The organism is Bradyrhizobium canariense (genome assembly GCF_018130465.1).
GTDB classification, from domain to species: Bacteria; Pseudomonadota; Alphaproteobacteria; order Rhizobiales; family Xanthobacteraceae; genus Bradyrhizobium; species Bradyrhizobium canariense_C.
In genome coordinates this window covers 1-56,796 of sequence record NZ_JAFCKJ010000020.1, presented here as the reverse complement: position 1 = coordinate 56,796, position 56,796 = coordinate 1, and the positions used below count along the sequence as shown (strand labels likewise).

Here is a 56,796-nt window from a genome sequence, read left to right as displayed (position 1 = left end):
CCCGATGGCGAAGTTCGGGATCAGTTCGCGATCGAAGGCGAGCGTGAAATCGGTACCGTACATCCGGCCTTTGGCGCCAGAGGTCTCGTCGATGCGGTCGCCATGGAGTTCGGCGGCGACAGTCAACCCAAATGGCGCGCGCGAGCGATCGAGCAGGCGATAGCGCAGGTCGAGCGAAGCGCCCTGGAAATTGAACTGGCGGCGGTCGCCGATATCGGGGACGCCGGTGATGTCGTGCAGCGTGGCGGTGCCGCCGACCTCGACGCGGAAGTTCGGCAGCGGCACGATCTCGATCTCGACCTCCTGCGAGAGGGCGCGATAGGTCCCGCCGCCTTTACCGAATCGTCCTGTCGTTTGGGTCTGGAATTCGCGCTCGCCGGGATTGCCGACATCGGTGCCGATCATGAAGCCGAAGATATGCTCGGTATCAAAGCCCTCTTCGGCGCTGACGCATGCCGGTGCGAGCGCGACGGTGCAGGCGGCTATGGTCCAGAATGTGAGGGCTCTCGCGCGCATCCCCGACACTACCACGGCTTCGACGGTGGTTGCCATCGAAGCCGTGGCAGGTCGTCAGTCTTACTTGCAGTCTTATTTGCGCAAAGCGCAGGCGTACATGTTGATTTCCATGCCGACCGGCACTTCCACGATCTTCGGAGCTTTCCAGGCCATTCGGGGACTCCCAAGGGATTGAGCGCGACATCGCGCCGGCAAAAACCTAGGGCTGCGTCAGGCACAGCGCAAGTCTGGAATCGAGCCGTTGACACAGCGAACTGTCGCATCGCGCTTGCAAATTTCTCTCTCGGACAACTCGCCTTCGCTCCCAGTCAAGCGGGCGGCTCTTACCGCAACAAGCGCAGCAGCGCGCGGCCGGCGCGCGAGTTCAGCTCCTTCGCATCCAGCGTTCCATCCTTGTCGGGATTCGCTGCGTTGAAGCGCTGCTCCACCACCGAGAGATATTCGTCGAGCGTGAGAGTCCCGTCGCGATCGGGATCGGCGGCGGCGAGTTCTTTCGCCGTTAACCGTCCGCGCAATTCGCGGGCGTCGAGCGTGCCGTCGTGATCGGGATCGAGCTTGGCGAACAACGCGGCCGCCGCCTTCTTCACCTCGGCAAGATCGAGCGTACCGTCATTGTCGGTATCGAACGCCTTGACCGCGTTGCCGGAGGCCGACCATGCCGGACCGGACAGCAGTGCGACCGTGAGCGCAAGTGCAACAGAGCGACGCGATATCATGAAAACCTCCCTGACCAAGAGCTCCGATTCGAACCGGATCGAAACGACATAAGTCCACAAGCGAGCTTCGGTTCAAGCCCCGAATTGCAGCCTGCGCACCGCACAACTTGCGGAACCCGTCGGCCCGACCGCTGCCGTCCCGCACGCACTCTGCTTCGTGCCGCGGAATTTCTTCAGCGCCTGCGCACAAGTGAGAGTTGTTTGTCAGGTCTCCGTCAGGTGACCGGCATCCGGCCGCCCACCATATCGGCGTCGCGATTACGACTTTCGTATTGACGCGTTTTGCATTCGGGCGGAGTGTTGCAGCCGCAGCGTCAATAGGCGCGCATATTGGGAGGAACGGATGAAACGCTTTGCGATGGCCGCGAGCCTCGTCATGCTTGCATCGACTTGTGCAAGTGCACAAACCAGCGAACAGCTGGTCAAGGGCGCGACCGATACATCGAACGTTCTCAACTACGGGATGGGTTACAATCTCCAGCGCTTCTCGACGCTGAACCAGATCAACAAGGACAGCGTCAAGAACCTTGTCCCGGTCTGGAACTACTCTTTCAACGACGATCGCAGCGAGGAATCGCAGCCGCTGGTGTACCAGGGCGTGATCTACGTGACGTCGCACAACGCGACCATGGCGGTCGACGCCAAGACCGGCAAGCAGATCTGGAAATCCAAGATCGAGTATCCCGCCGAAACCCCGCGCATCGTCTGCTGCGGCATCATCAATCGCGGCGCCGCGCTCTATGACGGCAAGGTGTTCCGCACCACGCTCGACGCCAACGTGATCGCGCTCGACGCCAAGGACGGCAAGGAGCTGTGGCGGCAGAAGGCGGCCGATATCAAGGAAGGCTATTCGATGACGGTGGCGCCGCTGGTCGCCGACGGCGTCGTGATCACCGGCATCTCCGGCGCCGAGTTCGGCACCCGCGGCTTCATCGACGGCTGGGATCCGGCAACGGGCAAGCACCTGTGGCGCACCCATTCGATCCCCTCCCCCGACGAGCCCGGCGGCGACACCTGGAAGGGCGATACCTGGAAGCTCGGCGGTGGCTCGACCTGGATTACGGGCTCCTATGATCCCGAGCTGAACACGGTCTATTGGGGTATCGGCAATCCCGGACCGTTCAACTCGGCAGTGCGCCCGGGCGACAACCTCTACACCTGCTCCGTGCTGGCGATGGATCCCAAGACCGGCAAGATCAAGTGGCACTACCAGTTCTCGCCCAACAATCCGTTCGACTATGACAGCGTGGCCGAGATGGTCCTCGCCGACATGAACGTCGAGGGCAAGCCGACCAAGGTGTTGATGGACGCCAACCGCAACGGCTTCTTCTACGTGCTCGACCGCACCAACGGAAAGCTGCTCGCGGCCAATCCTTACGTGAAGGTCAACTGGGCGACCGGAATCGACATGAAGACCGGACGTCCCATCGAGACCGACGTCTCGAAGGACGCGCGCGACGGCAAGAAGGTGACAGTCTATCCGTCGATCCTCGGCGGCAAGAACTGGGAGCCGATGTCGTTCAATCCGCAGACCGGCCTCGCCTACGCCAACACGCTCGCCTTCGGTGGCAGGTACAAGACCGAACCCGCCACCTTCAAGCAGGGTGAATGGTATCTCGGCATGGACCTCACCGATCTCTGGGAATGGGGTGACGGTCCGCGCGGTCATTTGAAGGCGATCGATCCGATGACCGGCAAGGCGAAGTGGGAAGCACCAAGCGACATCCCGCGCTTCTCCGGCGTGCTGTCGACCGCGGGCGGCGTCGTGTTCTCCGGCGCGCTGACCGGCGAGTTCGAGGCCTTCGATGCCGACACCGGCAAGAAGCTCTGGCAGTTCCAGACCGGCTCGGGCATCGAGGGACAACCGGTGACCTGGCAGCAGGACGGCGTGCAGTATGTCGCGGTGACGAGCGGCTATGGCGGCGTCTACTCGCTGTTCTCCGGCGACGAGCGGCTTGCCAAGGTGCCGCCCGGCGGCTCGCTTTGGGTTTTTGCGGTCAAGCAATAACCACGGCACGATGCTGAGAAAGGTATCTCACAAGACGGTGGCGATCCTCGCCACCGTCGCGGTGCTGACGGTCGCGCTTGCGGCGACCGTTCGTGCCGCGGATGATTCAACCGGCAATCCCGTGCAGGCACAGATCGACCACGGCAAGTCGACCTATGCCGAGAAATGCTCGCACTGCCACGGCCCCAACATGATGAACCCCGGCACCATCACGCCGGACCTGCGCGCCTTCCCCGACGACAAGACGCGCTTCGTCACCACCGTGAAGAACGGCAAGAACAACAGGATGCCGCCCTGGGCCGACATTCTCAGCGAGGACGAGATCGGGAATCTCTGGGCCTTCATCTCGAGTCGGAGAAAGCCATGAGGCGCTGGCTGGCCGCGTGGGGCATTGCCGCGATCCTCGCGGCGGCGGCCACGGCTGCACGCGCGGCCGACGATCCGCTCAAGATTTGTCTCGACGAGGACCGGCCACCGCTCTCGGTGCATCACAAGGGCAAGCCGGGCTCGGGGTTCGACGTGCTGCTGGCGCAGGCGGTCGCCGACCGGCTCGGGCGGTCGCTGACGATCCAGTGGTTCGAGAGCAAGCTGGATGAGGATTCGAGCCCGCAGCTCGAGGCCAATGCGCTGCTGTCCGACGGGCGCTGCTCGCTCGTCGGCGGCTACGCTCTGACGATTGACTCCCTCGTCAAGCCCGGCATGAAAACGGCGCGCTTGCCGGATTTTGCCGGCGCCACGCGCGACGACCGGCGCCGCCGCGTCGCGCTCGGCGTGCTCGCGCCAAGCCAGCCCTACGTCTACTCGCCGATGACAGTCGTGCTCGGGCCGAAGGCGCGGGGGCGCAAGATCGGCGACATCGGCGACCTCGCAGGCCTGCGCCTCGTCATCGAGAGCGGCTCGCTCGGCGATGCGATCCTCATGACCTTCGACAAGGGGCGCCTGATCGACGACATCACCCATCTCGTCCCCGGCCGCGATGATCTCCTCGGCGCACTTGCCCGTGGCGACCATGACGCGACGCTGGTCGACCTCGGCCGCTTCGACGCCCATCGCGCCGCGCACCCTGATACGGCGATCACCGCGTCCGGCTATTACTATCCGATCGGGGCCAATCGCGGCTATGTCGGGCTCGCCGGCGATCCCGCGCTGATCGACGCCGTCAACAAGGCGCTGGCCGGGCTTGCTGCCGAGGGCAAGATCGCCGAATTCGGCAGGCAGGCGGGGCTGACCTATCTGCCGCCGCGGGAGCCTGCGATCCTCGGCGAGGTCTGGATGAAGATCATTCAGCGGTGATTCAGTTGGTCATTCCGGGGCGCCCGAAGGGCGAACCCGGAATCCATCTCGCCACAGAACACGCGGCACCCATGGATTTCGGGCCTGCGTGCTTCGCACGCATCCCGGAATGACGGCGGGTGTGGCTAGCGGCGTCCCACTTCGTATAATGCAGCCGTTCATTCGGCTATGTGGAGAAGTCGTGAGTGCCTCTGCAACCAACCTGCGCGATCTCCTGTCCCGGGAAATCAAGACCGGCGAGCTGCTGCGCGCGCTGATCGTCGTCGGGCCGTTTGTCGCCGCCTATTTCATCTCCCGCGAAACGGCGCTGCTGAATCTCGGGCTGATCGCGGTTTCACTGCTCATTCCCGCGCTGCGGCTGCGGCTGGCGCCGAAGACGGTCGCGTTTCACTACCTCGCCATCCTCGTCACCTTTGCCGCGCTCTTCCTCGCTGCCCCGGTCAAACCACTGTTCGTCGTGCTGACGGCGCTCGCCGGTTTCCTTGCCGTGGCAGTGACGCGCTACGGCGAGCACTTCCGGACATTGGGCAACTGGGTGTTCATCCCCGCCGTCTATCTCGCCTGCGAGGTGCGGGAGGGCGTGAGCGCCTCAGAGGCCCTGCGTCATGCTGGCGTGATCGTCGTGGCGTCTCCGATTGCCCTGGCGCTGGTTTGTGGCATCCAGATGTACGATCAACGGCGACGTGACGGCGCCTTGACGACCTCGTTCGAACCGCCTGCGGCCGAGTGGTTCTTGCCCGCGGCGGCAACCGCCATGGCGGTCTTCGCTGCGGCGGCGCTGGTCGAGATCTTCGATCTCGCCCAGGGACAATGGGTGATGTGGTCGGCCGCAAGCGTCGTCGTCGGCGATCTCTCGGCCTCCACCGACAAGCTGAAGCAGCGCGCTATCGGCGCATTCGTCGGTGTCCCGCTCGGCTTTATCGCCGGCATCGCGCTGCCGGAGAGCCGCGTCGGCTATGCGCTTGCGGTTCTCGCGGCCACCCTCACGCTGACCTCATTCTCCCGCTATATCGTCGGCTTTGGCCTGCGTTGCTTCTTCATTGCGCTGGCCGCCTCCTTTGCCGGCGGCGCCAGCGGCATCGCCGAGGAGCGCGTCGCCAACGTAATCGCGGGCGGCGCGTTCGGCATCCTTGCGGTGCTCGTGACCGAAATCGTCTGGCAACGGGTCATACGGAAGGCTCGAACACTGGAGTGAGGCGCGCGCAATCGCAGTGCCGTCCTCTCGAATGCGCCAATCTGTCTCGCCTGCCACCCATGGCAGAGGCGACCCGATGCAGTACCTTCGGCAAAATCCGGGAGAGAATCATGTCCGCAAGGCTCGATCGCCGTCACTTCGTCGCCGCCGGCACCACCATGCTCGCGATGCCTTTCGTCTCGCGCGGCGCCTCGGCGCAGGCTGCGTGGCCATCGCGCCAGATTCGCATGATTTGCAGCTATCCCGCCGGCGGACAGACCGACCTGCTCGCACGCGCCTACGGCGAATTCATTTCCAAGCAGGTCGGAAAGACCGTCGTCGTCGAGAACAAGCCCGGCGCCGCCGGCGCGATCGGGACGGCGGAGGTTGCCCGCGCGGACCCCGACGGCCACACCATCCTGTGCTCGATCTCGACCACCTACATCATGAACCGGGTGGTGATGAAGACTCCGGGCTACGACATGGACAAGGATTTGACGCTCGTCAGCGTCATTCCGGGCGCCGGCCTCCTGCTGGTGGCGAACCCGAAAACCGGCGTCAAGACGCTGGAGGATTTCGTCGCCTTCGCGCGCAAGAGCGGCAAGGTCAACTTCGGCACCTATAGCGCGGGCTCGGCCCCGCATATGACGATCCACGAGCTCAACAAGCAGTACGGCCTTGCCATCGAGCCGATCCACTATCGCGGCGAAGCCCCGATGTGGACGGGCATGCTGGAAGGTACGCTCGATGTGGCCATGGGCAGCTACACGGCGGCGCAGTCCGTCCTGCAAAGTGATCGCGGCACCGTGTTCGCGGTGCATTCGAAGAAGGTCGGCGCCATCCCCGATATCAAGACCCTCCCCGACAGGGCGCGACGTCGAAATTCTTCACCGTCAGCGGCTTCTCCGGCTGGGCCGTGCCGAAGGCGACACCGCAGCCGGTCGTCGACCGCCTGGCGGAGCTTTGCGTCGCTGCCAACAGCGATCCGAAGGTGAAGGAGGTTCTCAACACGTTCGTGCTCGAACCCGCGGTCGGCTTCCAGGAAACCAATGCGCTGTATCAGCGCGAGCTGCCGATCTGGATCGAGAGCGCGCGGTCGCTCGGCCTCGAGCCGGCCTGAACCGCGAGGCAAGGCACCTCGAGGCAAGACGCCCTTCGCGGCGTGGCATCCGACCAAAGCCTAGTGCCGGAAACGCATTTTCCCGCTATGATTGTGCGACGCTGGCGGGAAGGTCCCGCCGGCGCGGACAAGAAAGGCCGATCCCATGACACCGGATGGCGTCGCCGTAGCCGTCATGATCATCCTGCTCTTTCCGATGGGCTATTTCACGCTGGCTTCTCCCGCCTTCCTGCTGGTGAAGCTGGATATCCAGCCCGTCGCCCAGCTTTTGCGCGGAATGTTCAATGCCCATTTTCTGGTGATGCGCGTTGCCGGACTCATTGGAGCGGTCGCTTTCCTGCTCGACGGTCGCCTGGTCGCCGCGATGGGCGTTGGCCTCCTTGCAGCCTTGGCGATCTACGGACGCCGCTGGTTCATGCAACGGATGGACGAACAGCTCAGCGCCAGGGACGCCGGCGATGCCGAGGCCCCGCGCCGGCTACGCCGACTGCATTGGAGTGGAATGCTGGGCAACGCGGTGTTGCTCGTCGCTCTCCTGACCAGCATTCCCTACATCGCCATATCGGCGTGAGAGACATCGCGGGCGCGTGACGGTCAACCGTCGTCGTCGCCGAACCTGGCGTTTGCCTAATGCTCGTCCGCGGCAACCGCGCCTTGCTGCGCCTTGTGGATCGAGGACGGCACCACGCCAAAATATTTCCGGAACACCCGGCTGAAATGCGATGAGCTGGAGAAGCCCCAGGAGAACGCGACGTCGGTGATGGTCTTTCCGGCGTGGGCCTCGAGCTCCTGGCGGCAATTCTGAAGACGCGCCTGCCAGATGTAGTCGCTCACCGTGGTGCCGCGCTCCGAGAACAGCATGTGCAGATAACGCTTGGAGCAGCCGAGCTCGCCGGAGATCTGGTCGATGCACAGATCCGGATCGCGCAAATGCTCGCGGATGAAGAACTGCGCGCGCACATACGTCGCTTCGGGCCCGACGCGGTCGAGCATCGTGTCCGCCTCGCGCAGCGGCAGCAGCAAGAGGTCGATCAGCGAATCGGCGACGCCGACCGCACTGTTCGCCGACAGCTTGGCCGCCTCGTCGAAGGTCGCGTGGACGAAATCGTGGGCGATCCGCCCCGTCCCCGTGCGTGACGTCAATTTGCAGGCGGGCATTCGCTGCGACGGGAATCCGCGGTCGCGCAGCAGCGACTTCGGCACGATCACCACGTCGTGGCGCGTGAAAGCGGGGCTGATGATCGAATGCGGGCAGGAGACGTCATAGGCGATGATGTCGCCCGGGTTCAGCTCGATGTGCCGGCCTTCCTGCTCGAAATAGGACACACCGTAAGTCTGGAAGTGGATCTTGATATACGGGTGTTCATTGGCTTTGGCGCGCGCCAGCGTGTGCGCGATGCGATGCTGGCTGACCTCGATCTGGCAGAGCTTCAGACGCGAGACGCTGGTGTAGTCGATGCGGCCTTCGAGCGAAGACGCTTCCAGCGGATCGACGTCGAAATGCCCACACAGGCTCGTCAGCCCGTCGATCCAGCTCTGGATCTGCCGCTTCGGCGTCATTCCCGTCGTCGAGAGCGTGTGAATTGTGTCGGACATTAATCCAGCCACTGGTTTGATCCGGAGATTTGACGCGAATCGCGAGCCGCGCTGCCGGAGCCCTGAGCCGTGATTGCGTGACGTTTACCTCGATTTTGAGCGATCTTCTGGAACGAGCGCCATGGTTCCAGTGCCACCCTTGAAAGGTAATCCTCCGCCTTAGTTGCAGCGCCGTCAAGGGGGACCTGAGTGTTGAAGGCGCTCCCAAAGCGCTGCGAAGCCGCTGAATTCGCTACTGCAAAATCAAAAACTTCGTACCCGTGCGCTGTCAAGCAAACCAGCTTCCCTCTTGGGCAAGTTTCCCGATGACGAAGTCGTTAGGGATTGCGTCAGGAACAACAAGAACGGGCCGCCCTGCACGTGGACCCGTGGCTCTCATCAGGAGGAGGAAACACCACAGCATCGTTTCTGGTCCCAATCGTGACCGCCCTGCACGAGCAGACGCCGGACGAAAAGCCCGGTGATTAAGCAATGCTTCGGAAACAATAAACGAGACCAATGGAGGAATAACTATGCGCAAGGTACTACTGGCGGCCTATCTTGGCTCCGCGGCGGCTCTCGCCGTCGGCAGCGCTTCGGCCAACGACGAAGTGCTCAAGATGTCGCAGAACCCGAAAGACTGGGTGATGCCGACGGGCGACTACGCCAATACCCGCTATTCCAAGCTGAACCAGATCAACGCACAAAACGTAGGCAAGCTCCAGGTCGCCTGGACCTTCTCGACCGGCGTGCTGCGCGGCCACGAAGGCGGCCCGCTGATCATCGGCAACATGATGTACGTCCACACACCGTTCCCGAACAAGGTCTACGCTATTGACCTTTCCAACGAGAACAAGATCGTCTGGAAGTACGAGCCGAAGCAGGATCCGAACGTCATCCCGGTGATGTGCTGCGACACGGTCAACCGCGGCCTGGCCTATGGCGACGGCAAGATCTTCCTGCATCAGGCCGACACCACGCTCGTCGCGCTCGACGCCAAGAGCGGTCAGGTGGCATGGACGGCGAAGAACGGCGACGCCAGCAAGGGCGAGACCGGCACTTCGGCCCCGATGGTCGTCAAGGACAAGGTGCTGATCGGCATCTCCGGCGGCGAGTTCGGCGTTCAGGCCCATATGACCGCCTACGACATCAAGACCGGCAAACTGGCTTGGCGCGGCTACTCTGAAGGACCGGATGATCAGATTCTGGTCGACGCAGAGAAGACCACCGCACTCGGCAAGCCGGTCGGCAAGGACTCCAGCCTCAAGACCTGGCAAGGCGATCAGTGGAAGATCGGTGGCGGCGCCACTTGGGGCTGGATCTCCTACGATCCCGAGCTGAACCTCATCTACTACGGATCCGGCAATCCCTCGACCTGGAATCCCAAACAGCGTCCCGGCGACAACAAATGGTCGATGACGATCTGGGCTCGCAACCCCGACACCGGCCAGGCCAAGTGGGTTTATCAGATGACGCCCCACGACGAGTGGGACTATGACGGCGTCAACGAGATGATCCTCTCGGATCAGCAGATCAACGGCCAGCCGCGCAAGCTGCTGACGCATTTCGATCGTAACGGCCTCGGCTACACGCTCGATCGCGCCAGCGGTGAGCTTCTGGTCGCCGAAAAGTACGATCCGAAGGTGAACTGGACCTCCGGCGTCGACATGGACAAGAACTCGCCGACCTACGGCCGCCCGAAGGTGCTCGACGCAGCTTCGACCGACAAGGCGGGCGAGGACCACAACGTGAAGGGCATCTGCCCGGCCGCGCTCGGCACCAAGGACGAGCAGCCGGCAGCCTACTCGCCGGACACGCAGCTGTTCTACGTTCCGACCAACCACGTCTGCATGGACTACGAACCGTTCAAGGTGAGCTACACCGCGGGCCAGCCCTACGTGGGCGCGACGCTCTCGATGTATCCGCCGCAGGGTGAAACCCACATGGGCAACTTCATCGCCTGGGACGGCAAGACCGGCAAGATCGTCTGGTCGAACAAGGAGCAGTTCTCGGTCTGGTCGGGTGCACTCGCCACTGCGGGCAACGTGGTGTTCTACGGAACGCTCGAAGGCTACCTGAAGGCAGTCGACGCCAAGACCGGCAAGGAGCTCTACAAGTTCAAGACTCCCTCCGGCATCATCGGCAACGTCACCACCTATGAGAACGGTGGCAAGCAGTATGTCGCAGTGCTCTCGGGCGTGGGCGGCTGGGCCGGCATCGGTCTGGCGGCAGGCCTGACCGATCCGACCGCCGGTCTCGGCGCAGTCGGTGGCTACGCGGCGCTCAGCAACTACACGGCACTCGGCGGTACGCTGACCGTGTTCTCGCTGCCCAACTAGTCCTCTCAGCATCGCTCCGGCGCGTGGATCAACTCCACGCGCCGGCTCGTCTCACCGAATGCCTTCCGAGGAAAATCTCTTGCGTAAAATCTGCTCCACCATTGCTGCGATGTTCTTGGTCGTGTCCGGGGGAATTGCCGTCGCGGACGGCTCGGGCGATCCGACTGCCGTCAAGCAGAACGAAACCGGCGAATGGTCCGACAAGGAAGGCAACCCAACCTACAAGGTCACCGACGGGTCCGTCGACTGGTACACCTATTCCGGATACCGCCGCTATCACTCGGACTGCCATGTGTGTCACGGCCCGGATGGAATGGGCTCGACCTACGCGCCGGCGCTGAAGGATTCGCTGAAGACGATGAGCTATGCCGACTTTCTCGGCGTCGTCGCCTCCGGCCGCAAGAACATCTCGACCGCCGCAGAAAACGTGATGCCGGCCTTCGGCGATAACCCGAACGTCGCCTGCTACATGGACGATCTCTACGTCTATCTGCGTGCCCGCTCCAACGAGGCCTGGGGCCGCACCCGGCCGGGCAAGCACGAAGACAAGAACGACGCCTATACCAAGAACGAAGACTCGTGCATGGGCAAGAAATGAACGTCTGGAGCCCGACCAGGATTTGGTTCCTGGCGCCCGCGAGAATTTAAGGAGTTTACGATGAAGACACGTGCCGCCGTCGCTTTCGAAGCCAAGAAGCCGCTCGAGATCGTCGAGGTCGATCTGGAAGGACCGAAGGTCGGCGAAGTCCTGGTCGAGATCAAGGCGACGGGCATCTGCCATACCGACGCCTACACGCTCGACGGCTTCGACAGCGAAGGAATTTTCCCGTCGATCCTGGGCCATGAGGGCGCGGGCATCATCCGCGAGATCGGTCCTGGCGTGACCTCGGTGAAGCCGGGCGACCATGTCATCCCGCTCTACACGCCGGAATGCCGGCAGTGCAAAAGCTGCCTCAGCCAGAAGACCAATCTCTGCACCGCGATCCGCGCGACGCAGGGCAAGGGCGTGATGCCCGACGGCACCAGCCGCTTCTCCTACAAGGGCAAGCCGATCTACCACTACATGGGCTGCTCGACCTTCTCGAACTTCACCGTGCTGCCGGAGATCGCGGTCGCCAAGATCCGCGAGGACGCGCCGTTCGACAAGAGCTGCTACATCGGCTGCGGCGTCACCACGGGCGTCGGCGCCGTCGTCAACACCGCCAAGGTCGAGCCGGGCTCCAACGTGGTCGTGTTCGGCCTCGGCGGCATCGGCCTGAACGTGATCCAGGGCGCCAAGATGGCTGGCGCGGACAAGATCATCGGCGTCGACATCAACGACTCCAAGGAGGAATGGGGACGCCGCTTCGGCATGACCGATTTCGTCAATCCCAAGAAGATCACCGGCGACATCGTCCCGCATCTCGTGACCCTGACCGACGGCGGCGCCGACTACACCTTCGACTGCACCGGCAACACCACAGTGATGCGCCAGGCGCTTGAAGCCTGCCATCGCGGCTGGGGCACCTCGATCATCATCGGCGTTGCCGAATCCGGCAAGGAGATCGCGACCCGCCCGTTCCAGCTCGTCACCGGCCGCAACTGGCGCGGCACCGCCTTCGGCGGCGCGCGGGGCCGCACCGACGTGCCGAAGATCGTCGACTGGTACATGAACGGAAAGATCCAGATCGACCCGATGATTACCCACACGCTCAAGCTCGAAGACATCAACAAAGGCTTCGAGCTGATGCATGAGGGCAAATCGATCCGTTCAGTCGTCGTGTTCTAGCTCGAAAAGCGTCACCCCCAAGGAGGATCGACCCATGACTGTTGCACTCCATCCCTCGATCGATAACGGCCTTAAGCAGGGCAGCGGCAGCTTCGCCGGCGGCACGCTCGCATGCAAATGCAAGGACCATCAGGTCAAGGTCGCCGTCAAGGGCGACGTCGCGCACAACCACGCCTGTGGCTGCACCAAGTGCTGGAAACCGCAGGGCGCGAATTTCTCCGTCGTCGCCGTGGTACCGCGCCAGAACGTCACCGTGCTCGAGAACGGCGACAAGCTCCAGATCGTCGATCCGTCGGCGGTGATCCAGCGCTACGCCTGCAAGGCCTGTGGCACGCACATGTACGGCCGCATCGAGAACAAGGGTCACCCGTTCTACGGCCTCGACTTCATTCACCCCGAACTGTTCCAGGAACAGGGTTCGCAGGCGCCGCAATTCGCCGCCTTCGTCTCGTCGGTGATCGAATCGGGCGTGAAGCCGGAGCAGATGGGCGGAATTCGGGCTCGGTTCAAGGAGCTTGGACTTGAGCCCTATGACTGCCTGTCGCCAGCGCTGATGGACGCGATCGCGACCCACGTGGCGAAGGCCAAGGCCGCCTGAGCGAGGCCGCCTGAGCAAGGCCGCCAGACGTTTGCCGCGCCCCGTCCGCTCGCTGGTTCCACCACAGCCAGCGAGCCGGACGGGTCCGGCCCCGGGACAATCGCGGCAACGCCGCCGCTGCTCCTCCACTCTGCGTATGCGGGGGTCGTCAGCTCCCTCAGTCCTGGTCTCTGAATGACTGCGCAGGGCCACCGGCTTTCTGCTTGAAGTCCGCGGCGCCTGCGTTTCTCCCTCCCTCGACTGAGGCATCTTGCTTCGTCCGCACAGTTCTTCTGGCGGACGAAGCTTTTTTCATTGTGCCCATTTCGAGAGGCACACGGCGTGATGCCGCGCCCTGCTTTTGACAAACCTTCGTTGCAATCTTTTCCCGTCGAGAACAGCTGACTCAAGAACACTTGGCTGTGAACGAAGGACCGAAGCGATCCTTGCTACGATCGCGTCGTGACGATGCCGCGCGAAATTCAATAATCAAGAACAAGACGGGAGGTATCGAGCACATCCGGACATGACATTGGCATTCCTGATTCTTGCCGGGATCTGCCCGCGCAGGACCACGGCTGGAATGCAACGCCGCGCAGCGGGCATTGCACCGACCGGCATCTGGAAAGTTTGAAATCAGCAAGCTTATGAAGAGCGAGGGACGATCATGATCAAGGTGAAGATCAATGGCCAGGAACAGAGCTGGGACGGCGACCCGGATCTCCCGCTACTCTGGTTCCTGCGCGACGAGGCCGGGCTGACCGGCACCAAGTTCGGCTGTGGCCAGGCCCTGTGCGGTGCCTGCACGGTCATCGTCGACAAGGAAGCCGTGCGCGCCTGCATCACGTCGATCAACGACGTCGCCGGCCGCGAGATCACGACGATCGAGGGACTGCATCCGAACGGTGATCACCCGGTGCAGAAGGCCTGGCGTCAGGTCAACGTTCCCCAGTGCGGCTTCTGCCAGGCGGGCCAGATCATGCAGGCGGCTGCGCTGCTGATGGACAACCCGAAGCCGTCGCACGACCAGATCCGCGAAGCGATGTCCGGCAACATCTGCCGCTGCGGCTGCTACCAGCGCATTGAGAACGCGGTCCATCTCGCATCTACGGGAGTGTGACATGAATTTCATCGACAACCCGGAGAAGCTTCGTGGCTTCGAAAAGAACGTCCGTGTCGAAAAGGTCTCGCGCCGCAGCATCCTGAAGGGACTCGGCATCACCGGCGGCTTCGTGCTCGCCGCCCCCGTGATGTCGCGCCAGGCGTTCGCCTATGAGACCGGCGCCGACAAGATGCCGCACGGCGTCGTGGTCGATCCGCGCGTGTTCGTCGCGGTCGCGCCCGACGGCACCGTCACCATCCTCGCCCACCGCGCCGAGATGGGCACCGGCGTGCGCACCAGCCTGCCGCTGATCGTGGCCGAGGAGATGGAAGCCGACTGGTCGAGGGTCAAGGTGCAACAGGCCCATGGCGACGAGGTCAAGTTCGGCAACCAGGACACCGACGGCTCGCGCAGCACGCGGCATTATTTGATCCCGATGCGCCAGATCGGGGCCTCCGCCCGCACCATGCTGGAGCAAGCCGCCGCGAAACGCTGGGGTGTGCCGGCGACCGAGGTCAAGGCCGTCAATCACGAGGTCGTCCACAGCGCGACGAGCCGCAAGCTTGGCTTCGGCGAGCTCGCAGCCGATGCCGCCAAGGAATCGGTGCCGAGCATCGAAGGGCTCAAGCTGAAGGACCCCAAGGACTTCCGCTATCTCGGCAAGGGCCAAATCAGCATCGTCGATCTCCACGACATCACCACCGGCAAGGCGCGTTACGGCGCCGACGTGCGGCTGCCTGGCATGAAGTATGCCGTGATTGCGCGCCCGCCGGTGACCGGCGGCAAGCTGGTCTCGTTCGATCCGGACGCGGCGTTGAAGGTCCCAGGGGTCGAGAAGGTGATGCAGGTGCGAGGCTGGCCGTGGCCGTCGAAATTCCAGCCGCTCGGCGGCGTTGCCGTGATCGCGCGCAACACCGGCGCGGCGATCAAGGGCCGCGACGCGCTGAAGCTGACCTGGGACGACGGCGCCAACGGCAAATACGACTCCGTCGCCTACCGCAAGGAGCTCGAGGAGGCCTCGCGCAAGCCGGGCCTCGTCGTACGCCAGGAAGGCGATGCCGATGCTGCTCTGAAGGGCGCCGACAAGATCGTCGTCGGCGAATATTATCTGCCGCACCTCGCCCATGTCAGCATGGAGCCGCCGGTGGCGGTCGCCGACGTCAAGGGTGACAAGGCGGAGATCTGGGCGCCGGTGCAAAGCCCGGGCGGCACGCGCGAGGACGTCGCAAAAACGCTCGGCATTCCCGAGGGCAATGTCACGGTCAACGTCACGCTGCTCGGCGGCGGTTTCGGCCGCAAGTCGAAATGCGACTTTGCGCTCGAGGCCGCGCTGCTGTCGAAGGAACTCGGCGCGCCCGTCAAGGTGCAGTGGACGCGCGAGGACGACGTTCGCCACGATTTCCTGCACACGGTCTCCGTGGAACGGATCGAGGCGGGGCTCGACAAGAGCGGCAAGGTGATCGCCTGGCGCCATCGCAGCGTGGCCCCGAGCATCGCCTCGACGTTCGCGGCCGGTGCAAAGCATGAAGCGCCCTTCGAGCTCGGCATGGGCCTCGTCGACATGCCGTTCGAGATCGCCAACATCTCCTGCGAAAACCCGGAAGCCGCGGCGTTCACCCGCATCGGCTGGTTCCGCTCGGTCTCGAACATCCCGCGCGCCTTCGCGGTCCAGTCGATGGTCGGCGAGATCGCCCATGCGACCGGCCGCGACCAGAAGGAGACGCTGCTCGCGCTGATCGGCACCCCGCGCATCGTCAAGCCCGCCGTGAAGGACATGTGGAACTACGGCGAGCCCTTCGACAGCTATCCGATCGACACCGCGCGCCTGCGCAAGGTGGTCGAGCTGGTCGCCGAAAAGGGCGAATGGGGCCGTCAGGTGCCGAAGGGCCACGGCCTCGGCATCGCCGTGCACCGCAGCTTCGTCAGCTATATCGCGACCATCGTCGAGGTGGCCGTCGACGACAAGGGCAAGCTGACGGTGCCGCGGGTGGACACCGCGATCGACTGCGGCACCTATGTCAACCCCGAGCGCATCGCCTCGCAGATCGAGGGCGCGGCGATCATGGGGCTGAGTCTCGCCAAATACGGCGAGATCACCTTCAAAGACGGCAAGGTGCAGCAGAAGAACTTTGACGACTTCCAGGTCCTCAGGATGGACGAATCCCCGCTGGTGACCAACGTCTACATCGTGCCGCCCGGACCCGACACGCCGCCGAGCGGCGCCGGCGAGCCCGGTGTCCCGCCGTTCGCGCCGGCGCTGATGAACGCTATCTTCGCCGCGACCGGAAAACGCATCCGCAACCTCCCGCTCGGCAAGCAATTGGAAGCGTAAAGGCGGGAACACAAAGCGGCCTCGCGCCGTTTGCATCGATCTGACAGGAGCAGATCGATGACCAACATCTCAAGGGCGCTCACAGTCTCGTTGCTGTCGAGCGCCTTTTTCTTGACTGCCGCAGGCGCATACGCCCAGAGCAACACCACGCCGCCGACCACGGCGACGCGCCCAGCTGCGCCGGACCAGAACTCGCTGCCCAACGCCAATGCCCCGCCCGCCTCGACCACCCAGACCACCGGGCAGAGCAGCACCGATCCCAAGGTTCAGGAGATGAACCAGAAGGAGAAGGACAAGGTGGATCGGCAGGGGAAGTAGATCTGGCGCATCGGCGTTTTGACGCCGTGATTATCGGATCTACTTCTTCGCCGAAGCGCATCGATGTGCCCTCTCCCCTTGCGGGAGAGGGCAGCGACGCCGGTTGCCACGATCTCGCTTGGGTGAGGGGTATGCCTGCGCGAATCTCGCACATTGTAATGTGCGGATAGAACCCCTCATCCGGCGCTTCGCGCCACCTTCCCCCGCAAGGGGAGAAGGAGAAGAAGGCACGCAAAATGCGGCGGACGTTGCCGTCCGCCGCATTTGCCCCCTGACACTCCGCTTCTTTCGATCCGCCAGCGGAGCTTACTTCTTCAGCGCGAACACCCAGACGACGCCGCCCTGCGGCACATTGGCTTCGATGCCGATATTGTTGGTCACGAGTGCATCCTGGATGCGCTGCGCATCCACGCCCCATCCCGACTGGATCGCGATGTATTGCGTGCCGTCGATCTCATAGGACACCGGCATACCCATGATGCCGGAGTTGGTCTTCTGCTCCCACAACAGCTCGCCGGACTTCGCGTTGAAGGCGCGGAAGTTGCGGTCGTTGGTGCCGCCCACGAAGACGAGATCACCTGCGGTCGCCGTCACCGATCCGAACAGCTGCGACTTGGGGAAGTTGTGCTGCCACATCTTCTTGCCCGTGACGGGATCCCAGGCCTGGAGTTCGCCGAAATGATCGGCACCCGGCTTCGTCTTCAGGCCGATGTCCTCCGGCTTGGTGCCGAGCCAGAGCTCGCCGGGCTTGAGCGGAACCTTCTCGCCGGTGAACCCGCCGCAGAAATTCTCGTTGGCGGGCACGTAGACCAGGCCGGTCTTCTGGCTGTAGGCCGCCGACGGCCAATCCTTGCCGCCCCACAGTGACGGACAGAACTCCACGCGCTTGCCGACCATCGGCTTGTGCGCGGGATCGACGATCGGCCTGCCGCTCTCGGCATCGATGCCCTTCCAGACGTCGGTGGAGACGAACGGCCAGCCGGCGACGTAGTTGATCTTGGTCGGCGTGCGCTCGAGTATCCAGAAGATCGCATCGCGTCCCGGATGGACCAGGCTCTTGATGTTGCGGCCGTCGCGTTGCAGGTCGATCAACATCGGCGCTTCGACCTCGTCCCAATCCCAGGAATCGTTCTGGTGATACTGGTGATAGGTCTTGATCTTGCCGTTGTTCGGATCGAGCGCGAGCACCGACGAGGTATAGAGATTGTCGCCGGGATGCATCTCGCCGGGCCACGGCGCGGCGTTGCCGACGCCCCAATAGATCGTCTTGGTGTCCTTGTCGTAATTGCCGGTCATCCAGGCCGAGCCGCCGCCGTTCTTCCAGTCCTCGCCCTGCCAGGTGTCGTGGCCGGGCTCGCCTTCGCCGGGAATGGTATAGGTCCGCCACAGCTCCTTGCCGTCCTTGGCATCATAGGCGGCGACATAGCCGCGCACGCCGAACTCGCCGCCGGAGCCGCCGACGATGACCTTGCCGTCGACGATCAGCGGCATCAGGGTCATGTACTGGCCCTTCTTGTAGTCCTGCACCTTGGTGTCCCACACCACCTTGCCGGTCTTGGCGTCGAGCGCGACGACATGGTCGTCGGTGGTGGCGAGATAGAGCTTGTCCTCCCAGAGGCCGACGCCGCGGCTGGTCGGATGCAACTGGAACAGATCGTCGGGAAGCTGCCGCTTGTAGCGCCAATATTCGTCACCGGTCTTGGCGTTCAGCGCGATCACCTGCCCCATCGGGGTCGCCACGAACATCACGCCGTTGTTGACGATCGGCGGCGCCTCATGACCTTCGACGACGCCGGTCGCGAAGGTCCAGACCGGGGTGAGGTTCTTCACATTCGAGGTGTTGATCTGGTCGAGCGGGCTGTAGCCCTGCCCGTCATAGGTCCGCCGGTACAGCATCCAGTTGGCGGGCTCCGGGTTTTCCAACCGCTGCGCGGTGACCGGCGCGTAGTTCTCGACCGGGCCTGATACGGCGGCGGTCGATGCAAGAGTCGATGCAAGACACGTAAAGGCGACGAAGCCGGACAGTAACCATTGCTTCCTGGTCATGGATTTCATGGACGTTCCCCTTTTTCATCCGTTTGAATTCTTGTTCTGAATTCTTGTTTGGAATTCTTGTTTGGAATTCTTGTCGTTCGTCCCGTCGTCCGCCCATCGGCGGATGCGGCCTCTCGTGACGCGGGCACAACCCGCACGTCCATCATCCCGGCTGCGCGCCACCTACCTTTCCGGTGAAGTTGCCGGCGACGCTGAGCGAACCGTCAGCGAGCGCCAGCGGCAGCGCCGCGAGCCGTCGCGGCGCCGGCCCGAACACGACCTGCGCGCCCGCACGAGGATCGTATTCGGAGTTGTGGCACATGCACTTGAACACCTCCTTGTCGCCGACATCGCTCTTCACCCAGGCCGTGACCGGACAGCCGGCATGCGAGCAGATTGCCGAATAGGCGACGATGCCGTCGACGGCGCGTGCTTTGGTCTGCTCGTCGAGCTCGGCGGGATCGAGCCGGATGATCAGGACCTCGTTGAGGCGCGAGGCGCTGCGCACGACCGATGTCTTCGGGTCTTTCGGCCAGGCTTGCACCGGCGGTCCGCCGGCGGGCAGATCGGCCGCGACAATGAGCTTTCCTTCCTGATCGCCTTCCGAGAAGACCAGCAGATCGCCCTTCTGCGGCCGCTCATCGGAGCCAGGCGGATCCTCGCCCGCGCGCACTTGCGTGGAACAGGCAAGGCACGTCGTGGTGGCCAGCGCGCCAATCAGGAGCGCGCGCCGCGTTTGCTCCGTGCTGGCGTCAGCTTCGGATTCCGCTGTGTTGTCGGAGGATGAAGAGGGTGTGTTGAACGATGCACTCGACATGCGCCCTAGCTGGCGCTGGAACTCTGCCAAAAAAAAGGCAAATAATTGGCACCGCAATGCATCAATATGGCTTTGCTCGCTTTGATTGAGCAAGCATGAAAGCAATCAAGCGCGTTTTCGCAATTTCAACGTCTCACCGCGCGCTTCGCATGATGATTTTGCAGACCAGCCCGATGATGACGGAATTGCTGCACCGCTCGATCCAGTCGTGCAACGCAAAAGCGAAACCGGGGTCGCTGCATGTTTTGCAGGCAGGCCGATCGTCGTCAGGACCTGAGGACGTGACGCGGTGCCGCGATGCGACCGGCCAATGTTGCCGACGCCATCTCAAAGCTGTCGGCGATGCGGCGCGCCCTGTCGATGAACAGCGCCGCTGCCGCCGCCGGGCAGACCTCGCGCGCGGTCTGTTCGAACAAATCGAGCCAGCGGTCGAAATGATGGCCAGCCAGGCTCAGCGGCATATGCGCCCGCATCGGCGAGCCATGGTAGCGGCCGCTCATCAGCACGACCGACGACCAGAAATCCCTGAGCTTGGCGAGATGCTCGTCCCAATTCTGCACAATCGCAAACACCGGCCCCAGCAGCGCATCCTCACGGACTCGCCCGTAGAAGCGGGTGACGAGTTCCCCGATCATCTCTTCGGTGATCCCCGTGCGCTCGATCGCGTCTTGGGTCAGCAGGTTCCGCCGCGCGGTCGCAGCCTCGCGCTCGGCCTTCAGTCGATCCGACATGTCCTTCGTTATCCGTTCCGTTGTTCCCGCAGGCCGCCCGTTCGACATTGTCGGGCCAATTGCGCGCGGCGTCTTTGTCGCAGCGCAAATTGCGGGGTCTGGGCGGCGAGCACTAAACGCCCGCCGCCTGCGCCATGGTCAGGCGCCGTAGGTGTAAAAGCCCTGTCCGGTCTTGCGGCCGAGATGGCCGGCGTCGACCATTTCCTTGAGCAAGGGGGCCGGACGGTATTTGGGGTCGTTGAAGCCTTTGTAAAAGACCTCCATCACCGACAACATGGTGTCGAGCCCGACGAGATCGGCGAGCGCCAGCGGCCCGATCGGATGGTTGCAGCCGAGCTTCATGCCGGCATCGATCTCCTCCGCCGTCGCGATCCCCTCCTGGAGTGCGAAGATCGCCTCGTTGATCATCGGGCACAGGATGCGGTTGACGGCGAAGCCCGGGCTGTTCTTCGCGGTGATCGCCACCTTGCCGACGCGCTTGGCGAAATCCAGCGCCTTGGCGTGGGTGTCGTCGGAGGTCTGCAAGCCGCGGATGAGCTCCAGCAGCGCCATCACCGGCACCGGGTTGAAGAAGTGCATTCCGATGAAGCGGTCGGGGCGGTCGGTCGCCGCGGCGAGCTTCGTGATCGAGATCGACGAGGTGTTGGTGGCGAGCAGCGTGCGCGGCGACAGCGTCGCGCAGAGATCCTTCAGGATCTTGACCTTGAGCTCCTCGTTCTCGGTCGCGGCCTCGATGACAAGGTCGCAATCGACGAGCTTCGCACGGTCGGTGGTGCCGGTGATGCGCTTGAGCGTGGCGTCGCGATCGCCCGCCGACATCTTCTCCTTCTTGACCAGGCGCTCGAGGCTGCCGCCGACGGTCGAAATCCCTCGGTTCACCGCCGCATCGGAAATGTCGACCATCACGACCGAAAGCCCGGCCGCGGCACAGATCTGCGCGATGCCGTTCCCCATGGTCCCTGCCCCGATGATGCCAACGGTCTGGATCATTGCCTCAAATCCTTCATCCTTGCGGACGTGCCATACCGGCCTCGCCCCATTGTTCCTGCATCAGGGTCTAGCACCGCCCCCGGGCGGGTGCGACCTGATCCTGCCCCTTCCTTAAAGCATCCAAGGCGGGAATAAAGCCGCCTTTCGGTCCCGAAACGGCATGATGTGGCGCCCCCCGGCCTATTTGGCCCGGCCCATCTGCGGCATCCCGTCCCCGGGAGCGCCGGGGGTTCGGGGAGCACCGGGATCGAGGCGATCGCGCCTCAACCGAGACGAAGCACCTTGCCCGGATTCATGATGTTCTTGGGATCGAGCGCCCGCTTGATCGTGCGCATGATGTCGAGCTCGGTCCGGGAGCGATAATGCTGGAGTTCGTCGAGCTTCTCGATGCCGATGCCATGTTCCGCCGAGATCGAGCCGCCCATGGAGGTGACGAGGTCGTTGACGGCCCGTGTGATCGCCGCGGAATACTGGGAGAGCGTCTCGCGGTCCATGCCCTTCGGGCCCATGAAGGAGAAGTGCACATTGCCGTCTCCGATGTGGCCAAGCGGATAGGGACGGATCGTCGGCAGGATTGCGAGCACGGCCTCGAGACCGCTGTCGATAAACTCGGGAATCCTGGAGACCGCGACCGACACGTCGTAGCTCAAGCCCGGACCTTCGGTGCGCGAAGCTTCGGCGACAGCCTCGCGAATTCGCCACATGTTGCGCGACTGCGCTTCGGTTTGCGCGATCACCGCATCCAACACCCGGCCCGCCTCGAGTTGGTCGGCCAGGAACTGCTCCATCCTGTCCGAAATGCCCGTGCCACCGTCCTGCCGTGGCCGGGCCGACGACCATTCGAGAAGGAGATACCATTCGGTCTCAGCCTTGAGAGGATCCTGGGTGCCGGGAATGTGGCGCAGCACCATGTCGGTGCACGCACGGCTGATGAGCTCACAGGAGCCGACATTGTCGTCGGAAGCGGCATGCGCCTCCGACAGAAGGTCGATGGCTGCCTTGGGATCGCGAATCGCGAGCCATGCCGTGCACACGTCTTTCGGCGCCGGCCAGAGTTTCAGCACCGCCTTGGTGATGATACCGAGCGTCCCTTCGGCGCCCATGAACAGGTGCTTGAGGTCATAGCCGGTGTTGTCCTTCTTGAGTGCGCGCAGGCCGTCCCAGACATCGCCGTTAGCCAGCACAACCTCGAGACCCAACACCAGATTTCGCGCATTGCCATAACGCAGCACCTGCACGCCGCCGGCATTGGTGGACAGATTGCCTCCGATCATGCACGAGCCCTGAGCACCCAGGCTGAGCGGAAAGAGGCGGTCGTGGCGCGCAGCCGTGTCCTGAAGCGTCTCCAGGATGCAGCCCGCCTCCACGGTCATGGCGTAGCCGACGGGATCGACATTCAGCACCTGGTTCATGCGACCGAGCGACAGCACAATGCCGCGGTGCATAGGCCACGGCGTGGCGCCGCCCATCAAGCCGGTGTTGCCACCTTGCGGAACGATGGCAATGCCGTTGTCGTGGCAGAGCTTCACGACAGCGGAGACTTCCGCGGTGCTGGCCGGACGCACGACCGCCGCGGCCTGCCCCGCCAGCGTGCCGCGCCAGTCGGTCACGAAGGGCTGCTTGTCTTGCTCGTCCAGGATCAGGCCTTTGTCGCCGACGATTGCCCGCAAGCTGTCGAGAACAGTCGACGTCACGGGCGCGGTCGGAATCGAGGGGGCGGTGGGAAGGGCTGCACCCGGCATGTGTTCCTCTCTTTTCGGCCGTTCTGCGCCCTGGAGCGCACCGGCCTTCGTTCTTGTTTTCATTCTGGGCGGTGGCACGACGACCCTAGCATAGGGGTCGCGCCTGCGGGAACGTCCCGGCGGTAAGCCTTGTGCCGATTTGCCTGGAATGCTGAATGCAGGCGCACTTCCGCCGCGGTCCCGCATACCCTACTGTGCCCCGATCAAACTCGGATTGGAGATCATGAGCCGTTTCTGGAGTCCGGTCGTCCACACGCTTTCGCCCTACGTCCCCGGCGAGCAGCCCAAGCAGGACGGCATCGTCAAGCTCAATACCAACGAGAATCCCTACCCGCCCTCGCCGCGCGTGCTGGCGGCGATCGCATCGGCTGCGGAGCGGCTGCGCCTTTATCCCGATCCGCGCGCGACTCGCCTGCGCGAGGCGATCGCGGCCCATTGCGATGTGGCGCCCGAGCAGGTGTTCGTCGGTAACGGCTCCGACGAGGTTCTGGCCCACACCTTCCAGGCTCTTCTGAAGCACGATACGCCGCTTCTGTTCCCCGACGTCACCTACAGCTTCTACCCCGTCTATTGCGGCCTCTATGGAATTGCGCATGACGAGGTGCCGCTCGATGCTGCGATGAGGATCGATATCTCCGACTACAGGCGACCATCGAGCGCCATCCTTCTCTGCAATCCGAACGCTCCTACCGGCATCGCCCTCCAGCGCGACGCCATCGCATCGCTGCTCGCCGAACGGCCGGACCGGCTGGTGGTGGTCGACGAGGCCTATGTCGATTTCGGCGCCGAGAGCGCCGTGCCGCTGGTTGCACGCCACGACAATCTGCTGGTCATCCAGACCTTCTCGAAATCGCGCTCGCTCGCCGGCCTGCGGGTTGGCTTTGCCATCGGCCAACGACCGCTGATCGAAGCACTGGAACGGGTGAAGGACAGCTTCAACTCCTATCCCGTCGATTGCCTCGCTATCGCCGGCGCCGTCGCCGCGATCGAGGACGACGGCTGGTTCCGAGAGACCCGCGCCCGTATCATCGCAAGCCGCGAAACCCTGGCCCGCGAGCTTGGACAGCTCGGCTTCGAGGTGCTGCCGTCGCTGGCAAACTTCGTCTTCGCGCGCCATCGAAGCCGGAGCGGAGCAGATCTCGCGGCAGCGCTTCGCCAACGTGGCGTTCTGGTGCGGCATTTCGGAAAGCCGCACATCGAGGACTTCCTGCGCATCACGGTCGGGACGGAGGCCGAATGTGCCCGGCTTGTCGAAGTGCTGCGCGGCTTGATCTGAGCTCCACGGTCCCGGCATCGGCCAACGTCAAACGATGAGGCCGAACGCGGACCTCGTGCCATGCCGCCCGCGGCTTTGATTTCCGGTCAAATTCGGGTTACCAAACCTGCCTTGCGGAGCGCGACCGCGCCGCTGCTTCGCGCAACGATACCCTCAGGGAAATATACGTGAAACACCTCCGCAGTCCCGAAATCGACGCACCCGAGACGTCGTGGCGGGCGCCGAAGCTCAGGCACGGATGAACGACTTCGCGCGATCCATCGGCGCCGCATTCACGCTGATCGGCGAGGCCGACGCAGAGCTTCTGGGCATCGTCGGACTGTCGGTGCGCGTCAGCCTGACCGCCAGCATCGTCGCGCTTCTGATCGGGGCGCCGTTCGGGGCCCTGCTTGCGATCACCCGATTCCGCGGGCGGCAGGTCATCATCGTCCTGACCAATGCCTTGCTTGGCCTTCCGCCGGTCGTGGTCGGGCTCGCGCTCTATCTTCTGCTGTCGCGCTCCGGCCCGCTCGGGGCGGCCGGCCTGTTGTTCACGCCGGCGGCCATGGTGGTCGCGCAGGCACTGCTCGCCACACCGATCGTGGTCGCACTTGTGCACCGGCCGGCGAGCCTGCTGTGGGCGGAGTATGGCGACCTGGCGCGGATCGACGGGCTGTCAACACTGCGCAGCATCGGCTTGCTGTTCGCGCTGGGCCGGACCTCGCTGCTGACAGCCTTTCTCGCAGCCTTCGGGCGCGCGATCGCGGAGGTTGGCGCCATCCTCATCGTCGGTGGCAACATCCGCGGCTTCACACGCACGATGACGACTGCGATCGCGCTGGAGACCAGCAAGGGCGACCTGCCGCTGGCGCTCGGGCTCGGGCTGATCCTGCTCGCACTCAGCGTCGCAGTGTCGACCGTCGCCTTCCTGCTAGTTGGGCGCATTGGGGAAAAATAGCTGCTCGCCCCCGACCTTGTAGCCGGCAATGGCCTCCTGCCCCTTCGGAGAGATGAGCCAGTCGATGAAGGCCTGCCCGTCCTGCGCCTTCACGTTCGCATGCTTTGCCGGATTGACCAGCATGACGCCGTACTGGTTGAACAGCCGCTTGTCGCCTTCGGTGAGGACGGCAAGCTCGCCGCGGTTCTTGAATGACAACCAGGTACCGCGGTCCGACAGGAGATAGGCATTCGACGACGACGCCATGTTCAGTGCCGGGCCCATGCCCTGGCCGATCTCGCGATACCAGCCGTCCTTGGCCGCACCGAGGTCGACGCCCGCCTCCTTCCAAAGCCGCAGTTCGGCCGCGTGCGTGCCGGACTTGTCGCCGCGCGAGATGAACGGCGCCTTCGCGGCCGCGATCTTACGCAGCGCCTCGGCCACGTCCTTGCCGCCGGCGATCTTCGCCGGATCGCCCTTCGGCCCGACAATGACGAAGTCGTTGTACATGACGTCGAAGCGCTTCACGCCCTGCCCTTCGGACATGAACTTGTCTTCGGCAGGCCTGTCATGGACGAACACGACGTCTGCATCGCCGCGCCGCCCGATGTCGAGCGCCTGGCCCGTGCCGACGGCCACGACCTTCACGTCGATGCCCCCGGCCTTCGAGAACAGCGGCAGCAAATAGCCGAACAGCCCCGACTGTTCCGTCGACGTCGTCGAGGCCACAGTAATGGTGCGATCCTGCGCGAATGCGATCGTGGACCAGAGCAGAACCGCCGCGAGAGTCATTATCCTTTGAGTCATTATCCTTTTCATGCCCCGTCCTTACACCAGATGCCGGATGTTCCAAACTCTACCGTCGATAGAGCCGTGCAAGGAACCCCGACAATCGCCGCAACGCGCCTTGGTGCGATCCTTGCCACGCTGCCGACTAGGAACGTCCGCCTCGTGCGCAGGTTGTCCCGCAGGTGAACCCAGGAGGAGAACCAGATGAAGAAGATCATTTTGGCGTCTGCCTGCATCATGGCGCTGGCGACCGGCGGCGCCTTCGCGCAGACACAACCTGCCCCAAGCGCATCCGGCCAAGGCGCATCCGGCCAAGGCGACGTCGGCCCCTCGTCGCGCGGCCCCACGACCAAGGGCATGACGACCGGCACGTCGTCGAACATGCAGAACGAGGCCGCCGACAGCAAGGGCAAACAGGCTCCGAGCGCCGGCGGCAGCAACACCAATAACATGGGCAGCCAGGCCGGCGGCAGCGCGGGCTCCGGAAAGTAGGCCGGCATCGATCGGAAATCCGGAGAGGGAGCGATCGTCCCCTCTCCAGAAGTCTTCGTGCCGTCAGAGCTTGTCGTCACCGATGTCATGCACGAAGGTCATGATGTCGAACGAAGCGTATTGGCGGGCTGCACCTTGATTACAGCCAGGCCGGCAAATCGCCGCTATGCGCGATTAATGCGTGGATGTTCTGCAATTGGTCCCACCGACATTGACATCAGTGTGACGGCCGGGGATTTTTACATTGCTGGCGAATCAGCGATTGCCTCACGCCGAGTACCTCTTGGACAACTCCCAGTGCTTTCGAGACTGATATCGTTGCTGCGCCGCATCCCCGCGGTGAAATGGGCGTTCACCCGGCTTCGGCCCTTGCCGCACGGCGGCAGCATCGACGTCGCGCCTGATACCGCAGACGCCTCGCCCGCCCTCGTTGCCGAAATTGCAGAAGCCGCTCCGGCTCTCGACACCAGCATCAGCACGGATCCATTGCACCGCGACGCCGCGGTCGCGGCTCCGGTCACTGAAGACGACACCGCTATTTCCGTCATGGCGGAGAGCGTGTCGGAAGCGCCAGCCGATGTCGGCAGCGAGGATCCATCCCGGGAGACGCCGTCAGACGTCGAGCCGGTCGTCGTGGAGGAGGTTTTGGTCTCGCCCACCGACGTCGAGACTGAGACGGTTGATGTTCCTGAACTCGTCCTCGACGGCGGTCCATCTTCCGAACTCGCGGCCGACGTTGAGCCCGTTGTCGCGGAGAAGGCCTCGTCTGTCGAGGTCGCTCCGATCGATGCCCCAGCTCTCGCCATCAGCTACGAGCATTCCGCTGTCGTCGACGTGGATACCCGCTCGACTCACGACGACACGAGTGCCGCGCTTGCCGATCGCGAAATCTCCGCGGAGCATGTCCCTGAGGACAGCATCGACAGCGATCCCTCCCCCAGCGCCGCGGAAGACCCCGCCAACACGCCCAGCGTCGTCACCGATGCGCCGGAGCCGGCCCTCGAGGCTCCTGCGCCGGAGATCACCAGCGCGCCGAAGACCCGTGCAAAGATCGCAGAACCAGCCGACCGCGCCGCGCTGATCCGGCAGCGCTGGGCGGAGACCGGGATCAGGATGTGGAATCCGCGGCTTCACGGCGCCGGTGATGCCACACTGAACATCCAGGGGAGCGTCGGGTTGCTGCCGCCCGCACCCGGCGAGACGATGCCGCGCTACGACAAGCTGGAATTCAGGATGCTCGGCGGACAGATCGTCTGCGAAGGCGTGATTGTCGAAGCACCCGCGCACGCAAGCCAGCGCAGTTTTACGCGGCTGGCCGAGCCGGGGAAACCCGACCGGGTCCGCGAACCGGTGCGGGAACGCCAGGCCGCTCTCGCCTGACCCTTTATTCCCTGCGACGGCGCGCCCATATGCTGGGCTGACGCCCTGAAGTGGGAGATCGCATGCCCGCAAAATCATTGCGACTGGTCGTGATTGCCGCCCTCTGCGTCTCGCAGCCATCGTTTGCAGAGGCCGGCAAGCGGCCGCGCCATGCGCCCGCCACCGATCAGGCCTCACCCTACAAGGCCGACCGGCTCTCCTCCTCGCGCGGCGAGACGATCCTCAATACGCCCGGCCAGACCACAGTGCTGACGCGTCAGGTGCTCGACGACAAGAATGCGACGAGCCTCAAGGACGCCATGCGCTCGACCGTCGGCGTGACGATCGGGCGCTAGGCCACTTTCCGCTCAGGGGATCGGATAGCCCTTCCAGACCCACTCCAGCGCCGATGGCAGCGTCTGCGCGATCGTGGGACGGTCGACGTGCTTGGCGTTGCGCACGAACAGAAACTGATAATGGTAGCCCTTCTCCGCCAACACCTTGGCCATCAGCGCGTTGGACAGGGTCCAGTCGTGCATGCCGTCGGGAATGGTAGGGTTCGGATAGAACAGGTCCTGATCGCCGCCGAAGAACCAGAAACGGATCGGCTTGGTCGGCGCAGCGACGATCAGCGGCACGCCGGGCGGCTCGGCCGGCGTGAGCACGCCCGCCTTGGAGATGAGATTGGGACCGGCCAGCCCCGTCCATGCGCTGTGATATTCCCAGGCGCCGCCGCGCAGCGATGGGTCATGCGGCCATTGCTGGTTGACCATGGTCGGCGAGAACGCCAGCACGCGGTGATAGAGATCGGGATAGAACCACGCCATGGTGAAGGCCGCAGCCCCACTCGAGCTCAGCCCCATGGTCGCGCGCCCGTCGGGGTTTCTGGTGAGCCTGACATCGGCGTTCTTTTCGACCAGCGGCAGCACTTCACGCTCGACGAACTGCGCGTAGGCACCTGACACCGCGTCATATTCGCGGCCGCGCTGGCTGCCCTGCGCGTCCTGCCCGCCATTGCCGATCTGGATCGCGATCATTGGCGGCACGCGGCGCTGCGCGATCAGATTGTCGAGCGTGACGGCGAGATCCTTGTAGGCGTTGGATCCGCCGTCGCCGACCACGATGAACGGCGCCTCGCTGCCGCGCACATATTGTGCCGGCACGTAGACGTCGATCGTGCGCGACCAGATACCTGGGTGGCTGGTGGTGACGATCATGTGCGACCTGTCGTCCGCCGCCGTGACGGTCGTCATGATCGAGGAATTGGTGCAGCCGGCAACGTCGTCGCGGATCAGACCCGGATTGTAGACGGTGCTCTCCTTCGACGACAGCGTGAACGATTTTGTCGTCCCGCGCGGCACGCCCTCCTTCGCGATCGTCTCCGGCGCAGGATTGTGGGTGGGACCGATGATGAAATTGCCCTCGGCCCCCGGTGGCGGCAGCGTTCCGTCAGGCAGCTCGGTTGCGCGTGGATAGTTGGGATTGGAGGGATCACGCGTCGGAGGCGCCGTCCTGAAGTCGAGACCCGTCGTATCAATGAAGAACGGGCCCGCCTTGTCGGTGGTATTGGCCCCAGGCGGTACAGCCATGTTCTGGGTAACGCAGGCCGGCTGCGAGACCGCGATCGAAGTGAGGGAGAACAGGGAAATCAGCGTCCCCGCAAGGACGGAGAATGAATTGGTCATTTTAGCTCCCGGTGCTGACGAGTCTTTCTGGCTCGTCTTGACGCAAAGTATGGCGAGCCGCCTGCGCGCGGTCAAACCCCAACCGGCCGCGTTGCAGCAATGGCCGCCATGCTCAAACCGGACAGGCATGGTTATTCCGCGCATGCCCCGAAATTTTCCGGACACGTGACCGTTGCTGCCACACCTCGCACGACGTAGCTTGCCGGCCGGCCGCGCCGCGCGACGGCCGCGCCCGATCAAAACGACAAGAACAATCTGGGAGAAAAACGATGAAAAAGCTCACGGCCGCGCTGTGCGCGCTGGCGTTCCTCGCAACCGGCGCGCAGGCGCAGACCGTCAAGGAATTCATTGCGGCGGTCACCAAGAAATGGACCACGCCGTTCGAGCCGTTCCAGCTCATCGGCAACATCTACTATGTCGGCACCGACGGCATCGCCGTCTACATCATCAAGACCTCGCAGGGCCTGATCCTGATGGATACGGCGCTTCCGGAATCCACCGGCATGATCAAGGACAACATCGCAAAGCTCGGTCTCAAGGTCTCTCAAGATCATCCTCAACACGCACGCGCATTTCGACCACACCGGCGGCTTCGCCGAGATCAAGAAGGAGACCGGCGCCCAGCTCATGGCCGGCGAACGCGACAAGCCGCTGCTGGAAGGCGGCTATTATCCCGGCGACGAGAAGAACGAGGATCTTGCCTTCCCGGCGGTGAAGGTCGATCGCGCCGTGAAGGAAGGCGACAAGGTGACGCTCGGCGACACCACGTTGACCGCTCACGCCACCCCCGGCCATTCGCCTGGCTGCACGAGTTGGGAGATGACCGTCAAGGACGGCAATCAGGACCGCGAGGTGCTGTTCTTCTGTAGCGGCACGGTGGCGTTGAACCGGCTGGTCGGCCAGCCGACCCATGCCGGCATCGTCGACGACTATCGTGCGACCTACGCCAAGGTGAAGGCGATGAAAATCGACGTGCTGCTCGGGCCGCATCCCGAGGTCTATGGCATGCAGGCCAAGCGCGCGGAGATGAAGGACGGCGCGCCGAACCCGTTCGTCAAGCCGGGTGAGCTCACAACCTACGCCACAAGCCTGTCGGAGGATTTCGACAAGCAGCTCGCCAAGCAGACCGCCGCACTCGAGAAGAAATAGCGGTCGTCGGGGCATGCGCACACCTTTCCTCGACGAGGAGAGGTGTGCGAGCACGTCGGCTCGCAGCATGGGCGATGCGACAGTACGCTGCACCGACACCGATGGTTAGCAGAGCGTAACCCAGGTTCTTGCAACGTTTTGCAATCGATACGCTCGTTTCTGCGGCCACATATCGTTAACGCGGCCTCACCAATGCACGCGGCCGGAAAACTCCGCGGTAGCGTACAACCTTCGCTGGCCCTTCCCGCAAAACCAACCTAACGCGACCTTTACCCCCGCCGTGCAAGATCGCCCATGTTTTAAAGGGGATCCAGGGCTCGTATTGCAATGCCTTTCACCAATTTGAAATCTTATGTCGTTGCCGCGATGCAACTGTTTCGCGTGCCCACCGACCCCGACCTCACGCGCGCGCAGTTCGACGCCTTCTCCAAGCAGGTCCCGTTGCTCTACTTCCTCCTCATGAGCAACTCGATCGCTGTTGCCTATACCTATGTGAACGTGGCCCCGGACTGGCTGACGCTCATCGTGCCGTCCGTGCTGACCGCGCTCGCCGCGCTTCGCACCTTCTGGTGGCTGCGCCAACGGCATCTCGTGCGCACCGATGCCGACATCCTGCGCAATCTGCGCGCCACCAACTGGATGACATTGCCGATCGGTGCGGGCTTCACCGCCTGGTCCTTCGCGCTCTACCCTTACGGCGATCCCTTCGCCAAGAGCCAGGTCGCCTTCTACATGGCGGTGACCGTGATCGGCTGCATCTTCTCGCTGATGCATCTGCGCTCGGCGGCGCTGATCGTGACGCTGGTCGTCGACGTACCCTATGTGTTGTTCTTCTGGGCCACCGGCGAGCCGACGCTGAAGGCAATCGCCGTCAACAATTTGCTCGTGTCGGGCGCGATGGTGACGGTGCTGTTCATCTACTATCGCGACTTCGCCGATCTCGTCGCCAGCCGCAAATCGCTGCTGGCGCAGCAGGCAGCCACCCAAGCCCTCTCGGACGAAAACTTCCGCCTCGCCAACCTCGATTCCCTGACCGAGCTGCCGAACCGCCGCCGCTTCTTCGCCGAACTGTCGAGCGCGTTCGCTGACGCCGAGCGCAAGAACGTTCGCGTCGCCGTCGGGATCATCGACCTCGACGGCTTCAAGCCGATCAACGACAATTACGGCCATTCCGTCGGCGATCGCGTTCTGATCGAGGCGGGCCGGCGCATCCGCGAGGTCTGCGAAGGCTTTGGCCCGCAGCGGGTGGAATTCGCCAGGCTCGGCGGCGACGAGTTCGGCCTCGTCGTGTGCGGCGACCCCGATGACGCGGATCTGATGCGGCTCGGCGAACGCATCGGCGACCATGTCAAGCTGCCCTACCAGCTCGACACCGCCCATACCGGGCTGTCCTGCTCGATCGGCTTCGCGCTATTCCCGCAATCGGCAACGACAGCGGAAGCGCTCTATGAATGCGCCGACTATTCGCTCTATCACGCCAAGCGCCATCTGCGCGGCCGCACCGTGATCTTCTCGAGCGAGCTCGAGGCCGAGATCCGCAGCCGCGGCGTCATCGAGAATTTGCTACGCACCGCCGATTTCAGCACCGAGATGGACCTGGTGTTCCAGCCGATCGTGGACGCCATGAGCGAGCACACCGCTGGCTTCGAGGTCCTGGCACGCTGGCACAGCGCCCGCCTCGGCCTGGTTTCGCCGGCCGACTTCATTCCGGCCGCCGAGCGCATCGGCCTGATCCGGCCGCTGACGCAGGCGCTGCTGGTGCGCGCGCTCGCGACGGCCAGGACCTGGCCCGACCACATCCGCCTATCGTTCAACCTGTCCGCCCACGACGTCTGCTCGCCCGAGGGCGTCCTGCCGCTGATCACCATCATCGAGAAGAGCGGGCTGCCGCCGCACCGGATCGATTTCGAGATCACCGAGACCGCCGTCACCTTCGATTTCGTGCGCGCACAGGAGTCGATCGCGGCATTGAAGGCGATGGGCTGCGGCATTTCGCTGGACGATTTCGGCACCGGCTATTCCTCACTGAGCCACGTGCACCGGCTGCCGCTCGACAAGATCAAGATCGACCGCAGCTTCATCGCCGACGTCAACCACAATCCGGTGAGCCACAAGATCATCAAGTCCCTCACGGGCCTCTGTGACGACATGGAGATCGCCTGCGTCGCCGAGGGCGTCGAGACTCTCGCTCAGCTCGACACCCTGCGCGGGCTGGGATGCGACTTCATCCAGGGCTACTACTTCGCAAAGCCCATGCATGGCGACGCGATCGACGAGTATCTCGCAAAGGAACGCCAGCGCCTCAGCGGCGCCAGGGTCGTGGCCTGAATCAGACCGCGCAGTAGCGCTCCTGGATGTCCTTGTCCGCCAGCAGCGCCGCGGCGCTGCTTTGATGCACGACTTCACCCTGATCGATGATCACGGCACGGTCAGCGAGCCGCAGCGCCCATTCGACGTTCTGCTCGACCAGGAGCAGCGTCTTGCCCTCGTCGCGCAGGCGACGGAACAGCACGCCCATCTCCTCGACCAGGACGGGCATGATGCCTTCCGACGGCTCGTCAAGCAGGATCATCTTCGGCTTTGCGATCAAGGCGCGTGCAATCGCCAGCATCTGCTGCTCACCGCCTGATAGCGTGACGCCTTCCTGGTCGAGACGCTCCTTCAGGCGCGGAAAGGTCTCGGCGATCTCGTCGATCGCGGCGCGCTCCTCGATGTCGCTTCCCGCCGCGACGAGGCCGAGACGAAGGTTCTCGCGCACGGAGAGACCGGGGACGATGCGGCGCTCCTCGGGGACGTAGGCAAGGCCGAGATGGTAGCGCTGATGAGCGCGGAGCTGCAGAAGCTCCCTGCCCGCAAAGCGCACGCGACCGGTCGCCTTGGGCATCAGGCCCATCATCGCCCGCAAGGTCGTGGTCTTGCCGGCGCCGTTGCGGCCGACAAGGGCAACCACCTCACCGGGGTCCACATGCAAGGAAATGCCGTGAAGGATGTGGCTCGCGCCATACCAGGCGTGGAGGCCGTCAATTTCGAGCAGCGCGGTCTCAGCCATAGCCTTCACTCTGTCCGAGATAGACCCGGCGGACCTCCGGATTGCTCCTGATCTCATCGGGCGCGCCGTCTGCAAGCAGGCGGCCATGATGCAGCACCACGACGCGTTTGGACAGGCCCAGCACCATCTTCATCTTATGCTCGACGAGAAGCACAGTGCGCTTCTCGGCGAGCCGCTCAAGCAGCGCGACCATGTCCTTGGTCTCCTCCGGCCCCATGCCGGCGGTCGGCTCATCGAGCAGAAGCAACTCCGGCTCCGAGACCAACGCGATCGCGATCTCCAGCGCGCGCTGCTGGCCATGCGACAGGAATTTCGCCAATTCGGCGCGCCGGCCAAGCAGGCCGACCGCGTCGAGTGCAGCGTCGGCGCGGGCGTTGAGTTCTGTAAGTCGAGCCCGGTTGCGCCAGATGTCGTAGCTCACGGTCAACGCCTGCGCGGCCACGCGAACGTTCTCGTGCACGGACAGGTCCGGGAAGATGTTTGTGATCTGGTAGGAGCGCGAGATACCCTGATGCACGAACCGATGCTGCGGCAGGCCGTTCAGCACGCGTCCCCTGAAGTGCAGCTTGCCTGACGTTGGTGTCAGCGCGCCGGAGAGGATGTTGAAGAACGTGCTCTTGCCGGCGCCGTTCGGCCCGATGATCGAGGTGAGCTGTCCGGCCGCAAAAGACACAGTGATGCCTTCGAGCGCGACGAAGCCGCCGAAGTGCTTGCCGATCCCTTCGGCACGAAGCAATTCGCCGCTCATGGCCGCGCCTTTCCGACACCCAGTGTGTCGAGCAGCGTGCCCCAGATGCCCTTGGGCAGGAACAGCACGAACAGGACGAAGATCGCGCCGACGAAGAGCTGCCAGTGCGGGGTCCAGACCGAGATGACGTCCTCCAGGATCAGGAACGCCGCCGCGCCGACGAACGGTCCGAAGAAGCTGCGCGCGCCGCCGAGCAGCACCATCATCACGATCATGCCCGAAGTCTGGTAGTGCAGGATGTCGAGCGGCACGATCGACAGATGGAGCGCCAGCATGCAGCCGCCGAGCGAGGAGATCGCGCCCGACAGCATGAACACGATCAGCTTGCTGCGCTCGACGTCGTAGCCGCAGGCCCGCGCCCGCTGCTCGTTCTCGCGGATCGCCTCGATCACGGCGCCGAAGGGCGAGTTCAGGATGCGCGACTGGAACCACATGGCCAATGCGGCGAAGGCCATCAGCACGTAGTATTTGTTGACGGGGTCGAGGAAATTGACGGGGAGGCCGAACAGGCTGATGCGATCGACCGTGAAGCCGCGCAGGCCGTTCTCGCCGCCGGTGAAGGACGAGGCCTGGAGCGCGACGTAATAGACGAGCTGGGCCAGCGCGAGCGTCACCATGGAGAAGTAGATGCCGCGGGTGCGGGTCGAGACGATGCCGATTGCGGCGGCGAGGCCGGTGCTGAGCAGAACGGCGATCGGCACCGCTGCGAACCAGGGCACGCCGTAACGGCCGATCGCAATGCCGGTGAAATAGGCGCCCGCACCGAAGAAGGCGGCCTGGCCGAACGACAATAGCCCGGTGTAGCCGAACAGCAGATTGTAGCCCATCACAACGACGCCGTAGATCAGGACGTTGACGGCCAGCGCCTGGGACGGCAGCAGCCAGGGCAGCACCGCCAGCACCGCGATGGAAAGCAACACGCGTTGGTCGAGAAGCCGGCCGAGCCCGCTGGACGGGGGTTTGGCGACCGCTTCGCCGCTCGATGGTGACGTCACGCGGTCCTCCCTCTGACGCCGAACAGGCCCTGCGGGCGGATCAGCAGCACCACGGCCATCAGCGCGAACATGACGATGGTCGCCATCTCCGGCGCGAACAGCGCGACCAGGCTGATGGAGATGCCGACCATGAGGCCTGCGACGACCGCCCCGACGATCGACCCGAGGCCGCCGATCACGGTCACGACAAAGGCTTCCGCCAGCACCAGCGATCCCATCTCCGGATTGACGCTGCGCATGGGCCCGGCGAGCACGCCGCCGAGCGCGGCCAGCCCGACGCCGAGCCCGAAGATCGCGAGCCACACCCGGCCGATATCGACGCCGAGCACCTGCATGATGGTGGGATCGCGGGCGCCCGCGCGCACGATCAGGCCGATCCGGGTCTTCTCCAGCGTCAGCCAGAGCACCAGGAGCACCACCGCCACCAGCGCGATGACGAACAGGCGGTAGCGCGGGAAGAAGCCGATGCCGAGATCGAGCACGCCGATCAGCTGCGGCGGGGTCGGGAACGGGATGCCGTCGCTGCCGAACACGATCCGCACGCCCTCGACCAGGATGTAGCTGAGGCCGAAGGTGAGCAGCAGCGGATCGTCGATCGAGCGCCCATAGAGCCTGCGGATCAGGACGAACTCGATCAGCATGCCGAAGGCACCGATCAGGATGGGAGCCAGCAGCAATCCCCACCAGAAGCTTCCGGTGAGAGACGCCAGATACAGCCCCGCATAGGCCCCGATCATGAACAGCGCGCCATGGGCGAAATTGACCACCCCGAGCATGCCGAACACGATCGTCAGTCCGAGCGCAGTGATCACCAGGACCGCCCCAAGGGCGATCCCGGAAAGAAGCTGCATGATGATCAGCGACAGGTCCATTTGCCAGGCTTCAGGTCGCGTGGCCCAGCTCGCTGCAACTGCGCAGCATGTCGTCGGAGCCGGTGTCGTTGGCGAGAATGGCGAACAGATCGTTGTCGTTCGCCATGGCGGACTTCTTCTTGGACTCCAGCACCAGCACCGACTGCACCGACTGGTGGTCGCATTTGCGGTAATGCTGCGGACCCTTGGTCAGGTCGTATTGCAGCTTCTCCAGGGCATCGACCACCTTGTCGGTGTCGGTGCCACCTGCGGTTTGCATGGCCGCCAGCAGCGATCCGACGCCGGAATAGCCGTAGGCGCCGTAGTCGGTCGGGATCGCGCCGCCATTGGCTGCCTTGAAGGCGGTGTTGAAAGCGGCGGCGGACTTGCTCTGCGTCTCCAGGCCCCAGTAATAGTTGGCGCCGCCGATCACGCCCTCGAACACGTCGGGGCCGACCGCGAGCCGCTGGTTGTGCAGGATCACCGGCACGACGATCTTCATCTGCTGCTTGACGCCGAAGTCCACCGCTTGCTTGATCGCATTGGCCTGGTCGCGGCCGAAATTGGAGATGCAGAGCACGTCCGGCCGCATCGACATCAGGCGCGGCATGAAGGTGGAATAGTCGGCGGCGCCGAACGGATGCAGTATCTCGCCGACATTGTCCGCGCCGATCGCGGTTTGCGCGCGCTTGAAGCCGCGCAGCATCTCGTGGCCGTAGGCATAGTCGGCGACGAGATGGGCAACCTTCATGCCCTTCTTCAGGGTCTGCCGTGCCACCGCAGCGGTCGTCATGTGCGGGTTCAGCGCTTCATGGAAGGTGTATTTGCTGAAATCCTTGGCCTCGTTGATGGTGTCGGACTGGCTGATCGACACGTAGATCACGCGGCGGGCGCGCGTGACTTCGTTGACGGCGAGTTGCACGGCGCTGGAGAGCGCGCCGACCACGGCGTGAACCTTTTCCTTCTCGATCAGCTCCAGCGTGCGGGTCGCGGCCTCGCCGGCGTTGAGCTTGTCGTCGCGCACCAGCAGCTCGACCTTGCGGCCGCCGATGCCGCCCTTGTCGTTGGCGAGCTTGACCGCAAGCTCGGCGCACTTGACCTGGTCGCGCGCTTCCGCAGCGAACGGGCCGGTCAGCGGGGTCGGAAAGCCGATGCGGATGGTTTCGTCCGCGGCGCGGCCGAGCCGCGGCATGGCGAGCAGTGCCGCGCTTGCCGAGAGACCGGCGAGCGCGGTGCGGCGGGATATTTTCGGGGTCGAACCGGATTTGGGCATGATGTCCTCCAACTATCTTTTTTCTAGAATCGCTTCAGGGCTTTCAGGACTTTTGCGGGCGTGATCGGGATGGAATTGATCGTCGCATCGAACGGTAAGAGCGCATCGTTGACGGCGTTGAGCACACAGGCCGACGCCGCCGCCGTCCCCGCCTCGCCGCATCCCTTGGCGCCGAGCTCGGTGTCGGCGGTCGGTGTCTCGACATGGGCGATGACGATGTCAGGCATCTCCATCGGCATCGGGACGAGGTAGTCGGCGAGCGAGCCGTTCACGAGCTGGCCGGTCTCGCTGTAGCGGCATTCCTCGAACAGTGCCGCGCCCAGTCCTTGCACGATGCCGCCGCGGAGCTGCTCGTCCACCAGCATCGGATTGATGACCCGGCCACAATCCTCGACGATGAAATGCTTCAACACCTTGATGAAGCCGGTCTCGACGTCGACCTCCAGCGAACAGCCCTGGATGCCGTTGGTGAAGGCGAAAGGATAGCCCTGCGGGGCGAAATGATGGCTCACGGTGAGCTGGGCCTGCGTGCCTGGCGGCAGCGTATCGGAACGGAAATAGGCAATGCGCGCGATCTCGGAAATCGGCATCCGCTGATTTCCCGTGCCAGCGTCGACGACCTCGCCATTGATGATGTCGAGTGCCGATGGTTGCTCCTGGAGGATGAGCGCGGCGATTTCCAGGATGTTGCGCTTGAGCGCGCGCGTGGCCTGGAGCGCGGTCTCGCCGCCGATGCCGGCGCCGCGGCAGGCCCAGGTGGCACCGCCATGCGGCGTCACCTCGGTATCGCCAGTGATGACCTTGACATGCTCCTGCGCAAGGCCGAGCTGATCCGCCACGATCTGGCTGATGATCGCCTCGGTGCCCTGCCCCTGCTCGGTGACCGAGATCAGGCAGCGCACCTCGCCTGATGGCGTCAGGCTGAGGATCGCACCGTCCTGCGAGGAGATACGGGCGCCGCCGACGCCATAGAACGCGGGGCTTGGATTGGTAATCTCGACAAAGGCCGCGATGCCGATCCCGCGATAGATGCCAGCCTTGCGCAACTCCGCCTGCTCGGCGCGCAGCGCGTCATAATCCATGATCGCGTGCAGCCGCTTCAGGCAGGCCTGATGCGACAGCGCCTCGAAACGGTAGCCGGTCGGCGAGGTCTGCGGGTAGGCATCATCGGCGATCAAATTCTGCGCGCGGATGGCGAAGGGATCGAGACCGACCTTCGCCGCGGCCATGTCGACCAACCGCTCCGTGACGGCGCAGGCGATGGGATGGCCGACGGCGCGATACTGGCTGGTCTGCACCTTGTTCTGAAAGATCACCTCGAGCGTCGCGCGATAGTTCTTGAAGCGGTAAGGCGCGCCCATCAGGCGGATCACCTGGTTGCCCTCCACCACGCTTGTCCGCGGATAGGTCGAAAACGCCCCGATCGCGGTCAGGTCCAGCACGTCCATCGCGAGGATTTCGCCCTTGGCATCAAGCGCCATCCGGGCGCGGACGCGGTGGTCGCGGGCGTGGATGTCGGAGACGAAGGACTCGATGCGGTCGGCGACGTATTTGACGGGACGGCCGAGCAGGATCGAGAGGCCGACCACAGCCATGTCCTCGTGATAGACATGCAGCTTCATCCCGAAGGAGCCGCCGATGTCGGTCGCGATCACGCGAACGCGGGCCTCTGGGATGCCGTAGTGGCGCGAATAGAGGTCCTGGAACTGATACGGCGTCTGTGTCGCATGATGCACGGTGAGCGCACCGGCTGCGGGATCGTAATCGGCGACGATGGCGCGCGGCTCCAGCGTCACAGCCGTATGGCGTCCGAAGCAGAATTCCTCTTCCACCACATGGGCCGCATGCGCAAAGGCGTCGTCGACGCTGCCGCTGTCGAGCTGGCTGCGGAAGCAGACGTTGTTGGCATTGCCGGGATTGATCAGCGGCCCACCGGCCTCACGCGCGCTGTCGATATCGGCGACGACGGGAAGGTCCTCGTAGTCGATCTCGATCAGTTCCAGCGCATCCTCGGCGATCGCACGGCTCTCGGCAACGACCGCAACCACCGCCTGCCCGGCCCAGACCACGCGGTCCAGCGGCAGCGGCAATTGCGGTGTCGAGGTCATTCCCTTGAAATGGTCGAGCGTGCCGGTCCAGGACGTGCAGATCTTTGCGAGATCGGCACCGGTCGCGACGAGATGCACGCCTTCGAGCGCGCGCGCCTGCTCGGCATCGATCGAGATGATCTTCGCATGCGCATGCGGGCTGCGCAGGAACGCGGCATACAGCATGCGCGGCAGCCGGAGGTCGCTGACATAGCGCCCGCGCCCGGCGAGCAGCCGCTTGGCGTTCGGGCGCGGCACGGAGCGGCCGATATAGGAATTCGGGCGGTCGAGCGAAGTCAGCGGCGCGCTCATGTCGCGCCTCCGCTTTCGCTGCGCGCTCTTGCCACGGCGTCGATGGCATCGACGATCGCTTCATAACCGGTGCAGCGGCAGTAATTGCCCGACAGCGCGTCGCGAATTTCGTCGCGGCTGGGCCGCGTCACCTGCGAAAGGAGTTCGTGCGCGCTGACCAGCATGCCCGGCGTGCAAAAGCCGCATTGCAGAGCGTTGCGGCGGTGGAATTCGGCCTGGAGGTCGGCGATCACGCCGCTCTCGGTGAACCCTTCGATCGTGTCGATCCTGGCGCCGTCAGCCTGCACTGCGAACATCAGGCAGGAGTGCACGGCGCGGCCGTCGAGCTGCACGAGACACGCGCCGCAGGCGCCCATCTCGCAGCCGGCATGCGTGCCGGTCAGCTCGAGCGCGTTGCGCAGGCAATCGACCAGCGTCTCGCGCGGCGCGACCTCACAGGCGACCTTGCGGCCATTGACGACGAAGCGAACACGCACGGTCTCGTCCGCATCGCCCAGAAGGGATTCGTCGAAGCCGCTCATGCGCCCTCTCCGAGACGTCCGAGCATGCGCCCGAGCAAAACGCGGGCGAGATGCAGCCGCATCGCCGGCGGCACCTCGTCGCTGTCCGGCGGCGCGAGATCACTTGCGAGCGCCGCCTGCGCTGCGGCGATACGCTCAGCGCCAAGGCTCGAGCCGATGAGCGTAGCCTCCGTTCCCTTCACCCGCGTCGGCGTATTGCCGACCGAAAAGAACGAGATGCGTATGTCATCGATAATTTCGCCGGTGCAGGTCGCGAGCATGCCGCAACCGACCAGCGCATAGTCCCCGCGTCGCCGGGCCAACTCGTCAAACGCAAAGCGCTGATCGGCCTTGAACAGCGGGACGAAGACCGCGGTGATCAGTTCGCCGGGCTGCAAAGCCGTCTCGAACAGGTCGACGAAGAAGTCGTCGGCCTTGACGCGCCGGCTGCCGGAAGGGCCGATGATCTCGATCTCGGCGTCGAGAGCCAGCGTCATCGCCGGAAATTCGGAAGCCGGATCGGCTTGCGCGACACTGCCGCCGAACGTGCCGCGGTTGCGGATCGCGGGATGGGCGATGAAGGGCGCAGCCGCATGCAACAGCGGCGCGAACTCGGCGATCAGCGGCTCGCTCAGCATCTCGCAATGGCGAGTAAGCGCACCGATACGCAGGAATCCGCCTTCACGCCTGACGCCGCGCAGCTCGCCAATGCGCGTAATATCGATCAGCAGCCGTGGCGCCTGCAGCCGTAGCGACAACGCCGGCACGAGACTCTGGCCGCCGGCAATGAAACGCGCGTCGTCGCCGGCGCGCGCGTGAGCGTCCAGCGCCTGGTCGATCGTCGCAGCGCGAAAATAGCTGAAAGCCCTCGCCTTCACCGCCGTTTCCTCAGATCCCTCGGCTCATCAGCCAGGACGCCAGATTTGTAACCATCTGGTCTCAAAATCCTGACACGCCGTCAGAAGCCGGTCAACAGGAAATGACCATTTGGTTACAAATGCGCCTTGGGCTATGAAGACGACTGGACGTGCGATTTAGCGACGAGATGGCCCGAAAAGCGCAGAAAACGGCGAAGCGACCGGTTCGTAGGCGGACCGGGACAGGCAGCAAGTCCGCGCCAAGACGCCGCAACATGCGTGCGGCCGACCGCGAGCGCGCAATCCTGGACGAGGCGATTCGATTTTTTGCTGAGCGCGGCTTCGAGGGGCAGACGCGCGAGCTCGCCAAGCGCATGGGCATCACGCACTCCGCGATCTATCGCCACTTCCCGAGCAAGGAAGCGCTGATCGAGCGTGTCTACCAGGAGGTTTATCTCAGCCGCTGGTCGCCCGATTGGGGTCCGATGATCCGCGACCGCTCGCTGTCGCTGGAGGCGCGGCTGACGCGCTTCTATCTCGACTATGTCGAACGCGTGTTCGAGTACAATTGGGTGCGGATCTTCGTCTTCTCCGGCATGAAGTCGTTCGGCATCACCGGCCGCTATCTCGACATCATCAGGCGCGAGATCATCGAGCCGGCGGCCGGCGAGCTGCGCCACGACCTGAAACTGCCCGAAGCAAAGGCACATCCGCTCGGCGAGCGCGAGACCGAGCTGTTCTGGGGCCTGCACGGCCGCATTTTCTATCTCGCCATCCGCAAATTCATCTACGAAACGCCGATCCCGGCCGATCTCGACGCGATCGTCCGCGATGCCGTCCAGTCTTTCATGGACGGCGCGAAGACGACGATGCCGAGGCTCCTGGCGCGCGACTGAGCCTGGCTACTTCGCCAGGCTCGGCAGATCGAGCCCTTTGTCGCGGGCGCAGTCGATCGCGGTCTCGTAGCCCGCGTCGGCGTGGCGCATGACGCCGCTGGCGGGATCGTTCCAGAGCACGCGCGCGATCCGCTTCGCCGCTTCCGGCGTACCGTCGGCGACGATCACCATGCCGGCATGCTGGGAATAGCCGATACCGACGCCGCCGCCATGATGCAGCGACACCCAGGTCGCGCCACTGGCGCAATTGAGCAGCGCATTGAGCAAGGGCCAGTCGGACACAGCGTCCGATCCGTCCTTCATTGCCTCGGTCTCACGGTTGGGGCTCGCCACCGAACCGCTGTCGAGATGATCGCGGCCGATCACGATGGGTGCCTTCAATTCGCCGCGCGCCACCATCTCGTTGAAGGCAAGGCCCAGGCGATCGCGATCACCGAGCCCGACCCAGCAGATCCGCGCCGGCAGGCCCTGGAACTTGATGCGCTCCCTGGCCATGTCGAGCCAATTGTGCAGGTGCTTGTCGTCAGGCATCAGCTCCTTGACCTTGGCGTCGGTCTTGAAGATGTCCTCGGGATCGCCCGACAGCGCGGCCCAGCGGAACGGCCCGACGCCGCGGCAGAACAACGGTCGGATATAGGCGGGGACGAAGCCGGGAAAATCGAAGGCGTTCTTCAGGCCCATGTCCTGCGCCATCTGGCGGATGTTGTTGCCGTAGTCGAGCGTCGGGATGCCTTGCGCATGGAAATCCAGCATGGCCTGAACGTGCTCGACCATCGAGGTTTTCGAGGCGCGCTCCACGGCTTTGGGGTCGGCGGCGCGCTTGGCTTCCCACTCCGCGAGTGTCCAGCCCTTCGGCAAATAGCCGTTGATCGGATCGTGCGCGCTGGTCTGGTCGGTGACGATGTCGGGCTTGACGCCGCGGCGGACCAGTTCGGGAAAAATCTCCGCGGCATTGCCGAGCAGGCCGACCGAGACCGCTTTCTTCGTCTTCGCCGCCTCCGCCATGATCGCGAGCGCTTCGTCGAGCGTTGCGGCTTGGCGATCGAGATAACCGGTGCGCAGACGCATCTCGATGCGGCTCGGCTGGCATTCGACCGCCAGCATCGAAGCCCCGGCCATGGTCGCAGCCAGCGGCTGCGCGCCGCCCATGCCGCCAAGACCGGCGGTCAGAATCCATTTGCCGGCGAGGCTGCCGTCATAATGGCGACGCCCGATCTCGACAAATGTCTCGTAGGTACCCTGTACGATGCCCTGGCTGCCGATATAGATCCAGGAACCCGCCGTCATCTGGCCGTACATCATCAGGCCCTTGCGATCGAGCTCGTTGAAATGATCGAGCGTCGCCCAGTGCGGCACGAGGTTGGAGTTCGCGATCAGGACACGCGGCGCGTCGGCATGGGTGCGGAACACGCCGACCGGCTTGCCGGACTGGATCAGCAGCGTCTCGTCGGCTTCGAGCTTGCGCAAGGCCGCAATGATCCGGTCAAAGCTCTCCCAGTCACGCGCGGCACGGCCGATGCCGCCATAGACGACGAGCTCGCTCGGACGTTCTGCAACGTCCGGATCGAGATTGTTCATGAGCATGCGCAAGGGAGCTTCCGTCAGCCAGCTCTTGGCACTGATTTCGCTGCCGCGGGGCGCGCGGATGGTGCGGTCATTGTCCAGTCGGCGGTTCATGCGGAACACCTCGTCAGGCAAGCGTCGGAAACGGGCCAGTTGAAAGTACGGCGAGCGCCGCAGCCGGCAGCGCGTCGGCTTCGACCAGCGCTGCAGCCTTGGCGAGATCGCCGGCCATGTAGCGATCGGCGCCGAGCGCCGGCACCTGCTCGCGCAGTGCGGCAATGACGGCAACGAGCGGCGCGCTCGTCGCATGCGGCGCGCGCAGCGTGATGCCTTGGGCGGCGACCAACAGCTCGATGCCGAGGATGGCAGCGAGATTGTCGGCCATGTCGGACAGGCGTCGCGCAGCATGCGCGGCCATCGAGACGTGGTCTTCCTGGTTGGCACTGGTCGGCGTCGAGTCGATCGAGCAGGCGGCCGCGCGCTGCTTGTTCTCGGCATAGAGCGCGGCCGCCGTCACCTCGGCGATCATGAAGCCCGAATTGATGCCGGGATCGGGCGTCAGGAACGGCGGCAGGCCGAAATTGAGCGCGGGATCGACCAGCGTCGCGATGCGCCGCTCGCTGATCGCACCGATTTCCGACAGCGCGAGCGCGATGGCATCCGCCGCAAAGGCCACCGGCTCGGCGTGGAAATTGCCGCCGGAGACGATCTCGCCGGTCTCGACCAGCACGAGCGGATTGTCGGTGACGGCATTGGCCTCGACGATCAGCGTCCGCGCCGCCTGCACGATCAGGTCGAGCGCTGCGCCCGCGACCTGCGGCTGGCAGCGCAGGCAATAGGGATCCTGCACGCGCTCGTCGCCTTCGAGATGCGACAGGCGGATGTCGCTGCCGTCGAGCAGCGCCATCAGGGTTGCCGCCGCCGCGATCTGTCCGGAATGACCGCGCAGCGCCTGGATCTCGGGGCGGAACGGAGCCGTCGAGGCCATCGCCGCATCGACCGACAGCGCGCCGGTGACGAGCGCGGCGCGGGCCAGGCCAAATGCGCGCAGCACGCCGGAGACGGCGTAGGCGGTGGAGAATTGCGTGCCGTTGATCAGCGCGAGCCCTTCCTTGGGCCCCAATGTCAGCGGCACGACGCCGGCGGCTGCGAGCGCCTCGCTGCCCGATACGATCTTGCCGTCGACGATCGCCTGTCCTTCGCCGATCATGACCGCAGTCATATGCGCGAGCGGCGCGAGATCGCCGGAAGCACCGACCGAACCTTGCTGCGGCACCAGCGGATAGACGCGCCGCGCCAGCATGGCCTGCAGTTGCTCGATCACCTCGCGGCGCACGCCGGAGGCGCCGCGCCCGAGCGAGATGATCTTCAGCGCCATCATCAGGCGGACGATCGGCTCGGGGGTTGCCGCACCGACGCCGCAGCAATGCGAGACGATGAGATTGCGCTGGAGCAGCGCGGTCTGATCGGCCGGAATGCGCTTCGAGGCCAGTTTTCCAAAACCGGTATTGATACCGTAGACGGGAACGTCGGCTCGTGCAGCCCTTGCAACGATCTCCGCGGCCGCGTCGACGCGCGGCCAGAACGCGGGATCGAGTAGCACTGATTGCCCTGCGAGCACGCGCGCGAGATCATCGAGGCTGACCGCTCCCGGCTTGACAACGATCGGCGCGCTCTGCTCCGTCACTGTCCCCTCCACACCCGGCGGTGCAGCGGATTGAAGCCGATGCGATAGACCAGCTCGGCGGGGCGCTCGATGTCCCATATCGCAAGGTCGCACCATTTGCCGGCCTCTAACGTGCCGGTATCATCAAGCACGCCGAGCGCTCGCGCACCTTCGCGGGTGACACCGGCAAGGCACTCGGCCACCGTCATCCGGAACAGCGTCGCACCCATGTTCATTGCGAGCAGGAGCGAAGTCAACGGCGAGCTGCCGGGATTGCAATCGGTCGCGAGCGCCATGGCAACGCCGTGCTTGCGGAACGCCTCGACCGGCGGTTTTTGCGTCTCGCGGATGAAGTAGAAGGCGCCGGGCAGCAGCACGGCCACCGTTTTAGCCTTTGCCATCGCAGCGGCACCGGCTTCGTCGGTGTGTTCGAGGTGATCGGCCGATAGCGCCGAGAATTGTGCGGCGAGCGCGGCACCGCCGAGGTTCGAGAGCTGGTCGGCATGCAGCTTGACCGGCAGTCCAAGCCGCCTCGCCGTCTCGAACACCCGCGCCGTCTGCTCCCCGGAGAATGCGATACCCTCCATGAAGGCATCGACGGCATCAGCGAGGCCGGCCTTTGCGACCGCCGGCAACATCTCCTTGCAGACGAGATCGATGTAGCGATCCTTGTCGCCCTCCGCCTCGATCGGCAGCGCATGCGCGCCGAGGAAGGATGTGCGGATCGCGACCGACCGCTGACAGCCCAGGCTTCGCGCGGCGGCCAGCTGCCGCATCTCGGACGCGGTGTCCAACCCGTAGCCGGACTTGATCTCGACCGTGGTGGCGCCCTCGCCAATCAGCGCATCGAGCCGCGGCAGCGCGTGTGCTACGAGTTCGGCCTCGCTTGCCTTGCGCGTCGCGGCCACCGTCGAGACGATGCCGCCGCCGGCGCGCGCGATCTCCTCGTAGCTCGCGCCCTTCAGGCGCAGCTCGAATTCATGGGCGCGGTTGCCGCCATAGACCAGATGGGTGTGGCAATCGACGAGACCGGGCGTAATCCAGCGCCCTTCGCAATCGATCCGGTCGGCTGCATCGGCATTCGCCGGAAAATCGGTCCGCGCACCTGCATAGACGATACGGCCGCCGCGCGCCGCGATCACGCCGTGCTCGATCTCACCGGGATCGGGACGGTCGGCCCGCATCGTGGCGAGCCGGGCGTTATGCCAGATCCGGTCGAAGCGCTCTGCCATGCAACTGTCCCTTCGCGGATGCCCCTGCGCCCTGGGATGCTTGACTTATATGTCTAGACATATAATCGTGTCGCGGTTCTGTCCAGCCGGCATGGAAACATGACACGACTGCATTTCGCCTCCGCGCTCCTGCCCTCGGGCTGGGCCAATGACGTGCAGGTGGTGATCACCGCCGGCGCGATCGCCGAGGTGACGCCGGGCGTGGCCGCGGCCGCCGGCGACGAGCGTCACCAGATCGCGCTTCCGGGATTGGCGAGCCTGCACAGCCACGCGTTCCAGCGCGGCATGGCTGGTCTCGCAGAGCTGCGCGGCGATAGCACCGACACCTTCTGGACCTGGCGCGAGACGATGTATCGCTTCGCGCTGGCGATGACACCTGACGACGTCGCAGCGGTCGCGACACTGCTTTATGTCGAGATGCTGGAGCAGGGTTTTACCCGCGTCGGCGAATTCCATTATCTGCATCATGATCGCGACGGCTCGCCCTACGCCGACATCGGCGAAATGGCCGCACGCATCGCGCAGGCCGCCGAGACTTCCGGAATCGGGCTTACGCTGCTGCCGAGCTTTTATGCGCATGGTGGCTTCGGGGGCACAGCACCGCACGCCGGCCAGCGCCGCTTCATCTGTACGGTTGATCAATTTTCCGCGCTGATGGCCGCTTCGCGCAAGGCGATCGAACAATTGCCAGGCGCGAATATCGGCATCGCGCCGCACAGCTTGCGCGCTGTGACGCCGGCCGAGCTTGCAGCGATCATTCCGCTCGCGGACGGCGGCCCGGTGCACATTCATGCCGCCGAGCAGGTGAAGGAAGTCGAGGATTGCCTAGCCTGGTCGGGACGACGTCCGGTGCAATGGCTGCTGGAGCACGCGCCCGTCGATCAGCGCTGGTGCCTCATTCACGCCACCCACACCACAGCGGAGGAAGTCCACGCGTTCGCCAAGACCGGCGCGGTCGCCGGACTCTGCCCCATCACCGAGGCAAGCCTTGGCGATGGCATTTTCCCGGCCCGCGAATTCGTCGGTGCCGGCGGCGCCTTTGGCGTCGGCACGGATTCCAATGTGCTGGTCGGCGTCGCCGACGAGCTGCGCCAGCTCGAGTATGGCCAACGGCTCAAGCACCGCGAGCGCAACGTGCTTTCTGCTGGTGCAGGCCGCTCGACGGGACGCGCCCTGTTCGATCATGCGTTTGCAGGCGGTGCGCGGGCACTGGCACAGATGTCAGTCGGTCTCACGCCAGGTGCGCGCGCCGACATCGTCGCGCTCGACACCACGCATCCCTCGCTGGCGGGGCGCGCGCGCGACGCCGCCATCGACGGCTGGATCTTTGCCGCGGGCAGCGGCGCGATCGATTGCGTCTGGGCCGGCGGCGACAAGGTCGTCGAAGGCGGCCGGCACAGGCTGCGCCAGGCCGCGCGCGAACATTTCAACGCATCGGTGCGGAGGCTCGTTGCATGAGTCTCGCTACTGATGCGGCGGACCAGCCGACGCTCTATAAACGGATTCGCGCCGATATCGAGAAGCGCATTCTGACCGGGGAGTGGCCGCCCGGGCATCGCATCCCGTTCGAGCACGAACTGGTCGCGCGTTACGGCTGCTCGCGCATGACTGTGAACAAGGCGCTGTCGGAGCTCGCACAAGCCGACCTGATCGAGCGGCGGCGCCGTGCCGGCTCCTTCGTTCGCCGGCCGCAACACCAATCTGCCGTGCTCAAGATCGCCGACATCCGCGCCGAGATCATCGCGCTCGGCCGCGGCTACGGCTACGAGCTCATCGGCCGCAAGCTCCGTACCGCAACCGCGGCCGACCGTGACCGCCTCGGCGTCAAGAAGGCCGGCAAGGTGGTCGCGATCAACTGCCGCCACAGCGCCGACAACGTTCCTTTCGCCGTCGAGGACAGGCTGATCGATCTGGCGTCGGTGCCGGATGCGGCGACTGCGGATTTTTCGCGTGAGCCACCCGGCTCGTGGCTGCTTCACCATGTTCCATGGACAGAAGCCGAGCATACGATCAGCGCTATCGTTGCGGACGATCGCACGGCGGAAGCGCTCGACATCGCCGTCGGCGCACCCTGCCTCGTGATCGACCGCTACACCTGGCGCAGCGCGCGCACGATCACCGCGGTGCGCCTGCTCTATCCCGGTGACTCTCACCGCCTTGTCGCCCGATTCAAGGGAGGCTGAGAGGACGATGTCGGCACAAATCGTGCAACGCTTCGGGCAGCGGTCCATGAGGACCGACCAAGTTCAACAGGACGTCAATCCATCGATCGGCAAGAGGACGACAATCATGCGTAGTTCGAAAGTATTTGCGACAGTCATTGCGCTTACGGTCTCCACCCCCGTGCTCGCCGACGACGTCAAGGTCGGCGTCGGCATCTCCGGATGGACCGGCTTCGCACCGCTGACCCTGGCGAAGGAAGCCGGCATCTTCAAGAAGAACGGCCTCGACGTCACCATCAAGAAGATTCCGCAGAAGGATCGCCATCTCGCGATCGCCTCCGGTGACGTCCAGTGCGCGGCAACGACCGTCGAGACCTGGATCTCCTGGAACGCCAACGGCGTCGCGACCAAGCAGATCTTCCAGCTCGACAAGAGCTTTGGCGCCGACGGCATGGCCGTGCGCAACGATCTCGCCGCGATCAAGGATCTGAAGGGCAAGACGGTCGCGGCTTCCGCGCCCGGCACCTCGCCCTATTTCGCGCTGGCCTGGATGCTCAAGAAGAACGGCCTGTCGGTGAAGGACGTCACCGTCGTGAACCTCGAGCCAGCCGCTGCCGCGCAGGCCTTCGTCTCCGGCCAGAACGATGCCGCGATGACCTATGAGCCGTATCTGTCGACGGTTCGTGCCGCACCCGACAAGGGCAAGATCATCGCGACCACGCTCGACTATCCGATGGTCATGGACACGTTCGGCTGCACGCCGAAATTCCTCACCGAGAACCCGAAGGCCGCCAAGGCGCTCGCCGACAGCTATTTCGAGGCCCTCGACATGATCGCCAAGGACCAGGCCAAGGCCTACGAGATCATGGGCGCCGACGTGAAGCAGACCGGCGAGGCGTTCGGCAACTCGGCAAAGTATCTGCGCTGGCAGGACAAGGCTGCGAACCAGAAATTCTTCGCCGGCGATTTCCTGACCTTCAACAAGGAGGCCGCCGACCTCCTGCTGGAGATTGGCATCATCAAGGCCGCGCCGAAGGTCGAGGATCTCTTTGACGCGAGCTACATCAAGTAAGTCTCTCGAGAGCCGCCGGCCCCGTCTCACCACGGGGCCGGTAAACTTGTTCACCGCCCGGATAGACCGTTGATGCGTCCCCTCGATCCTGTGACGTCAAAGCAGCGCGTGGCTTACGGCCTTGCGTTCTTCGTGGTGTTCGTTGCCCTCTGGTCCTGGGCGACCTTCGGCGGCCACGTGTCGAAAGTGTTCCTCGCCAACCCGCTGACGATGGTGCAGGAAGGCGTCGATCTGATCACCAAACAGGGCTTCCTGTTCGACATCGGCATGACGATCTGGCGCGTTGTCGGCGGCTTCGTGCTCGCCGCGATCATCGCGATACCACTCGGCGTGCTGATGGGCGCGTACAAGCCGGTCGAGGCCTTCCTCGAACCGTTCGTCTCCTTTGCGCGCTATTTGCCCGCCTCCGCCTTCATCCCGCTCCTGATCCTGTGGGCCGGCATCGGCGAACTGCAGAAGCTGCTCGTCATCTTCATCGGCTCGGTATTCCAGATCATCCTGATGATCGCGGTGACCGTCGGCACGACGCGGCGCGATCTGGTCGAGGCGGCCTATACGTTGGGGGCCAGCGACCGCGGCATCATCCGCCGCGTGCTACTGCCCTCCTCCGCGCCGGAGATCGCTGAAATCCTGCGGCTGGTGCTGGGCTGGGCCTGGACCTATGTCATCGTCGCCGAGCTGATCGGCTCGTCCTCTGGCATCGGCCACATGATCACCGACAGCCAGGCGCTGCTCAACACCGGGCAGATCATCTTCGGCATCATCGTGATCGGACTGATCGGCCTCGTCTCGGACTTCCTGTTCAAGGCGTTCAACGCGTGGCTGTTTCCCTGGAGGCTCGCATGACGACCCTCAAGATCGAACAGGTCTCGCGAACCTTTCCCGCGCGCCACGGCAACGCTCCGACCAGGGCGCTGGAGCCGACCGATCTTGTGATCGGCAACAACGACTTCGTCACCATCCTCGGCCCTTCCGGCTGCGGCAAGTCCACGCTGCTTCGCATCGTCGCCGGCCTCGATCGCCCGACCGGCGGACGTGTGGTGCTCGATGGACGCGAGGTGACCGGCCCGGGTGCCGACCGCGGCATGGTGTTCCAGTCCTACACGCTGTTTCCCTGGCTGACCGTGCGCGAGAACATCGCCTTCGGCCTGCGCGAGCGTGGGGTGCCGCAGGACGAGCGCAACAAGATCGCCGACGCCTTCATCCGCCAGGTCGGTCTGTCCGGCTTCGAGAACCATTGGCCGAAACAGCTCTCCGGCGGCATGCAGCAGCGCACGGCGATTGCCCGCGCGCTCGCCAATGATCCAAAGATCCTGCTGCTCGACGAGCCCTTCGGCGCGCTCGACAATCAGACCCGCGCCCTGATGCAGGAAATGCTGCTCGGCATCTGGGAGCGTGACCAGAAGACCGTGCTGTTCGTGACCCACGACATCGAGGAAGCGATCTTCCTTGGCAGCCGCGTCATCGTCATGAGCGCACGCCCCGGCCGCATCAAGGCCGAGATCAATGTGGACCTGCCGCATCCGCGCTCCTACAAGGTCAAGACCACCCCCGAATTCGTCCAGTTGAAGGAACGGCTGGTCGAGGAGATCCGCACCGAGGCGTTGAAGGTTGCCGAACATGCCTGACACTTCTTCGCACGCAAACGGCGAACGCGTTCTCGCCGATCTCAATGCGCTCCGCGCCATCGGCGCCTACAAGAGCGGCGTGCACAAGCCGACCTTCTCCGAGCCGCACAGGCTTTCGCTGGATTGGCTGGTACGGAAGCTGCCCGACGCAGGCCTCTCCGCCGCGATCGACGGCATCGGCAATGTCTTTGGCACCAGCGCAAAGTCGGGACCCAGGCTGCTCGCGGGATCGCACCTCGAAAGCCAGAACTACGCCGGCTGGCTCGACGGCCCACTCGGTGTCGTCTACGCGCTCGAAGCGGCCCGCGTGCTCAATGCCGATCCCTCGCTCAAAGGCGCGGTCGAAGTCGCCGCCTGGTGCGACGAGGAAGGACACTTTGGGCACTTCCTCGGTTCGCGCTCCTATGTCGGGCAGGTGACCGAGGCCGACATTGACGCCGCACGCGACCGAACCAGCGGCCGCACCATGCGGGAGGCACTCACCGACATGGGGCTCGCAGGACGACCGCGCATCGTCGCCGAGCCGGGCCGGCACGTCGGATATCTGGAAGCGCATATCGAGCAGGGCGACACGCTCGAAAGCGGTCGCCTTGCGGTCGGCGTCGTCACCTCCATCGTCGGCATCTGGCAATACCGGATCAATTTCACCGGTGCGCAGAATCACGCCGGCACCACCCGCATGGCCGCACGGAAGGATGCCGGGCTGGCGCTGGCAAAGTTCTGCGTCGCGATCGACGAGCGTTTCCCCGATAGCTGCGGCCCGCGCACGGTCTGGACCACCGGCCGCATCACGCTCGATCCGGGCGCGCCGAGCATCATTCCGGGTGCGGCCGAAATGCTGTTTCAGATCCGAGACGACGATCCTTCCGTCATCGCGCGGCTGGAAAAGCTGCTGCAGAGCATGGCGGATGAGGTCAGCGCGAACGGCCCCTGCACCGTCACCGTGGAAAAACTGCGCACCGGCGCGCCGGCCATGATGAACGCGGGCATCCAGGACGCGATCGAAGCCGCGAGCAAGGCCCTGGCCGGCGGACGGTCGGTCCGCATGCCCAGCGGCGCCGGCCATGACGCGCAGATGCTGGCGACCGTCATGCCCGCGGGCATGCTGTTCGTGCCGTCGATCGGCGGCATCAGCCATCACTGGACCGAGAACACCGCCGACGCCGACATCGTCACCGGCGCCCAGGTGTTCGTCGACGCGTGCCGGAGGATACTCGGAGGCTAGCGTCGATTTTTTTGCGCATGATCTTTCGGAAGACCGCTGCACACTTTTCCGGATCATGCTCTAGAACGACGTGCCGCCGCCGAACCTGAATTCCTGGACCATGTCGTATTTGCCTTTGGTGATCGGCACGGCGTAGTCGAAGCGCAGCGGCCCGAACGGCGAGGCCCAGATCAGGCCGACGCCGACCGACGAGCGCACCAGATTGCCGTCGTCATATTGCAGTCCGCAGGTCGGACAGGCCTTGGTATTAACCTCCCCGGTGGCCGTCCACGACGTCGGCCCCTGGTAACCCCAGAGCGAGCCGGCATCGGCATAGACCGCGCCCTTCAGGCCGACCTCCTTGGGCAGGAACCAGAACGGCATCTGCAACTCCATCGACGCGCCCCAGTATTTCGTGCCGCCGAGCGCATCCCCACTCGCGCCCAAGCTCCAATAGGTGATATCGCGCGGCCCGATGCCGTTGGACGCGAAACCGCGGACGAGGTTCGGCCCCATCTGGAAGTGATCCAGCATGCGCAGATCCTGGTTGCCGAGCTTGGTGAGGAGACCGCCCTGGAGATGGATGACGTTGACGATCTCGGAGACGAGCGGCGTGTAGTACTTCGTGTCCAGCGCCGTCTTCAGATAGGTGACGTCGCCGCCGACGCCGGCGAAATCCTGCCGGAAGTCGACCAGCAACCCGTCCGTCGGGTTCTTGTTGTTGTCGAGCGTGTTGTAGTTCAGCGTATAGCCAAGCGCAGAAGTCCAGGTCGCGCCGTTCGCCAGCTCTTTCCGGACCGGCAGGCTCGACTCGCCGTCGCCGTAACAGCCATATCCATAGACGCCCGAATCCGTGGCGTTGGTCGGGTCCGCGCCGCCCAGAACGTTCTTGATATAGGCCGGCGTCGGGTTGTAGGCGAGCGACGTGCTCGCGGCGTTGTTGTTGCAGTTGTTGTAGGCGCTGGCGAGCGTGATGCTCTGCTGATAGAGCGAGTAGCGGAGCTGGAGCGAGAGATCCTCCCGCAATGAGAGGCCGATGCGCGGCGAGAAGCCCAGCGTCGTCGTGCCGTAGCTGGTATAGCTGTTCGACTTCTGCTGCTTCCAATAAGTGTCGAAACCGAGCGCCATCCGGTAGTCGAGCAGATACGGCTCGACAAAGGACAGCGATACGCCGCGCGAATACTGGCCGTAGCTGACGGAGGCCTTGGCGTAGAGTCCCTTGCCGAGCAGATTGCGCTCGGAGACCGAGACTTCGGCCAGCGCACCATCGGACGTAGAGTAACCGCCCGAGATCGAGAAGTCGCCGGTCGATTTCTCTTCCATGTCGACGATCAGGATCACGCGGTCGCTCGAAGATCCAGGCTCAGTGGCGATCTTGACGCTCTTGAAGTAGTCGAGATTCTTCAGGCGCCGCTCGGCACGGTCGACCAGCGCGCGGTTGTAGGCATCGCCCTCGGAGAGGTCGAATTCGCGCCGGATCACGTAGTCGCGCGTGCGGGTGTTGCCGCGGAGGTTGATGCGCTCGATATAGGTGCGCGGGCCCTCGTCGATGTTGAACACGACGGACACCGTGTGCGCTTCGAAGTTGCGGTCTCCGCCCGGCCGCACCAGGGCGAAGGAATAGCCGCGGCGCGACGCCTCGATCTGCATCTCCTCGGTCGACTTCTCGACCGATTCGACGTTGTAGAGCGAGCCGACATTGACGCGCGAAAGGTTGCGAAGCGATGCTGCGTCGAAATTGGCAATGCTGGAGCGGAAATCGACCGAACCGACACGGTACTGCTGGCCTTCATCAATCTTGAAGGTAACGTTGAAGCCCTTCTTGTCCGGATCGTATTCGGTGAGCGCGGCGACGACCTGAACGTCGGCGAAGCCGTTCTTGAGGTAGAAGCGGCGGATCAGGTCGCGGTCGGCCTCGACCCGGTCGGGATCGTAGATGTCGTTGCTGCCGAGGAAGCTGAGCAGATTGCTCTCATGCGTCTTGATGACGTCGCGCAGGCGTGAGGCCGAGAAGGCGCTGTTGCCGATGAACTCGACCGATTTGACGCCGGTCTTGGCGCCTTCCTCGACCGTGAAGATGAGATCGACGCGATTGTTCGGCTGCTCGATGATCTCGGGCGTGACGCGAACGTCGTAACGGCCGGAACGGCGATAGATCTCGGCGATGCGCAGCGTGTCGGACTGCACCAGCGCCCGCGAAAAGGTCCCGCGCGGCTTGGACTGGATCTCGGCCGAGAGCTGCTCGTCCTTGATCTTCTTGTTGCCCTCGAAGGCAATGCGACCGATCACGCCATTTTCCACCACGGAGACGACGATCCGGCCTCCGGGGCCGCGGTTGATCCTGACGTCCTGGAACAGGCCGGTCCCGATCAACGCCTTGAGGCCGTCGTCGATGGCGGGCTGGTCGAGGCGGCCGCCGGGGCCTGGCCTGAAATAGGAGCGAACCGTCTCGGCCTCGACGCGCCGGTTGCCTTCGACAACGATCGTCTCCACCGCTTGCGCGGCCGCCGGTTGCGGCAGCAGGGCAAGCGGAAGTGAGCTTGCAATCGATATGCCGCTCATCACCACGACGATCAGCCAGGTCCGCAAAAACCAGGTCCGCAAAAACGACATTCCACACCTCAAGAACACCTACCTGCTCTGAAACGAAACGGCTGTGGCCGCGGTGTGGCTTTGAGATTGCTGTACTGTTTCCGGTCGTTGAATTTGATTGGTGGATCAGCCGTGTGGGCATCGCGGCCGCGACGGCCCCGCGCGCTGTCGGCGGCGACTGACCGACATTGAAGCTGCCGCGCACGCGGCTTGCCGCTACGGACGTTCAGCAACATCGCGCAACGTCCGAATCTTTACAGGCGCTCGAGCTGGTGCGAGAGGCGACGGCATCAGGAACTCGCACGGGGTATTTGCCGATGAACGCGATTGTCATGACCAGAACGGTGCTGGTCGCCCTCCTCGCCTCGACCCTCTCCGCTCATGCCGCGACGGCAGGCAAGCGCGACCGACAACAAGCGACACAAAGCGCGGTCTACGACTACGGTCCGCGCGGTCCCAACCGCTCCTACCAGTCCGGTCCGGGCACCCGCATCTATGTGAGCAAACGGTCCTGGCTGGATGGAGGCACCGAGGTGCTGCCGGGCGAGCGCAAATTCACCGACTACGCGCTGCCGCCCGGCACCTCATTCGCTCGCGGCAACAACAACCGGCCGCTCGACCGCCAGCCCCTCAACCCCGACTCGGATCTGGGCGGATTTGCGCAGAAGATTCCGATTGCGTGGTGATCGAACTCGCTCGTGTCCCGGACAAGCTGCAGCGCCGCTTGGCGTTGCAGCGCAGAGCCGGGACCCAGAAGGCGACAAGGTACAATGTGGCGACATGGGCCCCGGCTCAGCAGCGCACCGCAAGGGCGCTGCGCTGCGTCCGGGGCACGGGAGGAGAGTGAGGCGCACCGCCGCCTCAACATCGTCATTGCGAGCGCAGCGAAGCAATCCAGACTGTCACTGCGGAGGGATTCTGGATTGCTTCGCTGTGCTCGCAATGACGGAGCAAGGGGCATCGTCGTCATTCTCCAACGGGCATCTCAAGTGCACTCGTAGGATGGGTAGAGCGAAGCGAAACCCATCACGCACTCGTCCACGCGGAAACATGATGGGTTTCGCAAGGGCTCTACCCATCCTACGCTTTCCGGACACAGCTTCGCATTCTCGCGGCGCGATCCGCCCGAGTTTTGCTTCGTCGCTCCACCCTCTCAAAGCCAAGAGGGCGCAGGGAAGGCCGGGTGCCGGCTGGCACCCGCGGTCCGCTGCGCGAAAGCACACGCAGAAAAACCGCACAGCAGCATACAGGTGTAGCCAATCACTCGGCCTTCCCTGCGCGATGGTTGGAC

The 56,796-nt window shown here is 64.3% G+C and carries 49 protein-coding genes and 2 pseudogenes (1 of these 51 only partly in view); 28 read left to right on the top strand and 23 right to left on the bottom strand.

Annotated features, from left to right (window positions below; all coding sequences use genetic code 11):
* The 3 genes from JQ591_RS33790 to JQ591_RS33780 all read right to left on the bottom strand — a co-directional run.
* Nucleotides 1-552 carry the 5' portion of a hypothetical protein gene (locus tag JQ591_RS33790; RefSeq protein WP_211400288.1) on the bottom strand. The gene continues 354 nt to the left of window position 1, outside the view, so the window shows 552 of its 906 coding nt (coding positions 1-552); its start codon is at nt 550-552; the stop codon falls past the left edge of the window.
* Between the two features lie 36 nt (nt 553-588).
* Nucleotides 589-669 (bottom strand): pyrroloquinoline quinone precursor peptide PqqA, encoded by an 81-nt coding sequence (gene pqqA / locus JQ591_RS33785; RefSeq protein ID WP_018460299.1) that lies wholly within the window; start codon nt 667-669, stop codon nt 589-591.
* 170 nt (nt 670-839) lie between these two features.
* Nucleotides 840-1,232, bottom strand: coding sequence for an EF-hand domain-containing protein (locus tag JQ591_RS33780; RefSeq protein WP_211400287.1), 393 nt, complete (start codon nt 1,230-1,232; stop codon nt 840-842).
* 343 nt (nt 1,233-1,575) lie between these two features.
* Between JQ591_RS33780 and JQ591_RS33775 the strand changes: the two genes are divergently transcribed.
* The 6 genes and pseudogenes from JQ591_RS33775 to JQ591_RS33750 all read left to right on the top strand — a co-directional run bounded on the left by JQ591_RS33775 (nt 1,576) and on the right by JQ591_RS33750 (nt 7,398).
* Nucleotides 1,576-3,240, top strand: coding sequence for a methanol/ethanol family PQQ-dependent dehydrogenase (locus JQ591_RS33775; protein WP_211400286.1), 1,665 nt, complete (start codon nt 1,576-1,578; stop codon nt 3,238-3,240).
* A 10-nt stretch (nt 3,241-3,250) separates the two neighbouring features.
* The gene (locus tag JQ591_RS33770; RefSeq protein WP_211400285.1) at nt 3,251-3,607 is read left to right on the top strand and encodes a c-type cytochrome; all 357 of its coding nucleotides are present in this window, start codon (nt 3,251-3,253) and stop codon (nt 3,605-3,607) included.
* Nucleotides 3,604-4,533, top strand: a complete 930-nt coding sequence (locus JQ591_RS33765; RefSeq protein WP_211400284.1) for a substrate-binding periplasmic protein — start codon at nt 3,604-3,606, stop codon at nt 4,531-4,533. Before JQ591_RS33770 ends, JQ591_RS33765 begins: the two co-directional genes overlap by 4 nt.
* A 181-nt stretch (nt 4,534-4,714) precedes the next feature.
* Nucleotides 4,715-5,728, top strand: coding sequence for an FUSC family protein (locus tag JQ591_RS33760; RefSeq protein ID WP_349630427.1), 1,014 nt, complete (start codon nt 4,715-4,717; stop codon nt 5,726-5,728).
* Between the two features lie 110 nt (nt 5,729-5,838).
* A pseudogene (locus JQ591_RS33755) lies at nt 5,839-6,827 on the top strand (Bug family tripartite tricarboxylate transporter substrate binding protein).
* 145 nt (nt 6,828-6,972) lie between these two features.
* Nucleotides 6,973-7,398, top strand: a complete 426-nt coding sequence (locus tag JQ591_RS33750) for a hypothetical protein (RefSeq protein WP_106946454.1) — start codon at nt 6,973-6,975, stop codon at nt 7,396-7,398.
* Between the two features lie 56 nt (nt 7,399-7,454).
* On the opposite strand, the gene JQ591_RS33745 is transcribed toward JQ591_RS33750, so the two are convergent.
* Nucleotides 7,455-8,423 (bottom strand): helix-turn-helix domain-containing protein, encoded by a 969-nt coding sequence (locus tag JQ591_RS33745; RefSeq protein ID WP_211400282.1) that lies wholly within the window; start codon nt 8,421-8,423, stop codon nt 7,455-7,457.
* Between the two features lie 512 nt (nt 8,424-8,935).
* Between JQ591_RS33745 and xoxF5 the strand changes: the two genes are divergently transcribed.
* From xoxF5 to JQ591_RS33710, 7 genes are all read left to right on the top strand, one after another.
* Nucleotides 8,936-10,741: a lanthanide-dependent methanol dehydrogenase XoxF5 gene (xoxF5, locus tag JQ591_RS33740; protein WP_211400281.1), complete on the top strand. Its 1,806-nt coding sequence runs from the start codon at nt 8,936-8,938 to the stop codon at nt 10,739-10,741.
* Between the two features lie 109 nt (nt 10,742-10,850).
* A complete protein-coding gene (locus tag JQ591_RS33735) occupies nt 10,851-11,339 on the top strand; it encodes a c-type cytochrome, methanol metabolism-related (protein WP_106946410.1) in 489 nt (162 codons plus the stop codon).
* A gap of 60 nt (nt 11,340-11,399) precedes the next feature.
* Nucleotides 11,400-12,509 (top strand): S-(hydroxymethyl)glutathione dehydrogenase/class III alcohol dehydrogenase, encoded by a 1,110-nt coding sequence (locus JQ591_RS33730; protein WP_106946409.1) that lies wholly within the window; start codon nt 11,400-11,402, stop codon nt 12,507-12,509.
* A 34-nt stretch (nt 12,510-12,543) separates the two neighbouring features.
* Nucleotides 12,544-13,107, top strand: a complete 564-nt coding sequence (gfa, locus tag JQ591_RS33725) for an S-(hydroxymethyl)glutathione synthase (protein WP_211400280.1) — start codon at nt 12,544-12,546, stop codon at nt 13,105-13,107.
* Nucleotides 13,108-13,753: 646 nt separating this feature from the next.
* Nucleotides 13,754-14,206: a (2Fe-2S)-binding protein gene (locus tag JQ591_RS33720; protein WP_007601363.1), complete on the top strand. Its 453-nt coding sequence runs from the start codon at nt 13,754-13,756 to the stop codon at nt 14,204-14,206.
* A 1-nt stretch (nt 14,207) separates the two neighbouring features.
* Nucleotides 14,208-16,520 carry a xanthine dehydrogenase family protein molybdopterin-binding subunit gene (locus JQ591_RS33715; RefSeq protein ID WP_211400279.1) on the top strand — a complete coding sequence of 771 codons (2,313 nt, stop codon included), beginning with the start codon at nt 14,208-14,210 and terminating at the stop codon, nt 16,518-16,520.
* Between the two features lie 57 nt (nt 16,521-16,577).
* Entirely contained in the window at nt 16,578-16,838 is a 261-nt protein-coding gene (locus JQ591_RS33710; RefSeq protein WP_211400278.1) for a hypothetical protein, read from the top strand.
* A gap of 306 nt (nt 16,839-17,144) precedes the next feature.
* On the opposite strand, the gene JQ591_RS33705 is transcribed toward JQ591_RS33710, so the two are convergent.
* The 5 genes from JQ591_RS33705 to JQ591_RS33685 all read right to left on the bottom strand — a co-directional run bounded on the left by JQ591_RS33705 (nt 17,145) and on the right by JQ591_RS33685 (nt 23,152).
* Entirely contained in the window at nt 17,145-18,884 is a 1,740-nt protein-coding gene (locus JQ591_RS33705) for a methanol/ethanol family PQQ-dependent dehydrogenase (protein ID WP_211400330.1), read from the bottom strand.
* Nucleotides 18,885-19,035: 151 nt separating this feature from the next.
* Nucleotides 19,036-19,689, bottom strand: a complete 654-nt coding sequence (locus JQ591_RS33700) for a ubiquinol-cytochrome c reductase iron-sulfur subunit (protein ID WP_211400277.1) — start codon at nt 19,687-19,689, stop codon at nt 19,036-19,038.
* Between the two features lie 266 nt (nt 19,690-19,955).
* Nucleotides 19,956-20,420: a group III truncated hemoglobin gene (locus JQ591_RS33695; protein WP_211400276.1), complete on the bottom strand. Its 465-nt coding sequence runs from the start codon at nt 20,418-20,420 to the stop codon at nt 19,956-19,958.
* A 138-nt stretch (nt 20,421-20,558) separates the two neighbouring features.
* Nucleotides 20,559-21,410 carry a 3-hydroxybutyryl-CoA dehydrogenase gene (locus JQ591_RS33690; RefSeq protein WP_007612992.1) on the bottom strand — a complete coding sequence of 284 codons (852 nt, stop codon included), beginning with the start codon at nt 21,408-21,410 and terminating at the stop codon, nt 20,559-20,561.
* Nucleotides 21,411-21,673: 263 nt separating this feature from the next.
* The gene (locus JQ591_RS33685; protein WP_211400275.1) at nt 21,674-23,152 is read right to left on the bottom strand and encodes an FAD-binding oxidoreductase; all 1,479 of its coding nucleotides are present in this window, start codon (nt 23,150-23,152) and stop codon (nt 21,674-21,676) included.
* Between the two features lie 223 nt (nt 23,153-23,375).
* Between JQ591_RS33685 and hisC the strand changes: the two genes are divergently transcribed.
* On the top strand, nt 23,376-24,428 hold the full coding sequence (gene hisC, locus JQ591_RS33680; protein ID WP_211400274.1) for a histidinol-phosphate transaminase: 1,053 nt from the start codon (nt 23,376-23,378) through the stop codon (nt 24,426-24,428).
* A gap of 238 nt (nt 24,429-24,666) precedes the next feature.
* Entirely contained in the window at nt 24,667-25,365 is a 699-nt protein-coding gene (locus JQ591_RS33675) for an ABC transporter permease (RefSeq protein WP_211400329.1), read from the top strand.
* Here JQ591_RS33675 and JQ591_RS33670 read toward each other — a convergent pair.
* The gene (locus JQ591_RS33670) at nt 25,339-26,151 is read right to left on the bottom strand and encodes an extracellular solute-binding protein (RefSeq protein ID WP_211400273.1); all 813 of its coding nucleotides are present in this window, start codon (nt 26,149-26,151) and stop codon (nt 25,339-25,341) included. The two genes, JQ591_RS33675 and JQ591_RS33670, sit on opposite strands and share 27 nt — an antisense overlap.
* 186 nt (nt 26,152-26,337) lie before the next feature.
* Between JQ591_RS33670 and JQ591_RS33665 the strand changes: the two genes are divergently transcribed.
* From JQ591_RS33665 to JQ591_RS33655, 3 genes are all read left to right on the top strand, one after another.
* On the top strand, nt 26,338-26,625 hold the full coding sequence (locus JQ591_RS33665; protein WP_211400272.1) for a hypothetical protein: 288 nt from the start codon (nt 26,338-26,340) through the stop codon (nt 26,623-26,625).
* Between the two features lie 318 nt (nt 26,626-26,943).
* A complete protein-coding gene (locus JQ591_RS33660) occupies nt 26,944-28,005 on the top strand; it encodes a hypothetical protein (protein ID WP_211400271.1) in 1,062 nt (353 codons plus the stop codon).
* Nucleotides 28,006-28,067: 62 nt separating this feature from the next.
* The gene (locus tag JQ591_RS33655) at nt 28,068-28,340 is read left to right on the top strand and encodes a Plug domain-containing protein (RefSeq protein ID WP_211400270.1); all 273 of its coding nucleotides are present in this window, start codon (nt 28,068-28,070) and stop codon (nt 28,338-28,340) included.
* Nucleotides 28,341-28,352: 12 nt separating this feature from the next.
* On the opposite strand, the gene JQ591_RS33650 is transcribed toward JQ591_RS33655, so the two are convergent.
* Nucleotides 28,353-29,669 carry an alpha/beta hydrolase gene (locus JQ591_RS33650; protein ID WP_211400269.1) on the bottom strand — a complete coding sequence of 439 codons (1,317 nt, stop codon included), beginning with the start codon at nt 29,667-29,669 and terminating at the stop codon, nt 28,353-28,355.
* A gap of 269 nt (nt 29,670-29,938) precedes the next feature.
* On the opposite strand from JQ591_RS33650, the pseudogene blaBJP reads away from it, so the two are divergent.
* Together blaBJP and JQ591_RS33640 are read left to right on the top strand one after the other, a co-directional pair.
* Nucleotides 29,939-30,818 (top strand): annotated as a pseudogene (gene blaBJP, locus JQ591_RS33645) (BJP family subclass B3 metallo-beta-lactamase).
* A 327-nt stretch (nt 30,819-31,145) separates the two neighbouring features.
* Nucleotides 31,146-33,146 (top strand): putative bifunctional diguanylate cyclase/phosphodiesterase, encoded by a 2,001-nt coding sequence (locus JQ591_RS33640; protein WP_211400268.1) that lies wholly within the window; start codon nt 31,146-31,148, stop codon nt 33,144-33,146.
* 1 nt (nt 33,147) lies between these two features.
* Here JQ591_RS33640 and JQ591_RS33635 read toward each other — a convergent pair whose 3' ends face one another.
* Genes JQ591_RS33635 through JQ591_RS33600 form a run of 8 tightly spaced genes read right to left on the bottom strand, consistent with a single transcriptional unit; the run spans nt 33,148 to nt 41,511 of the window.
* Nucleotides 33,148-33,867 carry an ABC transporter ATP-binding protein gene (locus JQ591_RS33635; RefSeq protein ID WP_211400267.1) on the bottom strand — a complete coding sequence of 240 codons (720 nt, stop codon included), beginning with the start codon at nt 33,865-33,867 and terminating at the stop codon, nt 33,148-33,150.
* Complete coding sequence (locus JQ591_RS33630; protein WP_211400266.1) at nt 33,860-34,615, bottom strand: ABC transporter ATP-binding protein; 756 nt, start codon at nt 34,613-34,615, stop codon at nt 33,860-33,862. The genes JQ591_RS33635 and JQ591_RS33630 overlap by 8 nt, the downstream gene beginning before the upstream one ends.
* On the bottom strand, nt 34,612-35,610 hold the full coding sequence (locus JQ591_RS33625; protein ID WP_211400265.1) for a branched-chain amino acid ABC transporter permease: 999 nt from the start codon (nt 35,608-35,610) through the stop codon (nt 34,612-34,614). Before JQ591_RS33625 ends, JQ591_RS33630 begins: the two co-directional genes overlap by 4 nt.
* Nucleotides 35,607-36,482 (bottom strand): branched-chain amino acid ABC transporter permease, encoded by an 876-nt coding sequence (locus tag JQ591_RS33620; RefSeq protein WP_211400264.1) that lies wholly within the window; start codon nt 36,480-36,482, stop codon nt 35,607-35,609. The genes JQ591_RS33625 and JQ591_RS33620 overlap by 4 nt, the downstream gene beginning before the upstream one ends.
* 10 nt (nt 36,483-36,492) lie before the next feature.
* On the bottom strand, nt 36,493-37,734 hold the full coding sequence (locus JQ591_RS33615) for an ABC transporter substrate-binding protein (RefSeq protein WP_211400263.1): 1,242 nt from the start codon (nt 37,732-37,734) through the stop codon (nt 36,493-36,495).
* 23 nt (nt 37,735-37,757) lie between these two features.
* On the bottom strand, nt 37,758-40,133 hold the full coding sequence (locus tag JQ591_RS33610; protein ID WP_211400262.1) for a xanthine dehydrogenase family protein molybdopterin-binding subunit: 2,376 nt from the start codon (nt 40,131-40,133) through the stop codon (nt 37,758-37,760).
* Complete coding sequence (locus tag JQ591_RS33605) at nt 40,130-40,654, bottom strand: (2Fe-2S)-binding protein (protein ID WP_211400261.1); 525 nt, start codon at nt 40,652-40,654, stop codon at nt 40,130-40,132. The genes JQ591_RS33610 and JQ591_RS33605 overlap by 4 nt, the downstream gene beginning before the upstream one ends.
* Entirely contained in the window at nt 40,651-41,511 is an 861-nt protein-coding gene (locus tag JQ591_RS33600; RefSeq protein WP_211400260.1) for an FAD binding domain-containing protein, read from the bottom strand. The genes JQ591_RS33605 and JQ591_RS33600 overlap by 4 nt, the downstream gene beginning before the upstream one ends.
* 254 nt (nt 41,512-41,765) lie before the next feature.
* On the opposite strand from JQ591_RS33600, the gene JQ591_RS33595 reads away from it, so the two are divergent.
* Complete coding sequence (locus JQ591_RS33595) at nt 41,766-42,386, top strand: TetR/AcrR family transcriptional regulator (protein WP_211400259.1); 621 nt, start codon at nt 41,766-41,768, stop codon at nt 42,384-42,386.
* Between the two features lie 6 nt (nt 42,387-42,392).
* On the opposite strand, the gene hutU is transcribed toward JQ591_RS33595, so the two are convergent.
* Genes hutU through hutI form a run of 3 tightly spaced genes read right to left on the bottom strand, consistent with a single transcriptional unit; the run spans nt 42,393 to nt 46,847 of the window.
* Nucleotides 42,393-44,063, bottom strand: a complete 1,671-nt coding sequence (gene hutU, locus JQ591_RS33590) for a urocanate hydratase (RefSeq protein WP_211400258.1) — start codon at nt 44,061-44,063, stop codon at nt 42,393-42,395.
* Between the two features lie 13 nt (nt 44,064-44,076).
* The gene (gene hutH, locus JQ591_RS33585; RefSeq protein ID WP_211400257.1) at nt 44,077-45,636 is read right to left on the bottom strand and encodes a histidine ammonia-lyase; all 1,560 of its coding nucleotides are present in this window, start codon (nt 45,634-45,636) and stop codon (nt 44,077-44,079) included.
* Entirely contained in the window at nt 45,633-46,847 is a 1,215-nt protein-coding gene (hutI, locus tag JQ591_RS33580; protein ID WP_211400256.1) for an imidazolonepropionase, read from the bottom strand. Before hutI ends, hutH begins: the two co-directional genes overlap by 4 nt.
* A 99-nt stretch (nt 46,848-46,946) precedes the next feature.
* On the opposite strand from hutI, the gene JQ591_RS33575 reads away from it, so the two are divergent.
* The 6 genes from JQ591_RS33575 (at nt 46,947) to JQ591_RS33550 (ending at nt 52,934) form a co-directional block, all read left to right on the top strand.
* The gene (locus JQ591_RS33575; protein WP_211400255.1) at nt 46,947-48,305 is read left to right on the top strand and encodes a formimidoylglutamate deiminase; all 1,359 of its coding nucleotides are present in this window, start codon (nt 46,947-46,949) and stop codon (nt 48,303-48,305) included.
* A complete protein-coding gene (gene hutC / locus JQ591_RS33570; protein ID WP_211400254.1) occupies nt 48,302-49,030 on the top strand; it encodes a histidine utilization repressor in 729 nt (242 codons plus the stop codon). Before JQ591_RS33575 ends, hutC begins: the two co-directional genes overlap by 4 nt.
* Before the next feature lie 106 nt (nt 49,031-49,136).
* Entirely contained in the window at nt 49,137-50,081 is a 945-nt protein-coding gene (locus tag JQ591_RS33565) for an ABC transporter substrate-binding protein (protein ID WP_211400253.1), read from the top strand.
* Nucleotides 50,082-50,153: 72 nt separating this feature from the next.
* Nucleotides 50,154-50,927, top strand: coding sequence for an ABC transporter permease (locus JQ591_RS33560; RefSeq protein ID WP_211400252.1), 774 nt, complete (start codon nt 50,154-50,156; stop codon nt 50,925-50,927).
* Nucleotides 50,924-51,709, top strand: a complete 786-nt coding sequence (locus tag JQ591_RS33555) for an ABC transporter ATP-binding protein (protein ID WP_211400251.1) — start codon at nt 50,924-50,926, stop codon at nt 51,707-51,709. Before JQ591_RS33560 ends, JQ591_RS33555 begins: the two co-directional genes overlap by 4 nt.
* Complete coding sequence (locus JQ591_RS33550) at nt 51,702-52,934, top strand: Zn-dependent hydrolase (RefSeq protein WP_211400250.1); 1,233 nt, start codon at nt 51,702-51,704, stop codon at nt 52,932-52,934. Before JQ591_RS33555 ends, JQ591_RS33550 begins: the two co-directional genes overlap by 8 nt.
* A 60-nt stretch (nt 52,935-52,994) precedes the next feature.
* Here JQ591_RS33550 and bamA read toward each other — a convergent pair whose 3' ends face one another.
* Nucleotides 52,995-55,475 carry an outer membrane protein assembly factor BamA gene (gene bamA, locus JQ591_RS33545; RefSeq protein WP_211400328.1) on the bottom strand — a complete coding sequence of 827 codons (2,481 nt, stop codon included), beginning with the start codon at nt 55,473-55,475 and terminating at the stop codon, nt 52,995-52,997.
* Nucleotides 55,476-55,822: 347 nt separating this feature from the next.
* On the opposite strand from bamA, the gene JQ591_RS33540 reads away from it, so the two are divergent.
* Nucleotides 55,823-56,191, top strand: coding sequence for a hypothetical protein (locus JQ591_RS33540; RefSeq protein WP_211400249.1), 369 nt, complete (start codon nt 55,823-55,825; stop codon nt 56,189-56,191).
* The last annotated feature ends 605 nt before the right edge of the window (nt 56,192-56,796 follow it).

Excerpts from the sequence above, each read along its gene's own strand:
- pqqA (WP_018460299.1), bottom strand. The coding sequence starts at position 669 with ATGGCCTGGAAAGCTCCGAAGATCGTGGAAGTGCCGGTCGGCATGGAA.
- JQ591_RS33780 (WP_211400287.1), bottom strand. The coding sequence starts at position 1,232 with ATGATATCGCGTCGCTCTGTTGCACTTGCGCTCACGGTCGCACTGCTG.
- JQ591_RS33775 (WP_211400286.1), top strand. The coding sequence starts at position 1,576 with ATGAAACGCTTTGCGATGGCCGCGAGCCTCGTCATGCTTGCATCGACT.
- JQ591_RS33770 (WP_211400285.1), top strand. The coding sequence starts at position 3,251 with ATGCTGAGAAAGGTATCTCACAAGACGGTGGCGATCCTCGCCACCGTC.
- JQ591_RS33765 (WP_211400284.1), top strand. The coding sequence starts at position 3,604 with ATGAGGCGCTGGCTGGCCGCGTGGGGCATTGCCGCGATCCTCGCGGCG.
- JQ591_RS33750 (WP_106946454.1), top strand. The coding sequence starts at position 6,973 with ATGACACCGGATGGCGTCGCCGTAGCCGTCATGATCATCCTGCTCTTT.
- JQ591_RS33745 (WP_211400282.1), bottom strand. The coding sequence starts at position 8,423 with ATGTCCGACACAATTCACACGCTCTCGACGACGGGAATGACGCCGAAG.
- xoxF5 (WP_211400281.1), top strand. The coding sequence starts at position 8,936 with ATGCGCAAGGTACTACTGGCGGCCTATCTTGGCTCCGCGGCGGCTCTC.
- JQ591_RS33735 (WP_106946410.1), top strand. The coding sequence starts at position 10,851 with ATGTTCTTGGTCGTGTCCGGGGGAATTGCCGTCGCGGACGGCTCGGGC.
- JQ591_RS33730 (WP_106946409.1), top strand. The coding sequence starts at position 11,400 with ATGAAGACACGTGCCGCCGTCGCTTTCGAAGCCAAGAAGCCGCTCGAG.
- gfa (WP_211400280.1), top strand. The coding sequence starts at position 12,544 with ATGACTGTTGCACTCCATCCCTCGATCGATAACGGCCTTAAGCAGGGC.
- JQ591_RS33720 (WP_007601363.1), top strand. The coding sequence starts at position 13,754 with ATGATCAAGGTGAAGATCAATGGCCAGGAACAGAGCTGGGACGGCGAC.
- JQ591_RS33715 (WP_211400279.1), top strand. The coding sequence starts at position 14,208 with ATGAATTTCATCGACAACCCGGAGAAGCTTCGTGGCTTCGAAAAGAAC.
- JQ591_RS33710 (WP_211400278.1), top strand. The coding sequence starts at position 16,578 with ATGACCAACATCTCAAGGGCGCTCACAGTCTCGTTGCTGTCGAGCGCC.
- JQ591_RS33705 (WP_211400330.1), bottom strand. The coding sequence starts at position 18,884 with ATGACCAGGAAGCAATGGTTACTGTCCGGCTTCGTCGCCTTTACGTGT.
- JQ591_RS33700 (WP_211400277.1), bottom strand. The coding sequence starts at position 19,689 with ATGTCGAGTGCATCGTTCAACACACCCTCTTCATCCTCCGACAACACA.
- JQ591_RS33695 (WP_211400276.1), bottom strand. The coding sequence starts at position 20,420 with ATGTCGGATCGACTGAAGGCCGAGCGCGAGGCTGCGACCGCGCGGCGG.
- JQ591_RS33690 (WP_007612992.1), bottom strand. The coding sequence starts at position 21,410 with ATGATCCAGACCGTTGGCATCATCGGGGCAGGGACCATGGGGAACGGC.
- JQ591_RS33685 (WP_211400275.1), bottom strand. The coding sequence starts at position 23,152 with ATGCCGGGTGCAGCCCTTCCCACCGCCCCCTCGATTCCGACCGCGCCC.
- hisC (WP_211400274.1), top strand. The coding sequence starts at position 23,376 with ATGAGCCGTTTCTGGAGTCCGGTCGTCCACACGCTTTCGCCCTACGTC.
- JQ591_RS33675 (WP_211400329.1), top strand. The coding sequence starts at position 24,667 with ATGAACGACTTCGCGCGATCCATCGGCGCCGCATTCACGCTGATCGGC.
- JQ591_RS33670 (WP_211400273.1), bottom strand. The coding sequence starts at position 26,151 with ATGACTCAAAGGATAATGACTCTCGCGGCGGTTCTGCTCTGGTCCACG.
- JQ591_RS33665 (WP_211400272.1), top strand. The coding sequence starts at position 26,338 with ATGAAGAAGATCATTTTGGCGTCTGCCTGCATCATGGCGCTGGCGACC.
- JQ591_RS33655 (WP_211400270.1), top strand. The coding sequence starts at position 28,068 with ATGCCCGCAAAATCATTGCGACTGGTCGTGATTGCCGCCCTCTGCGTC.
- JQ591_RS33650 (WP_211400269.1), bottom strand. The coding sequence starts at position 29,669 with ATGACCAATTCATTCTCCGTCCTTGCGGGGACGCTGATTTCCCTGTTC.
- JQ591_RS33640 (WP_211400268.1), top strand. The coding sequence starts at position 31,146 with ATGCCTTTCACCAATTTGAAATCTTATGTCGTTGCCGCGATGCAACTG.
- JQ591_RS33635 (WP_211400267.1), bottom strand. The coding sequence starts at position 33,867 with ATGGCTGAGACCGCGCTGCTCGAAATTGACGGCCTCCACGCCTGGTAT.
- JQ591_RS33630 (WP_211400266.1), bottom strand. The coding sequence starts at position 34,615 with ATGAGCGGCGAATTGCTTCGTGCCGAAGGGATCGGCAAGCACTTCGGC.
- JQ591_RS33620 (WP_211400264.1), bottom strand. The coding sequence starts at position 36,482 with ATGGACCTGTCGCTGATCATCATGCAGCTTCTTTCCGGGATCGCCCTT.
- JQ591_RS33615 (WP_211400263.1), bottom strand. The coding sequence starts at position 37,734 with ATGCCCAAATCCGGTTCGACCCCGAAAATATCCCGCCGCACCGCGCTC.
- JQ591_RS33610 (WP_211400262.1), bottom strand. The coding sequence starts at position 40,133 with ATGAGCGCGCCGCTGACTTCGCTCGACCGCCCGAATTCCTATATCGGC.
- JQ591_RS33605 (WP_211400261.1), bottom strand. The coding sequence starts at position 40,654 with ATGAGCGGCTTCGACGAATCCCTTCTGGGCGATGCGGACGAGACCGTG.
- JQ591_RS33595 (WP_211400259.1), top strand. The coding sequence starts at position 41,766 with ATGCGTGCGGCCGACCGCGAGCGCGCAATCCTGGACGAGGCGATTCGA.
- hutU (WP_211400258.1), bottom strand. The coding sequence starts at position 44,063 with ATGAACCGCCGACTGGACAATGACCGCACCATCCGCGCGCCCCGCGGC.
- hutI (WP_211400256.1), bottom strand. The coding sequence starts at position 46,847 with ATGGCAGAGCGCTTCGACCGGATCTGGCATAACGCCCGGCTCGCCACG.
- JQ591_RS33575 (WP_211400255.1), top strand. The coding sequence starts at position 46,947 with ATGACACGACTGCATTTCGCCTCCGCGCTCCTGCCCTCGGGCTGGGCC.
- hutC (WP_211400254.1), top strand. The coding sequence starts at position 48,302 with ATGAGTCTCGCTACTGATGCGGCGGACCAGCCGACGCTCTATAAACGG.
- JQ591_RS33565 (WP_211400253.1), top strand. The coding sequence starts at position 49,137 with ATGCGTAGTTCGAAAGTATTTGCGACAGTCATTGCGCTTACGGTCTCC.
- JQ591_RS33560 (WP_211400252.1), top strand. The coding sequence starts at position 50,154 with ATGCGTCCCCTCGATCCTGTGACGTCAAAGCAGCGCGTGGCTTACGGC.
- JQ591_RS33555 (WP_211400251.1), top strand. The coding sequence starts at position 50,924 with ATGACGACCCTCAAGATCGAACAGGTCTCGCGAACCTTTCCCGCGCGC.
- JQ591_RS33550 (WP_211400250.1), top strand. The coding sequence starts at position 51,702 with ATGCCTGACACTTCTTCGCACGCAAACGGCGAACGCGTTCTCGCCGAT.
- bamA (WP_211400328.1), bottom strand. The coding sequence starts at position 55,475 with ATGAGCGGCATATCGATTGCAAGCTCACTTCCGCTTGCCCTGCTGCCG.
- JQ591_RS33540 (WP_211400249.1), top strand. The coding sequence starts at position 55,823 with ATGAACGCGATTGTCATGACCAGAACGGTGCTGGTCGCCCTCCTCGCC.